Raw genomic sequence first — 57,671 nt, 5'->3', positions numbered from 1 at the left:
GCGGCGGGCAATCGTCAGTGATGGTTATCACAAATGCTTCGGCGACCCGCGCATGAGGCGACCGGTGGAGGCGCCGCGTCGGTCGGGCGGTCGCGACTGAATGCGGTTCCGCGGCACGGATCGCGCCGATGATCCGCGCCCGCCGGTTTTTGCGAGTACCGCCATGCCCGCTGCAGCGACAGCCGGGCCGCCGGTGCGACGCAGGCGATGCCAACGGCAACGCGCACGCGGGCGATCGCGCCACCTACCGCATGTTCCACCACAGGAGCGAGCAGCATGAAATGGTTTTCGGCCCCCACCCTGGTCCTGCTGGCGGCGATCGGACTGATCCAGTTGTCCGGCGCCACCGCGCAGGCGGTCACGCCGCCCTTCGTCTTGAATCCGGCGTTGTGCGCGCCGGTCTGCGGCGCCTCGCAATTGGCCGATCGGTCGTGGATCAAGCCGGGGCGCGCGATATATGAAGAGCAGAGCGTCGACGTCGACATCGACGCCGCGGATCTGCTGCAGGCCGGCCAGGAAAGCGTGTTCGTCAGCACCCTGTCCGGCGACCAGGCCTTCACGCCGGCGGGCCAGTTCACCGCCAACGCGACCGGCGGCGGCATCGGCATCGTGCTCGGATCGGCGCAGCCGCCGTACCACCCCAACTGCGTCGGCGCGACCGCGCAGAACCGCCAGTTCGGCATCTTCGGCTACACCTGGGCCGCTCCCTGGGCTTCGACGCCGGGCGTGATGGACTGCAAGAACATCCCCAAGGCGGCGCTGTCCCGAGGCACGACGGTGCGCGTGTCCATCGACACCTACTGCGGCCGCGGCCTGGCGCCGGTGTGTTCGGTGACGGCCACGCTGACCAACAAGGCGACCGGCGCGGTGCTGGCGCAGTCGAGCGTGTCCGGCGTCAGGATCAAGAACCCGCTCAACGCGCGAAAGGTCTGGTACGGCGTCAGCAACTTCTACGCCGACGCGGCGAACTATCCGGTGAGCTTCGCTCCGAAAGTGGAGACCTACTACGCGGAGATCGAACCGCAGTGCAATCCGATCTGCCCGTAAGCTCGGTTCCTCCGCGACCGGCGCCGCGCCGCGCCGGCGTCGCGCACGCGGGTTGAACCTCCGCAGCCGGGCCGCGCTGCGCGCGCGACCCGGCTTCTCCGCTGGCGACGCCGCCTGTCCGGCGCGGGCGCCGCTGCGCTACGACGCCCGCTGCGCTGCGGCGCCGGCCGCGCCGCGGATCACGCCGGCGACGCGCCTTCGGCAGCGGCCTGGGATTGCTCGAACACCTCGCGTTGCGCCGCGAACGCGCGCTGGTAAGCCGGCCGCGCCGTCGCCCGCGCGAGGTAGCCGGCGAGGTTGGGATAGGCCTCGACCGTGCCGAAGCGCGCCAGCCGCAGCAGCACGGTGGTCATCAACAGGTCGCCGGCGCTGAAGCCGCCGTCGAGCCAGTCGGCGTCGCCCAGGTGCCGCGACAACTCGCCGAGCCGGCGGTGCACGCGCTCGTCGAGCATCGCCGCGCGCTCCGCGTACCAGCTGCGCTCGCGTTCGAGCACCTCGGTCATCGCGCGTTCGAAGATCGGCGGCTCCACGGTGTTGAGCGCGGCGAACATCCAGGCGATGGCGCGCATGCGCGCGTCCGCGTCGGCCGGCAGCAGGCCGGGGTGGCGCTCGGCCAGGTGCAGCACGATCGCGCCGGATTCGAACAGGGCGAGCCCGCCGTCCTCGTAGGTGGGAATCTGCCCGAACGGATGCAGCGCCAGATGCGCGGGCTGCTTCATCGCGGCGAAGGAGAGCAGGCGCACCCGATAGGGCTGGCCGAGTTCCTCCAGCGCCCAGCGCACGCGCATGTCGCGCGCCAATCCCTTGCCGCGGTCGGGCGAGGTTTCGAAAGCGGTGATGGTCGGGGTCATCTGTGGGCTCCGGTGAGTGCTCGAGGACGGCCGCGCGGTGCGCGAATCATGGGCAGAACGCGGCCAGCCACCGGGTGCCGCGCCGGCCGGCGCGGTGCGCCACGGTCGCAACGGCTGGTTTCGCGGCGCGGCTTCGGGTGGCCATTCGCTGTATCGACGAACCGCGCACGGCGGAATCGACAACGCGCGGCGCCGCGGCCGATGCGCGCCGTCACACCGATCCCTTACCCTGCGGCGATGCAGAACCTCGCCGCGCACGACTACGCCGACGGCCATGTCGTCCACCTCGTATCCAAGCTGCAGCCGGCGCCCGGTCAGGCGCCCGCGGCGTTGGGCTTGCCGCGCCGCCTGGGGCCGGCGGGGCGGGCGTGGTTCGCGCTCGCCAACGCGGCGGTTTCCGCGGCGGCGGCGGGGGCGCTGTTCCTGCTGTGGACGCGACCGACGCCCGGCCTGTGGTTCGAGCTGCTGTTCACCGTCATGCTCGTCGGCCTTGCGGCCGCGCCGTGGGCGATCCTGGCGGGCTCGATCCGGCAGGCCAACGTCGAGCGCGGCCTGCAGGCGACGTGGCGCGACATCGCGGGCCGCGCGAGCGCAGTGGAGGCACGGGTGATCGAGCGCGACTGGACGCTCAGCGAAGACGGCTCGGTGGCGTCCTTCGTCCTGACCGTGCGCACCGCCGACGCGGCCTCGCTGCGCGGCCGCTGGCGGCCCGCGGACGCGAGCCAGGGCCTGCTGCAGTCGCAGGTGCCCGGCGTCGGCGCCGTGGTGCGGGTGTGGCGGGTCGCGGACGCGCCGGCCGGCGCGCCGCGGGTGATCGAAGCGGCCGATCCTTCGGTCGTGGCCTGAGCGATCCGCCTGCGAGGCCCGCGCCGAAGCGTCGGCATGGATCGGCGGCACGGGTAGGGAGGAAGGCACCTCGATACGTTTGGTTTTTATACAGGGCCGTCTCCGCGCCAGGGGCCGTATTCGATTTCGTGGCGCTGGGACGCTCGCGCCGACGGCTGCAGACCGGGTCGCGCTGGTTGCGACCAGCGCGGCTGCGTGGTCGCGACCGGACTCCGTGGACCTCCACGGACGCCGGTCCGGCCATCAAGCGTGCGCGGGCCCTGGCTCCCGTATCGACGTTCACTCCGATCCAACCGTAGTTCCGCCCCGCAACTTGCGCGCGATCCCGGATCGGCCGGCGCGAAACGCCGACCGCGACGGACGCGGCGCATCCGACGAACCAAAGGAGTTGGTGGCATGCGACAGATCTTCAAAAAGCGCACGGCGTTGAGCCTGGCGACCTTGGCCGTACTGGCCAGCGCGACCGCGCACGCGCAGCAAGGCGATCCGCTGTACCGGTACCAGTGGCATCTGATGAACTACGGCCAGCAGGTGCTGGGCGACACCCGGCCCGTATCCGGCATCGACCTGGGCATCGACGACCTGCACGACTACAACATCCGCGGCAAGGGCGTGATCGTCGGCGTGCTCGACGAGGGCACCGAGATCCGCCATCCCGATCTGGCCGCGAACGTGGTGCCGAACGGTTCGTGGAACTTCAACGACGGCAGCCACGACCCGACCCCGACCAACCCCGACGCCGCCCACGGCACCTCGGTCTCCGGCATCATCGCCGCGGTCGGCTGGAACGGCATCGGCGTGCGCGGCGTGGCGCCGAGCGCGCGCCTGAAGAGCTTCAACTTCCTCGACTCCGACGCCAACAACGAGCAGATCCAGTACGCCTGGTGGGACGGCCCGGAATCCAAGGACGTCGCCGTCTCCAACAACAGCTGGGGCAGTACGATCCCGCTGTTCCTGACGGTGGTCTCCGAAAACGAGCTCGCCGCCTGGGAAAACCCGATGTCGGCCACTCGCGGCGGACTCGGTACGGTCTACGTCAAGGCCGCCGGCAACAGCTTCGCCAGCGTGCCGCATCCGCTGTTCGGCGAGCTGTGTCCGGCCAGCGCCGCCCAGGTCGGTTGCAGCCAGTCGATCAACGACACCGAGGCGAACTACTTCAACGTCATCACCGTCGCCGCGGCCAACGCCGCCGGCAAGCGTTCCAGCTACTCCACGCCGGGCGCCTCGGTGTGGGTGTCGGGCCTGGGCGGCGAGTACGGCTGGGAGCGCGCGTCGGTATCGGTCAACGCGCCGGCCGGTTTCGCCGACCGCCAACCGGCGGTGCGCTTCGATCCGGCGATCGTGACCACCGACCTGAGCGGCTGCGTCAACGGCTACAACGCCAACGCGGTGGTGCCGCCGGAGTTCGTGTCCGACCTCAACCTCAACCGCCTGGAGTCGGACCAGTCCGCGATCGACGGCACCTGCAACTACGGCGGCACCATGAACGGCACCTCGGCCGCCGCGCCGACCGTGTCGGGCGTGGTCGCGCTGATGCTGCAGGCCAATCCCAAGCTGAGCTTCCGCGACGTCAAGTACATCCTGGCGACCACCTCGCGGCGCATCGATCCGAACCAGGCGGCGGTGACCAACGCCGACGGCACCGTGCTGTCGGCCGGCTGGACCGTCAACGCCGCCGGCCGCGCCTTCAGCAACTGGTACGGCTACGGCCTGGTCGACGCGACCATGGCGGTGACCCGCGCGACCGGCTTCAAGTCGCTCGGCCGCCTGGTCGACAGCGGTTGGCAGCCGGCACAGGTGGCCGCGGCCCAGCCGATCGGCAACGTCGCCGCGCCCGCGCGCGCCACCGTGCGCATCGCCGGCGGCGCCGGCCGCGTCGAGGCGGTGCAGATCGGCATGGCCTCGGACTACCCGCTGGACTTCCTGGAATCGACGACGCTGCGCGTCAGCCTGATCTCGCCCAGCGGCACCCGCGCCATCGTCGTCCCCGCGGGCGCTGCGTTCGCCGTCGACACCATGACCTTCGACCTCGCCGCGGTCAACGCCTTCATCGACGAAACCGGCAACGGCGACTGGACCCTGGAAGTGGTCGACACCGCGCTCGCGACCGGCGCCGAAACCAAGGGCAATCTCACCTCGTTCAAGATCCGCGTCCTGGGGCACTGAGCATGAAAATCCAATTCCTTCCGTTGTGCGCCGGCTTGCTGGCGATGAGCGCGATGCCGGCGGCGCTGGCGCAGTCCTACACCAAGCAGGCCGAACTCGACCTGGCCGCGACCGGCGAGACCTTCTCCATCGGCCAGACCCAGTACCGCATCGCGCCCGCGGCCGAGGTCAAGCGCGCCGATGCCGCCACCGATCCGCGTCGCGACGTGATCGTCGGCGAGTACGTGGTCGAGCCCAAGGCCACCGCGGCCAACGCCCGCGGCAAGCGCGCCGTCGATGCGGTCGCCGGCAACGGCCTGGGCGCCGCGGTCTCGGCCAACGGCCGCGCCGTGGTGGTCGCGCCCGAGCTCAACGTCTACTTCAGCAACGCGAGCGTAGTGGATGCGCTGGTGCGCGAGACCGGCGGCACCTTGCTGTATTCCTCCGCGGCCGGCGGCAAGGCGACGATCGGCTACGCCTCGCTGGCCGAGGCGATGAAGGCGCGCCAGCGCATTCTCGGCAAGGCCGGGGTCAAGGAAGTCAGCCCGCGCCTGGTGCAGCAGCGCAGGGTGGCCTGGTAAGGCACGGGCGCAACGTCCGCGCAGGCCAGGCCTGCGCGGGCCGCCGCAGGGCACGCGATGCGACGGGCGGGACGCAAGCTTCGCGTCGCGCTCGAACGGCGTCGGCGTCGCGTGTCGTTGTTGCGCAAGGCTCCGCGTGCGAACGCGGAGCCTTTTCGTTCGCGCTCGCCGCGCCGGCTACGGCCAGCGAGCCCGGTCGCGTCCGCGGTCCGATCGCGCGCGCCGTCGCTCAGCGCCCCAGTTCGACCAGCAGCGAGCGCAGCAGGCGCGTGTCCGGCATGCGCGCCACGTCGATGCCGGCCGCCTCGAACCACGACGCGTCCGCTTCCGGATGCGGACCGCTCAACACCACCACGCCCTGGCCGAACGAATAGCGCGCCGCGGCGAGATCGCCGTTGGCGTACGTCGCGATCGGCTTGAAGCCCGGGTCCTCGGCCGCGCGCAGCATATAAGGGCCGTCCTGATAGAAGACCGTTTGCTCGCGGCCTTGCCAGCGCACCGCGATGGCCGCGTCGTCGCTGTCGACGACGGCGAAGCCGGGGCGGCCGACTTCCGAATCCAACTCGTGCGGGATCAGGCTGAGGCCGGAGCCGCTGGCCAGATACGCGCCCATGCACAGGCCGAGATAGCGACCGCCGCGCGCGACGTAATCGTGGATCGCGTCGATGCGCTCGTCGCCGAGGCTGGCGAGCGCGCCGGCGATGTCCTGGCCGCCGCCGGGCTGCGCATAGACGTCGTAGCGGGCGAGGTTGCGCGCGGTGATGTCGATGGGTTCGTCCGCGCCGACGAAATCGACGCGGTACTTCGGCCCCAGCCGTTCGATCGCGCGCTTCAGCGTTTCCGAGCAGTTCTCGCACGAGGCCGGCCCGCGATAGACGGCGACCCGGATCGCGGCGCTGTCGGTGCGGTTGGAAGCGTCGCCGCGGCCAGCGGCGAACGACGGCAGGGCCAGCGTGCCGGACAAGGCGAGCGCTGCGATCTTCAGGACCAGACCATTCATGCGGTGGCGACACGGCGGGGCGATGGCTCGCATCCTCGCGCTTCGCGCAGCCGTTGCCCGTGTCTGTGGGTACTGGCGTGTATCCGTGTGTAATCGCGCCCGGTCCGGCCGGCCGTGGCGACGCGACAGCCCGCCCATGCCGCCCGCGCGTGGCGGTCGAAGCCCACGTGGTGCCGCTGTTTCGCTAACTAGCTCACAGTTATCGATGCATATCGGCATCACGGCCTGATGCATGCCGTTTGCGCGTTTGTTGTGAGTATTGCCGGGCGATAGCATGGCCGTCCCGAGGCCCGGCCGTGTCGCGCCGGGCGCCGCGGCGACCGTGCGCGGCCGCTCGACCCATTGCGGAGATGCAGTCATGACCAAGTCTTTCGTCGACGAGATCGGCGCCGAACGCGCCCAGGCGCTGGCCAGCAAGGCGGTCGCCGAGGCGATCGCCGAGGCCGATGCGCTGGGCCTGCCGCAGGTGGTGAAGATCGACGGCGTGTGGTGCCGCCGCTACCCGGACGGCCGCATCGAACCGGTCGAGGCGGGGCGCTGAGATGCCCGGCGACGATCTGCCGCGGATGATCGTGTTCGCCGGGCCGAACGGCTCGGGCAAGAGCACCATCACCAAGAGCTGGAGCGAGGAGCCCGGCTTCCCGAAGGACGGGTACATCAACGCCGACGAAATCGCCAAGGGCATGGAGAAGCAGTACCCGGACTACCACGAACGCAATTTCCGCGCCGCCAACATCGCCGAAGAACACCGCAAGCTCGCGCTGGAAAGCGGCAAGCCGTTCGCGTTCGAGACGGTGATGTCGACGCCGGGCAAGCTCGCGCAGTTCGACGAAGCGCGCAACAAGGGCTTCAGCGTCGACCTGGTGTTCGTGACCACCGAGCATTCGGAGATCAACAAGCAGCGCGTGGGCAACCGCGTCGCCGGCGGCGGCCACGGCGTCGACGCGGCCAAGATCGTCGAGCGCTACGAGCGCGCCATGGATTTGTTGCCGGCGGCGGTGGAGAAGGCCAACACCGCGACCATCTACGACAACTCCGGACGCGAGCCGATCGTGGTCGCGAAGAAGCTGGAAAACGGCAAGATGGTGTATCCGCAGGGCGAAAACACCCCGGATTGGGTCAAGGACCGCCTGCAGAAGCCGCTGGAAGCGCGCGACGCCTCGCGCGCCGATCTCGACAAGGAACTGCGCGGACGCGTGCCCGGCGCCGACGTGCGCCCGGCCGACATCAGCGCCGGCCACGAGTACCGCGGCCGCGTCGCCCTGATGACCTCGCAGCACGTGCTGCAGCATGTGTCCGGCACGAACTACGTCCTGCACGACCGCTCGCTGACGCCGGCGGTGGATTTCGCCAAGGCGCAAAAGGATCCCGGCTTCCCGGAGATCGACGTCTCCTACAAGTTCGGCGCGGACGGCAAGCATCCGCCGCAGGCGCCCGAGGCGACGCAGGCGCAGGGCCAGCAACAGGCGCAGCAGCAGGCGCCTTCGGGGCAGGAACCGCCGCAGTTGCCGCGTTCGAAGCTGTGACGCGTTCGAAGCGGTGATGCATTCGAAGCGGTGAGCCGCCGCGGCGAGCGATGAGCAACGACGAAGCCCAGCGCCGCGGGGCTTCGTCGCATTCGCCGGCGTCGTCGGATTGCGCGCCGGCGGTCGGATGCGCAGGGCGACGCCCTGCGACCGCGGCGTGCGACGACCGCGGCGAGCGGCGCTGGTGCGCCGCCCACCGAGTGCCTCAGTTCAGCTCGCCGCCCGGCGGCGCGATCCGGAAGCAGGTGCCGCGCTGGATGGTGAAGGAGCCCGACCACAGGCCCCAGCCGACCGGTTGCGGATCGGTGCAGCCGCGGCTGATGTATTGCACGCCGCGCACGTTGCCGGCCGAGTCGGCGTAGGTGCGTATCTCCACGTAGGCGCCGGGTTGCGACAATGCGGGGGCCGCGACGCCGGCGATCGCCAGTGCCGCCGCGGCTGCGGCGAACGTCCATGATTTATTGCGCTTGCGCATGTGCCTCTCCTTGATGGGCGCCGCGCGAAAGAGCGCGGTCGCGGTGGCGGCTCCGGCGCCGCGACACGGCTGCGTCGCGGCGCGAGGGCCGAAAGCGTTGCGGTACTCGCCGGTTGCGGGGCGTTCGCCGTGTCCATGCGGCCGGATGCCCAGGACCCCGCCGAGCATGGTCTGCGCCAAGCGCGCGCTGTCCCGGACTTGCGGATTGGGGCGGAAAGCATCGATGCGGCATCCTTGCGGCGAAAGTCGACGACGGCTCGAACGGTCTGGGACGAAGCGCCGTCGCCGAGCGCAGCGGGCGCGATTCGAGCCGGTCGCAACGAATGGACTGCGCGCGACTCGGTGAAGTTCGCGCCGATAGTGCGAACCTGGGGTGCGATCACGTTTTCGTCGTTCAGAGAATTTTGTCGTGATCGGATAACGCCTCGCGACGCGATCGCACATATCGCAAGCGAGCGATGCGATTTGCCGCTGCGCGCGGCGATGGCTCAGGCGTGTTGCGTCGGATGGCGGCGTTCGCCCCGACAGACGTGACGAAGGATGCCTCCGTCGCTCGCGCCTGCAGAATCCAGGCGACCTCGCGCCGAGGAACTACGCTCGGCTCAGCGCCGCGGCGATGCGCGCAGCAGCGGTCGACGCAGCGCGGCGGTCACTGCGCCGGGCATGCGGGATCCTGCCCCGCGTACTTCGCGCAGATCTTCTGCCGGCATTGCAGACCCCTGGCGGTGTTCGCCTTCGGGCATTTGCGCAGGCTCGCCTGCACCGGATTGGCCGGCGCCGCGGGCGCGGCGGTTTCGGCGGCCTTGGCCGACTTGGCGCCGCTCTTGGCGTTGCCGGCGGCGACCGGCTTGGCCGCGGTCTTGCCTGCGGCCGCGGCGCTTTTCGCGGCCACCGCAGAGGCCGCCGCGTTCTTCTTCGCCTCGGCCGCGCTGTCGGCGTTGACCTTGCGGATCAGTTGTTCGAGCGCGTCCTGGTCTTCCTTGGCGTTGCGGTTGCGCGCCTTCGCCTTGCGCTTGCCGCCGGATTCGGCGTCGGTGTCGATGTTGCCCAACAGCACCGCCATCAGGCCGTCGTCGTTGTTCTTGGTTTCGCCGCGGCGCTTGCCGGCGGCCGACGCAGTACGCGCGGTCGCGATCGGCGGCTTCGCGCCGGCCTTGGGCGGCGTCGCCGATGCGACCTGCCTGGGCGCGTCGGCGGCGGGTTTGGCGGCGGGTTTGGTCGCCGGCTCGCCGGGATCGAAGGGATTGTCGTCGTCGAGCACGATCTTGGCCGGCTCGACGATCGCGGCGGTTCCGGTCGCCGGCAACGCGGGAGCGGGCATCGTCGGGGCGGGGACGGTCGATGCCGATGTCGCGGGCGGCGGCGTCGCCGCTGCGACCGGTCGCGCCGGAGCCGCGCTCGCGGCGGCCGGCTTGTCCGCGCTCGCGACCGTCGGAGCGGATTCGAACGGTGGGTCTTCGCTGCGCAACAACAGATAGCCGCTGGCGACGAACACCGCGACCAACCCGAAGATCAGCGCCAACGGCTTGCCGCGGCGCAGCGGCGCGGGCGCAACGGGCCGCTCTTTGCGGCTTTCCATGTCTGCTAGGATTCGCCCGGTCGGCAACGGCTCGGCGGAGCGGTTTTCCGCTCCCGAGATCAGGCTCGGACGACTCGGCTTACCCTGTTGCCGATCCACATGGACTCCTTTCCATACTCGGCCTGGTCGAAACCGGCTCGCGGGCATTCTCAGCGAACGCCAACGCGGCCGTCAATTCGAGCGCAAACCGGCGCGACGCACCGGCGCTCGCCCCACAATCTCAGGACGAGGCGCGGCGCGTGGTCTGGTTGGCGGTAACAGTTTCGTTCCTGGTTTTCGCGGTCGTCGCGTGGTTGGCGATGTTTCCCGGCGCGCGCGACGAGGCCGGCGGACGCGCCGGGCGGATGCTGCAGCGCGGCAGCGCATTCATCGAACGCCTGCGCCGGCGCGCGTCGCAGCAGACCCGCGAGTCCGGCCAGGAATTGCGCACGAAAAGTGCCGGTTATGCGCGCCGCGTTTCGCGCAGCAAGTACTTCCTGATCGCCGCGGCGGTCATGGTGATCGTGCCGGTGAGCCTGATCCTGGGTCTGCGGCAGAAAGTGATCCTCGATGGCGGCACCGATCCGGTGCCGGTAGCCACCAGTTCGCAGATCCGCGAATTGCTGGAGGGCGAGAATCTGGTGCCGCCGGAACCGCCGCCGCCGGAGGTGTTCGTCGAGGCCGAACGCGAACTCGCGCAGCTTTCGCCGAGCGCGCGCCTGAGCATCGCCGCGCCTGAGGAGATCGTCAGCGCCGACCGCCGCTGGGAGCAGATCGACCGCGATTTCAGGCAGCGCGTGCTGGCGATCTACAAGGTCATGGAAGGGCGCGGCATCAAGATGGTGCTGGTCGAAGGGTTCCGCAGCGCGAAACGCCAGGCCGAACTGGCCGTCGCCGGCAAGGCCACCCGCGCCGGCGCCGGACAGAGTTGCCATCAATACGGCCTGGCCGTGGACAGCGCGCCGATCCGCAACGGCAAGTTGCAGTGGGACATGAACGATCCTTGGACGCGCGATGCGTATCACCTGTACGGCCAACTCGCGCAGGAGGCCGGCCTGGAGTGGGGCGGCAGCTGGCGCAGCATCAAGGACTACGTCCACCTGGAGCAGAAGGACCGTTGCCGCGCCGCCCGGCGCGCGGCCGGGGCGGGCTGAACCGCGCCGACGCCGCGCCTGCGCCGTTGCGCCGGCGCGGACGCCGGGAGGCCGTCCTGGCCGGGGTGTTAAGCCGCTCCACTCCTGCTATCGTCCTCCCTGACATCCGGATCGTCACTCGCCAACAAGGAGCATGGCCATGACCCTCCCCTTCATTCGCGTCGGCGATCGCAGCGATCACCGCGGCTTCGGCGTGGGCGACGGTCGCGGCCTGAACGCGGACGAATCCGCGCTCGCGCGACGTGAAGATGTGATCGTTCGCACAGTGCGGCTTGTCGCCGCGCACGCGCGCGCGGCGACGACCGGCTGATGGGCGCGCCGACACCTTAAGACAGCGGACGGGAGCCTCAAGGATGAGATTCGTGTGCGGCACCGGCTGCGTCGCAAGCGTCGACGGCCCCGGCATCGCCGGCGCCCGGAGCGCGGCGGCATGAAGGCCTTCAAGCTCGTGCTGTGGCTGGCCTTGCTGACCGGCGCGATCTGGTTCGCGGTGGTGCTGGCCTGGCAGGTCAACGACGTGCAGCCGAGCGGATCGGCGCTGGTGCTTTATCTGGTCGGCTTGCCCTTGTTCGCGATCGGCGCGGTGCTGGCGGTCGGCTACGGCCTGCGCCGGCGCAAGCAGCGCGCGCAGGATGCGCAAGCCGATGCGGCCACGCCGGCCGCGCGCGCGTCCGCCGACGACGGCGAGCACGCGTCGTGCGCGTACGCGCTGCACCTGCACGCCACGGCCGTGAATCTGATCGTCGGCGCCAGCGCGGAAGCCGCGGCGGCCGCATTGGTCGAGCCGGAGCGGCCCGGTTTGCATCCGAGCCTCAAGGACGACAACGGGCTGCCGGTGATGGCGGCGCAGGTGAACGAACTGGACACCGACGCGGTGGCCGAAGCGCTGCAGGCCTTGGCCGGAAGCGAAGCTATCGAGCACGTGTTCGCGCAAGAACATCTGCGCGCGATCGCGCTGCTGGAACCGGTATTGGAAGAGTTGCTGGGCCTGGAGGCCGCGATCGTGGCCGGCGCGGCGCCCGCGGACGCGTCGCCCGCGCTCGTCGCCGGCCGCCGCAGCGAGGCCGCCGCGGCGCCGAAATCGCGCTTGCGCACGCTGATCCTGGTCGCCGACGCGTGGCCGCAGGCAGCGCGCCAGCGGCTCGGCGACTGGGCGCTGGCCAAGGCCGCGGCGCTGGACTTGCCCGAGGAACGGATCGCGGTCGAGGTGGTGCCGGTCGAGCAGGCGATCGATGCCTGGGCGCTGATCGATCGCATCGGTCAGCGGTATCGCGACGAAGTCACGCCCGACCGCCATCTGCTGCTGGCCTGCGCCTCGCAACTGAGCGAGGGCGCGGTCGAAGCGTTGCAAGCCGCGCGCCGGCTGATCGGCCACGACCGCCCCGAAGGCCTGGTTCCCGGCGAAGGCGCGGTGGGCCTGTGGCTCAGCGGTCCGCCGGAGCCGGGGCAGCCGGCTTCGCCCGACGCGCTGGAACTGCGCGCGCTGCAGCGCGGCCATGTCGCCGCCGGCACTTCCAGCCGCAACGCGACCCGGCAGACCTCCGAACTGATGGCGCGCGCGATCGCCGCGGCCGGCCAGGACGCCGACAGCGTCAAGGCGGTGGTCAGCGATGCCGACCAGCGCCCGAGCCGGGCGATCGAGATCGCCAGCGCGATCGCCGCGACCTGTCCCGAACTCGATCCGATCGGCCACAACCTCAGCCTCGGCGTCGCTTGCGGGCATCTGGGCCCGGTCGCGCCGTGGGCGGCGATCGCCGTCGCCGCGGCGCAGGCGCGCAGCGAAGGCGGGCCGGTGCTGGCGATCGGACTGGCCGACGGCGAGGCGCGCGCCGCGCTCGCGGTGATGCCGGTGCCGCCACCAGCGCCATCGCCACCCGCTGAGGCCGAGCGGGCCGGATAAGCAGTCGACGATACGCAAGCAGTCATTAAACGGACGAAGCATTTGATGAGCAGGCTCAGATATTTCCTCACCGACTATCGGGTGATCGCGGCGCTCGGCGTGTTCAGCGTCGGCGCGGTGGCCTATTTCGGCGCCGACAAGCTCAAGACCGTCGGCGGCTGGATCCTGGTGCTGGCCGCGCTTGCGCTGCTGGTGTGGCTGGCGGTCTGGATCGTGCGCCGCGTGCTGGCCGCGCGCGCGGCCAAACAGCTCGACGCGATGGTGCAGCAGCAGGCCGACCAGGCCGTGGCCGCGTCCAAGCCCGCCGCGCGCGCCGACGTGGAGCAACTGCGCGAACGCATGGCCGAGGCGGTCAAGGCGATCAAGTCGTCCAAGCTCGGCCTGCTCAAGGGCAGCGCGGCGCTGTACGAACTGCCGTGGTACACGATCATCGGCAACCCGGCCGCCGGCAAGAGCACCGCGATCCTCAACTCCGGCCTGCGCTTCCCGTTCGAGGACAACCGCAGCAACGTCATCCAGGGCCTGGGCGGCACCCGCAACTGCGATTGGTACTTCACCACCGAAGGCATCGTGCTCGACACCGCCGGCCGCTACACGGTCAGCGCCGAGGACCGGCTGGAGTGGCTGACCTTCCTCGACCTGCTGAAGAAGCACCGCCCGCGCGCGCCGCTCAACGGCGTGATCATCGCCGCCTCGATCGCCGAGCTGTCCGGCAGCAAGCCCGAGTTCGCGATCGAACTGGCCAAGAACCTGCGCCAGCGCGTGCAGGAACTGACCGAACGGCTGGAAGTGTTCGTGCCGGTCTACGTGGTGTTCACCAAGGCCGACCTGATCGCCGGCTTCGCCGACTTCTTCCAGGGCCTGGACCCGGCCGAGCGCGAGAACACCTGGGGCGCGACCCTGCCCTACGATCCCAAGGGCGAGACCGACGCGCTGGCGGCGTTCGACACGCACTTCGACGAATTGTCCGAAGGGCTCAAGGAAATGAGCCTGTCGCAGATGGCGATGCGGCGCGGGCGCGAAGTCGGCCCGGGCCTGCTGACCCTGCCGATGGAGTTCACCGCGATCAAGCCGGCGCTGCGCACCTTCATCGCCACCTTGTTCGAAGAGAACCCTTACCAGTTCAAGCCGGTGTTCCGCGGCTTCTACTTCACCAGCGCGCTGCAGGAAGGCGTGTCGGTGCAGCACGCGTCCGAGCGCATCGCGCGGCAGTTCTCGCTGCGCCCGCGCGCCGGCGCGTCCGAACGCGCGCCGATGTCGGACAACGGCCACTTCCTGCTCGGCCTGTTCCGCAAGGTGATCTTCGCCGACAAGCAACTGGTCAAGCAGTACTCCAGCCCGGGCCGCAACCGCCTGCGCCAGGTGATGTTCCTGGCCTCGTTCGCGCTGCTGGGTCTGTGCCTGGCCGGCTGGGGCTGGTCGTACACCAGCAACAGGCAACTGGTGGCCAATTCGGTGCAGGACCTGCGCCAGGCCAAGACCCTGCAGGAAGGCCGCTTCGACGTGCAGTCGCGGATCCAGGCACTGCTGGTGCTGCAGACGCGGCTGGAAGAGCTGCGCAGCTATCGCGACAAGCATCCGCTGTCGATGGGGCTGGGCCTGTACCAGGGCGACCGCATCGAGAAGAAGGTGCGCGAGGAGTATTTCCACGGCATGCGCCAGCTGATGCTGGCGCCGGTGCAGGGCAAGCTGGAGGCCTACCTCAACGAGGTGCTGGCCAACCGCGCCAAGCTCAAGGTGGCCGACGCCGCCGGCGCCGCGCCGCAGGTCGCGGCGCAGGTCAACGCCGGGCAGACGCTGTACCAGGACGCCTCGCCGACCGACGCCAACGACGCTTACAACGCGCTCAAGACCTATCTGATGCTGGCCGACCGCAGCAAGGTCGAGAGCAGCCATCTCAGCGACCAGCTGACCCGGTTCTGGCGGCGCTGGCTCGACGACAACCGCGGCACCATGTCGCGCGAGGAACTGGCGCGTTCGGCCGAGCGGCTGATGGCGTTCTACGTGAGCCAGTACGAACAGCCGAACTGGCCGACCATCGACGAGAAGTTCGCCCTGGTCAGCGATAGCCGCAACGTGATCAAGGGCGTCATGAAGGGCACCCCGGCGCGCGACCGCGTCTACGACCAGATCAAGCAGCGCGCCTCGGTGCGCTTCGCGCAGATCACCGTGGCCTCGCTGATCGGCGAGGAGAACGCGCGCGCCGGCGTCGCCGGCAGCTACCGCGTGTCCGGCGCGTTCTCGCGCAAGGCTTACGAGGACTACGTCAAGGACGCGATCAAGCAGGCCGCCAACGAGCAGCTCAGCGCCACCGACTGGGTGCTGGCCGACACCGTGCAGGGCGACCTCACCCTCAGTGGCAGCCCCGAGCACATCGCGCGCGAACTCACCCAGATGTACAAGGCCGAGTACGCGCAGGAATGGCGCAAGTTCATGCAGGGCGTGACGGTCACCGACTTCGGCAACTTCGACCAGGCCGTGACCCGCATGAACGCGATCGGCGACCCGCAGAACTCGCCGTTGCGCAAGGTCCTGGAGGCGGTCAACAACGAGACCATCTGGGACAACCCGGAGGCGGCCAACAAGGCCCTGGGCGTGGCCAAGAAGGGTATCGTCGAGTGGTTCAACCGCACCATCCTGCGGCGCCAGCCCAGCGGCATGAACGTGCAGGTCGATCCCAACACCGGCAAGCAGGTGGCGATCCAGATGGGCCCGGTCGGCGCCGAATTCGCCGGCCTGTCGCGCCTGTTCGCCCAGCGCGACGGCGGCGCGCCGATGATCAACGGCTACTTCGAGGCGATGGGCAAGCTGCGTTCGCGCCTGAACGGGATCAAGACCCAGGGCGATCCCGGCCCGGGCGCGCGCAAGCTGATGCAGGAGACGCTGGAGCGCGGTTCGGGCTCGGAGATCTTCGAGATCGAGAAGATCATCGACGAGCAGATGCTCAACGGCCTCAACGAGAGCCAGCGCGATGCGCTGCGTCCGTTGCTGGTGCGTCCGCTGATGCAGACCTTCGCCGCGCTGATCCGGCCGACCGAGGGCGAGATCAACCGCACCTGGGTCGAGCAGGTCTACCAGCCGTTCGAGGACGGCATCGGCAAGCTGTATCCGTACAACCCCGGCTCCAGCGCCGAGGCCACCCAGGCCGATCGCGACGCGGTGTTCGGCGCCAGCGGCTCGATCTCCAAGTTCGGCAGCGAAGCGCTCGGCGCGCTGGTGATCCGCCGCGGCTCGGTGATGACGCCGCAGCAGTGGGCCAACATGGGCGTCAGCCTGCGGCCGGAATTCACCAGCAACTACTCGGGCTGGGTCGGCGGCGCCAGTGGCGGCGGCCGCGGCGACGCCAACGCCGGGATGGTGATCGAGATCCTGCCGGGCGCGGCGACCGGGCGCGAGTACACCATCACCATCGACGGCCAGGCCCTGCGCTACCGCAACGAGCCGCCGCAGTGGAAGACGATCGAACTGGTCAATTCCAGCAGCGTGCGGATCGACGCGGTGACCCTGGACGGACGCACCGTCGAGGTGTTCAACGAGCCCGGCTCGAAGGGCCTGAACCGCTTGTTCTCGGTGGCCAACAAGGGCCGGGGCGCGGGCGACAAGCACTTCCTGATGTCGGTGAACAAGGACGACGCGACGGTCGACTTCGAGCTGCGGATCATCCGCGTGCCGGTCCGCTCCGATGCCCAGACCGAGACCGCCAAGCCCGCGCTGCGCCTGCCGCGCGAAGTCGCCGGCGCGCCGCCGGCGGCCGTGGCGCCCGCGGCTACGGGCACGGGCACCGCGCCGGCCGCGCCGGCCGCGCCGGCGACGACTCCGGCGGCTGCGCCGGCGGGAGGCGTGTGATGGCCGCGGCCGAAACGATGGCGTCGATGAGTTACTTCGGCAAGCTGCCCTCGCGCGGCGACTTCGTGCGCACCGCCGAAAGCCACCAGCTGATGGTGTTGCTGGACCGCTGGGCCGGCTCCGGGGTCGAACTGCTGGCGCAGGACCCGGGCTGGAAACAGCTCTACGACACCGCGCCGCCGATGCATTTCGCCTTCCTCGGCTCGCGCAGCCGGCTGGCGATCGGCGGCCACTTCCTGCCCAGCCGCGACGCCACCGAACGGCGCTTTCCGTTCCTGTCGGCGACTTACCTCGACATCAGCCAGCCGCTGGCCTTCATCGGCCGCAGCCCGCTGGTGCTGGCGCGGGTCTGGGGCGGCCTGGCCCGGCTGTGCGGCCAGGCCGTGCGCGCGGAGGACGCCGCCGACAGCCTGCGCGAACTGTCGGAGAACAAGGTCGCGGTGACCACCGACCCCGGCGTCTACGATGCGCCGTTCGCCGATTTCCTCGACATGCAGGACGTCGGCGCGCTGCAATCGCTGCTGCACCAGTCCGGCCATGCCCACGTGCAACTGCGCTGGGTGTTGCCGGCGCTGGGCCTGCTGCTGCAGCCGGTGCTGACCGGCGCGGCTTCGCAGATCGACAAGGCGCTGTCGTTGCCGCTGCCGCGCGATGCGCTGTACCGGCCGATGGTCGCCGCGTTCTGGCTCGACCTGGTCAGCGGCTTCCTCAGCCGCGCCGATTTCGAACTGGCGGTGATGATCCAGGAGACGGCCGCGCCGCGCCTGGTGATCGGCTTCAACGGCGCCGACGGGCGCACTCTGCAGGCGGTGCTGGACCCGCACGTCGGCGGCGAACAGATCATCCGCGTCGACGATGCCGAATGGGTGGACAACCACGTCGCCGGCGACTACGCCCTCAACAAGCTGGTCAGCTACATCGGACGCGACGATCTCTCGCTGCGCGTGGCCCGCAAGGCCTTCGGCGAAACCTTTCTCGGAGCGTGAGCATGCGCGGTAGAACCTTTTTCCCGTCCCCGGCGCGTGCGCTGCCGGCGATCGTGCTGGCCGCGGCGCTGGCGTCGCTGGCCTGCGCCGCGTCCGCGCAGGACGCCGCGCCCGCCGCCGCGCCTGCGCCGGCCTCCGCCGCCGCGGCCGCCAAGCCGGTGATCGCCTCGGGCAAGGTGCCCGACGAAAGCAGCAAGCAGGCGGTGCTGGCCAAGCTGCGCGAGCTGTACGGCAACGAGCGGGTGATCGACCGGATCGAAGTCAGCTCGGGCATCGTCACTCCGCCGAACTGGCGCCAGAACGTGGTCAACATGCTGGGCCCGGACCTGCAGCAGGTCAGCGACGGCAAGCTGGAAGTCAACGGCAACGCGGTGCGGGTCAGCGGCAACGTCGCCAACGAACTGCAGCGGCAGCAGATCGTCAGCGGCCTGTCGACGCGGATCAACAACCCGACCTATTCGGTCGACGGCCGCCTGCTGCGCGTCGCCGGCGGCGCCCAGCAGAGCCTGCTCGACAACGTGCTGGCCAACCGCATCGTCGAATTCGAGAGCGGCAGCGCGACGCTGACGCCCAAGGGCGAGCTGATCCTCGACGAGATGGCCGCGGCGATGAAGCGCATCGGCAACAAGCGCGTGCTCATCGTCGGCCACACCGATGCCGCCGGCCGCCGCGAATCCAACCTCGCGCTGAGCCTGGCGCGCGCCGATTCGGTCAAGCGCTACCTGCAGGCGCACGGCGTCAACGGCGCGCTGCTCGGCGTGCAGGGCGCCGGCCCCGATCAGCCGGTCGCCGACAACGCCACGGCCGAGGGGCGCGCGCGCAATCGGCGGATCGCGTTCAAGGTGTTGTAAGCCGTCGTATCGCGATCGCGATCGCGATCGCGGCTTCGGCGGCGGCGCAGTCGGCGGTCGTCGCGTCCAGGGCCGCTGCGAGGCCTTGCTTCGGCGGGGGCGGCGAATTCGCGGCGGCGCGCCGCTATGATCGTTCGGCTCGCCAGCGGCCCGCCGCACGCGACGCGTTCGCAGAGCGGCGCGCACCGGCTCGCCGCGCCACCGAGGCTCATGACAATCGTACTGAAGATTCGCAGCTGCTACTCCCCGGACGTCGACGATCTGCCCGGCTGGGTCCCCGCGTCCGTGGACGAGGTGTACTACCCGCTCGAGATGGAGATCGGCGAGGCCGACCGGTCGGGCGCGCATGTGTTCGGTTTGATGATCGCCACGCCGCAAGGGCTTGCGAAGCATCATCGGGGCAGGGCGCTGCAGGCGTTCCGCAACAACCAGGCGCGAACGCCCGGCATGGGGCGCAAGGCCTTGCTGGTGATCGACCCCTACCGCTGGAGCGCGGTCCGCGAACGGATCGACCAGCAGGTCCAGGATTGCCAGCGCGAGAGCTGGGAGGCATCGCTGGCTTGCCTGCGCGAGGCCTTCTTCTGGGAATATGAGGGCGTCGCCTATCGGCGCTGACGTCCCGTGGCCGCCCCTGCGCAGCTTCTCGCCGCGCATGGCGCGAACGCCGCCGCGGCAGCCGGCGTTCGCGCGCGAATCCGCTACGCCTCAATCGTCCTGACGGTCGTTGCTGTCGAGCAACTCCTCGATCTGACTCAACGTGCTCTCGTCCTTGATCACCCGCTTGAGCCACACGTGCAGCGGCATCTCGCCCCAGCGCGCGGCCTTGTCGGCGAGGTAGGCGACCGGGCTGTGCGGCTCGGTGCGGCGGAAGAACTCGGCGACGCGGCGAAGTTGCGCGATCGCTTCGCGGCGCGAATCGATAACGCCCGGGGCCGATGGCGCCGGGCGCGCGGCCGGCGCGGAATCGTCGGCCGCCAGGGCGCTGTCGAGGATCTCGCCCGGCGCGCCCGGATCGGCGGCGACGCCGTCGACCAGTACGCCGGCGTCGCGGGCGAAGCGGCGGGTGGTCTCGACCAGATGGTCGAGCTGGTCGCGCGCCTGGGCGAAGCTGGGCCCTTCGTGGCCCAGCCGCGCATCGATGACCAGTTCGAGCTCGCGCAGCGCCTCGCGGCAATCCGGCACGGCTTCGATCAGCTTCTGGTAGTACTCGCGCGGCGTGGCGCGCCGCGCCGTGTCGATCTGCTCGACGCTCGGGCCGGGATTGTGCTCGGCGTTGCGGCGCGCATGCGCCAGTTCGATGTCGGCGATGCTGAAGCGCTCTTGCGCCGACTGGATCAGCGGCAGGCGCCGCGACCACTTGGTTGAATGCTCCAGCAGCCACACCAGGTTGCCGATGCGCTGTTCCTGGTCGCCGTCCTCGGCTTGCGGATGGATGTCGTCCCAGAAGCGCTCGCACAGCGCGGCGGTGAGCCGGTAGCCCTGGGCGAGGCCGGCGAAGCCGTGGATCTGGGTCTGGCTTTCGGTCCACCACGACGCCAGGCGCAAGTCCTTGCTGCGGGTCTTCAGCAATTCGTTGGAGCGCGTCGCCACCGTTTGCCAGTCGGCGACCTTGAGGTCGGTGATCCACTCGCCCTGTTCCAGCGAGGGGTCGTCGGCGCGACGGGCTTCCTGGATGGCGTCGTAGTCGACCGAGAACGAGAGGTCGGCGCCGGAGGGCGCCTCATCGGAGATAGGCGCGAGCAGCTGTTCCAGATCCTGCATGGCAGTCCATTGAGTGCGGGAAAGGGCGTTGTGGCCTACAGAATGCCACTTCGGTCGCTGTGGCGGGGTGTCGGCCGCCGCGATGCCGTCGCGACGAAGCTTAACGGGGCGCAATACCGCAGCCGGTCGCGATTCCAGCGTTTTCGTGCGACGCGCCGGGCCGCCCCGCGGGACTTCACCGCCGCCCGGGTTTGGATACACTGGACCCTGCGGAAAAGGCCGCCATGGAGGCGGCCTGCGAGGCTGGCACGGATCGTCACGGGACGTGCGCGCGCAAGGAGGAACGGGCGTGAGCAGCGAAGGAATGCAACAGATTCTGGCGGGCCTGTCCCGCTTCATCGGCGCGCAGCGCTTGTACACGCTGGACTTGCCGCAAGACCAGGGCATCGGCGAAGACTGGGCGGTGGAACGCTGGCAGGGCTGGGAGGCCTTGTCGGGCGGTTTCGAATGGTGGATCGACGTGTTGTCGGTCGATGCGCACCGATCCCTTGAAGCGTTTCTCGGGCGTCGCGCGACGCTCGCCACCCGGCTGGCCGACGGCGGCCGCGCGCTGCGCTCGGGCTTGGTCCGCGAAGCGCAGTGCCTGGGCAGCGAAGGCGGCCTGGCGCGCTATCGTTTGTGCCTGGTGCCGTGGACCTGGCTGCTGAGCCAGGGCCGGCACAGCCGCGTGTACCAGGACAAGACGGTCGCCCAAATCGTCGAGGCGGTGTTCGCCGCGTATGCGCCGCTGGCGGCCTGGCAGTGGAGCGATGAAGCCGGCCCGTTCCTGGCCGCCGCGCGCGCGCGCAGCTACTGCGTGCAATACCGCGAGACCGACGCCGCCTTCGTCGACCGCCTGCTGGCCGAGGAAGGCCTGGGCTGGCGCATCGAAGAGGCGCAGGACGCGCCCGGCGGCCATCGCATGGTGCTGTTCGCGCAGAGCGGGCAGAGCCCGCAGGAAGCCAGCGACGCCGCCTACGGCGCGACCCGCTTCCACCGCAGCGACACCACCGAGGACAGCGACACCGTGCAGAGCTTCGGCGCGGTGCGGCGCATCGCCTCGACCGAACTGACCGTGCTCAGCGGCGACTACAAGGGCCTGCAGACCCAACTCGCGAACGTGCCGCTGGGCGCGGGCGGCGAGTCGGCGGCGCGGCTGGAGGTCTACGATCCGGTCGGCCTGTACGCCTTCGCCGACCGCACCGAAGCCGAGCGCTACGCCGGCCTGCTGGCGCAGGCGCGGGCGTCCGAACGCACGCTGTGGCTGGGCCGCGGCACCGTGCGCACCTTCCGCAGCGGCACCTGGTTCGCGCTCACCGGCGCGCCGCAGGCCGAGGCCGACGCGCCCGCCGAGGCGCTGCTGGTGGCGGTGCAGCACGCCGGCGTCAACAACCTGCCCAAGAGCATCGGCGAGGCCGTCAGCGCGCGCTTCGGCGCCGCCCCGCAGGTGCCGCTGCGCGGCTTGCCGGGCGCGTCCGACGCGGCTTGGGATGCGGTGCTGGCGCGCGCCGAAAGCGTCGGCTACGCCAACAGCTTCGTCGCCGTCCCGCGCGACCAGGCCTGGCGGCCGGTGCTGCACGACGGCACCGGCGCGCGCCTGAACCCGCGCCCGACCGCGCCGGGCTACCAGACCGCGATCGTGGTCGGCCCGGACGGCGCGACCCAGGCGCAGGGCACGCACGAACTGCATTGCGATGCGTTGGGGCGGTTACGGGTCAAGTTCCACTTCCAGCAGGCCGGCGGCGACGCCGAGTCCAACCACAGCTGCTGGCTGCGCGTGGCCCAGCGCTACGCCGGCCCCGGCGTGGGCACCCAGTTCCTGCCGCGGATCGGCCAGGAAGTGCTGGTGGCGTTCCTCGACGGCGACATCGACCGGCCGCTGATCGTCGGCGCGCTCTACAACGGCCAGGGCGACGCCGGCGTGCTGGCCACCCCGGGCGCGGGCACCCAGGACGCCGACGGCGCCGCCTACGCCCAAGCCAGCGACCACGGCCCCAGCGCCCAGGCCAACCGCGTCGGCGGCCACGCGCCGGCCTGGCACGGCATGAGCCAGGACGCCGCCGGCCACCGCAACGCGGCGGCGCTGGTCGGCATCAAGTCCAAGGAATTCGGCGGCGGCGGCCACAACCGCCTGGTGTTCGACGACAGCGACCGGCAACTGCGCCTGCAACTGGCGACCACCCAGGCCGCGACCCAGCTCAACCTCGGCCACCTGATCCACCAGGCCGACAACTACCGCGGCAGCTTCCGCGGCGAGGGCTTCGAGCTGCGCACCGACCAATGGGGCGCGGTGCGCGCGCAGGCCGGCCTGTGGATCAGCGCCTACGACATCAACGGCGAGAAGCCGGCCGGCGAAACCATCGCGGCGACCGCGCTGCTCAAGCAGGCCAGCCAACTCGGCGAAGTCCTGTCCAAGGTCGCCGGCACCCACCAGACGGTGAAGCTGGCCGCTCACGAGGGCGTGATCAAGGCGGACCAATCGGGCCTGATCGGCGACCAGCCGCCGCTGCGCGCGCTGCTGACCAGCGCCAAGACCACGGTCGCCGGCGCAGCCTTCGACGACGCGCTGAGCCAGGCGCCGCAGCGTAAATCCGATGCCGGCGAGGGCAAGGTCCCGCACAGCGGCGACGCCCTGCTCGGCCTGGCCGCGCCGGCCGGGATCGGCTACATCGCCGGCCAGAGCCTGCAATGGGCCTCCGGCGAAACCCTGACCCTGGCCAGCGGCGGCTCGACCAACGCCGCGATCGCCAAGGACCTGCGCATCCACACCGGCCAGGCGATCGGCTGGCTGGCCAACGCGGTCGAAGGCGCCAGCGCCGGCAACGACCCCGCGCTGAGCCTGGTCGCCGCCACCGGCAAGCTGGAGTTCGAAGCCCAGCACGACCGCTTCGAACTGCAATCGCGCGACCAGCTCAAGATCGTCTCGGCCAACGCCGAAGTCGAGCTGGCCGCCGGCAAGACCGTGCACCTGGCCACCGCCGGCGGCGCCAGCCTGACCATCGAAGGCGGCGACATCGTGATCAATTGCCCCGGGACGATCACGGTGCATGCGGCGAAGAAGTCGTTCGTGGGGCCGGCGGACCTCAAGAGCGAACTACCGCAATGGGCCAAATCGGAACTCAAGGGCAAGCGTTTGGTCGGGTTCTCGGGATAAGCGGCGTGCCGTCCGGATCGTGGCGAACGCAGCGCACTGCTTCGACGGTCTCGTTCGCCGGTGCGAAGCGCGGTGCAGACTGATCGCTGCAACCGCGATGGCGGCGCGACACGACCGGACGCATCTGAGTCGGGCGATTCGTCGCAGCGTTCCGCCGACGCCCGTGCGCCCCGGCCTGCGGCGGCAGCCGCCGTGGATGCGGACGTGGCGGGCGGCCGGTTCCCGGAAGACCCAAGCGGAGCGTCCGACGATCGCATGCCCGCGCGGCGGGCCGCGTCGGGCGAAAGAAGAAACCAGCAGCAACGGATCCAAGCAGGGAGAGGGTGGATGAGGCTTTCGTTGAAGTCGTTCATGGCGGTCGCCGCGTTGGCGGCGTGCGGTTGCTCCCGCGCGGAGCCGCCGGTCGTTGCGCCCGCGCCCGCGTCGGTCGCGAGCCCGGCCGCGAGCCAAACCACGCAAGCGAAAACGCCGATGAGCTTCGAGCAGGCGGTCGCGGGGTTTCCGCGTTGCGAACTTCCCGGCCTGTATATCGACCTGGAAACCGGCCAGCCCGCCAGCCCGTATTTCGCCGATCAGCGGCTGGCTCCGTGCGAGACCACGGACAAGCTGACGACGTACTGCCTGAAGGAGCGCTTCCACGGCCTGCCGGTCGCCAAGTTGGCCATTCCGAACACCACCTTCCCGGTGTTCGCCCTGTACTTCGACGCGGACCTTGCGACGGCGCGCAAGACCCTGAGCCGGACGTTGGGCTCGCAGTTCAAGGCGTCGAAAAAGTCGCGCGATGGCATCGTGCCGGAGCTGCTGGCCGATCCGCAGGATGGCAAGAAATCGATTCTGGTCTGCACCAAGGAATTCTGACGGGAGTAGCGATATGCCGGCCTACAATCCAGGGACGGGTTTCCGCGCGCGTTCGCGGTTCTTCGGCGTCCAGACACATCCGATCACCGGCAAGGTGAGCAAGCACGGCGGCGACGATTGGCCGGCGCCGGCGGGCACGCCGATTCCCGCGGCTTATGCCGGTACCGTCAAGGCGGTGGATTTCCAGTACAACAAGGAAAAAAAGACCGGTTGGGGCTGGTACGTGCTGCTCGAGCACTCCATCGGCGGCAAGACCGTGCTCACGCGCTATGCGCACATGCGGGAAAAGTCGCCGTTGAAGGTGGGCGACAAGTCGATCAAGAAAGGCGATGCGATCGGCGTGGTGGGCAGCACCGGCGGCAGCACCGGCAACCATTTGCATTTCGAGGTGATCGTCAACGGCGTGCCGGTCGCGCCCGACTCCTTCGATTTCGGCGGCGACGGCCATGGATCGAGCGAGAAGGGGCCGTGGTCCTATCCCTTCGATGCGCAGGACAAGAAGCGGCCGGTCAATCGCGGGCTGTACCTCGGTACGTCCGGCGTCGTGGCCGGCGCCATGTCGCGGGTGCAGGACGGCTATTACCCGATCGGCGCCAATGGACTGTGGCACGGCGGCATCCATTTCGATGCCGGCAGCGGCACCGTGCTCGATCAGTTCCATGGCGTGCAGTGCATCAACGACGGCGAAGTCGTTGCCTACCAGGTCGACCGGAAGTATCCGGAGATCGAATTCAATCCCGGCAAGAAGCGGGCCGCCTATTCGACCGGTTTCGTCCTGGTCCGGCACCGCCTGGAACTGCCGGAGGAGAAGCCGAAGGAAACCAAGGAGGCAGCCAAGCCGGCGGCCAAGCCCGCTGAGCAGAAACCGGCGGCCGCGCCCGCCGGCAAGAAGCCGGTGGCCGCGGCGGCGACGGCGCCGGCGAAGAGCGAGCCGGACAAGCCGAAGGAAAAGCCCAAGCCCAAGACGCTGGTGTTCTACAGCCTCTACATGCACCTGCTGGACTGGCAGGGCTACCAGGAACTCGACCCCAAGCGGCGGCCCAGGCCGACGTACTGGGGCGGCGAAGCCAAGCGTTTTCAGGTCGGCGACCGCGCGCGCGACGAGCAGGAACTGCCGCCCGAGCCCGAATTGCCGGAGGACCAGAACCTCGAATTCGAGGGCATCGAGTGGCCCCACCTGGATCCGAACCGTGGCGGGGTGTTGGCCGGTACCGATACCGACGGCCGGGGCGAGTGCGGCGACTGCGGCGAATGGCCGGAAGTCGACGAAGAGCTGATGAGCTGATCCGCCTGGAAACGCAGGGATCGGGCCGTTAACGGATTAAGGGCATAGGTCGACAGATGAGCGAAGAAACCAAGGTCGTCGGAATCAACATCCGCCGCGAAGCGACCAGCAGCAGCGACAAGCTGGGCATCTTGCCGCGAGGCGCGCGGGTGGAGGTCGGCGAGCGCTCGCCGAACGGCAAGTGGGCCAGGATCGCCAAGCTGCTGGAAGGCGCGATCGCGCCGGCGGTCAAGGACGGCGCGGTTGACCCCGGCGCCGGCACCGGCTGGATCTTCCTGGCCGAACTCGACGCCGAGCCCGGCGATCCGAAAGCGTTCGATTCGATCGTGGTGCTGGAAAAGCCGGCACCGATCGCGGCCGGAACGCTGATCGGCTACATCGGCGAGTACCAGCAGTACTACGACGCCCAACCCACGGCCAAGCGCGGCTGGCGTCCGCTGTTGCACCTGGAGGTGTTCGGCGGCGAGGACGTGCCGACGTTCATCGCCGACAGCCGACGCTATGCCGCGACCTTGCCCGAGGGCGGCGGCAGCCTGTTCGTGGTCGACGTCGGCGCGAAGATGGTCTATCCGAGCAAGCCGCAGCTGACGCTGGGCGCGGGCGAGCACGTGGTCGAAGCGCCTGGCTCCAGCAAGGAAGGGCGCTGGGCCCAGGTCACCCGGGTTCGCCTGGAACTGCGCGAACGCGAAGCGCTGGGGGCGTTCAACGCCCAGACCCAGGCCTATGCCAAGGGCGGCGTCTGGACCGGTTGGTTCGTCGGCGCCCAGGATACCGACCGCACCCGCAACGAGGCCGAAGCGAAGAAGAAGAAATACACGCGCCGTGAGGTGAAGGTGCCGTTCGGCGAGCCGCTGTGGGTGGAACGGGCGAAATGGCGCGACGGAGCGCAACAGGAACAGCTGGCCCAGCCCTTGCCCGCCTGGAGCGCGTTCCCGCTGCAGACGAAGAACGCTTCGGAGCCGGCCGTCGGGCTCGCCCGGGTGCTGTCCAAGGAAGAGCTCGAATCGGTGCCCGGCGTGGACCGGGCCACGGCCCCGGACGGCACCCGCTGGTGGCGCTTGAACGCGCGCACAGCCGATCTGCAGGCCACCCACAACATGATCTGGGCCGGCTGGGTGTGCGAGAAGGGCATGGACAAGGTGTCCTGGCAGTCGCCTTGGGCCTGGCCGGGATTCGAGGTGGTCGAAGAGGGCGGCATCGAGCCGATGGACATGATGTCCACGGTGCTGCATCGCCTCGGCCAGGCCAAGCCAGGCGAGGGTGTGGACTTCAAGGCCCGTGCGGACAAGGTCGACAAGAGCAAGCTCGTGCGCAAGCTCTACGAAATCATCGACCGGAACAACAACGGCGTGTTCGATGCGACCGAAGTGCGCAAGGCCAACGAACTGCCATTGCTGGCCGAAGCACTATCGCGCCTGATCGCCGGCTATGAGACGGAGTGGGGCGGCGACATGGCCAAGTGGAACGCGCTCGATCCGCTGATGCTCGACGGCAAGACTGAGTGGCAGGCCGAGAAGATCCGCATCGACAAGTTGCGGTGGTGGCCGCAAGTTGCAGCGAAAGTGAAGGGTTTCCCGGCAAAACCGCTGGCGTTCCATTTCCATCCCGTGGGCCTGGTCGCCAATTTCCTCAACGTGGCGCGCAGCGGCGGCATGGACGAGTTGATCCGGCGCATCGGCGACATCATTGCGCACGGCGAAGGCGGTTACGAGGCCTACAACTCCGGCACCAAGGGCGTGAAGCGCGGCAAGGTGGGGCACTCGTTCCCGAATCCGCCCGCGGGCACCGTGACCAGTAAGACGATCAACCAGATCCTCGCCACTGATCCGTTGTCCGGTACGGACAAGGACCGGATGTTCGCTACGGGCAAGTATCAGACCACGCTGGAGACCCTGCGGCTGGCCAAGACCGCGATGAAGCTCAGCGGTAACGAGCGTTACGATGCGGCCATGCAGGAACGCGTATTCCGCGAGTACCTGATCTACAAGGCCGGCGGCGGCGCGCTGGCGCGGTTCGTTTTCGACGGCAAGGGAACCCTGGAAGACGCGCAGTACGCGGCCGCACAGGAGTGGGCGTCGATCGCGGCGCCGAACGGACGCGCGATCACCTCCACGGTCAAGAAGAACGCGGACGGCACCAAGACCATCGTCAAGCGCACCTCCGACGGCACCCTGTCTTACTACGAGAGCGCGGCCAATCACGCCAACAAGACCTCGACCAGCAATTTGCGCGCGATACTGAAGGAAATCTCCCAGACTCGATGACCGGGCCCGCCATGAAAGCCAACCTCGCCCCAGTCTTGCTGTTGTGCCTCATCGCCGCCGGTTGCGGCGGCGGCCAGGAAGAGGCTGCAGCAGCCGCAGCCGCGCCGCCGCCCGCCGCAGAGCCGCCCGTGGCAGAGCGCCCAGCGCCCGAGCCGCCGCCGGTCCAGGCCAAGGTCGGGTTGGAAATGGGGTATCGCAGCGAAGGCTGTTCGTTCCAGTACAGCCCGGTCGACTTCTGCGACGAACGGCATCTCGCGCTGATCGACGAAGCGATCGCGACGCGCAAGCCGGACTTCAATCGCCGCTACATCCTGTTGTCGATCCCGGAGTGGCCTGATTACCACCAGGAGTCCGTGGTGGCGATCGATCCGGCCGCACGCAAGGCCTATCCGGTGCCGATCGACGCCTACTCCGGCCCCGGCGGCGAATCGGGCGAGCCGGCGGCGAGGGGCAAGCTGACCTACGCGCTGGACAGCGACCGGATCTGCATCGAGGGCGCGATCCTCGCCTACAAGGTCGTCAAGGACGGGTCGTTCTGCTTCGTCTTGCGCGACGGGCGGTTCACCGGATACAAGACGGCATACATGGAGTAGCGAAGGCCGGTTGCAGGATACGCAGCATCTTGTCGGCGTTCGCTCAGCATAGGAAATGTTCCGCGGGCCATGCGGCTTTCCGGTCAAATGTTCGGACAGGTCCGTGCGGCCGGTCGCGACCAGCCATAGTCAGCCTTAGCCGACGCTTTGCTTGCGCCTCGTTGTGGAGAGTCGTTCGGGGCCTGTCGACGGGTTGCCGCTACTCTTTGCGATGGTCGATCCAGTTCCAGTAAGTCTTGCCGCTTAGCTTGTCGTCGACGCGGTGCTGAAAGTCGGCGTCGTTTGAGGCAGCCGCAGCGCGTTTCAGCAAGCCGCGCCAGGTCGGGTGCCAGAAGTATTTCTGCGACGTGGCCTTGACCTCCAGGTACGGGAAGAATACGAAATCGAATGTCTCGCGATCGATCTTCTTCGCCTCGAACAGCGCGAGCGAATTTTCGGCGAGCGCGAAATAGTCGCCGGCGGGGAGTCGCTGCATCGACAAGACCACGCCACGCTTTTGGATAGCCGTATATTCGTCGGACGAAAGTGCCTCGACGGCATCGCCGTAGTACGTGCAAGGAGCTTCGTAGATCCGGATGAACTCGTCCGAGAAATACGGATTCAGGGGCGCTTCCTCGAACTTGCCGCCGGGGATCCGCCCGATCCTGTCGATCTCCGCCCGATAGCCGTCATCCGGGGCGGCGGCGATCGCGCAGGCGCGGCGTTGCCCGGAGTAGTAGCCGTATGCGGCAACAGCGGCTCCGAGCAAAAGCCCGCCGACCAGGAGCCGCTTCTGAAAACTCTGCATGATGATCAACCTGCCTTGACGCTTTTGTGCCGACGGAACAGCGTGAAATCGTGTTCTCTCTGGGTTTCGCGCTGGCTGTCGTTAGCGGTTCTTTCCTGCGGGGTCATTTTCTTGACGCGGAAGCCTGCGTCGTTGACGAGCACGGTCTTGTTGCCTGCGGAAATCGTGACCCCGGGGCAGACGACGAAGCCGACGTGGCCGGAGGCGTCGGCGTAGTTCACCTTGTAGGCGCCCACGTCTCCTGGTTGTGGGGTACTCGAACTGTTCCAGTTGGTGGCCAGTTTGCCCGCCGTGGCCCACTCTTCCGCAACGGGAGGCGAGAGCTTCTGGTACCAGGGGAGCATCCGGCTGATGCGGCCGTATTCGATCCAGGGCACCTTCAGACCCGCCTCGGTCAGGACGTCGTGCACGAACAGGCTGCACTTGTTCGTTCCGGCGCTGAAGTCGCGGGTGTGGCCGTCCGGGTGCCGGGTGGATTTGGCCGTCGAGTAGGCCCATGCGGTGGATCCGCGATACTTCATGGCGGTGTCGATGATCTTCTTCGGAAGGTCGCACACGATCACCTTGGCGGTCGCGAACTTCTTGGTGCCGGGCGAGCCGACTTCGTATTGGACCGTCGCGAAGCCGCAGGTCTCGGTGCGCTGCTGCGCTTCGTCGCGTTCCTGGGCGGTATTGGGCGTCAGCGGGAGATTGATCTTGATCCACTTGCTCCGCGCGACGATCCTGCTGCATTGGTTCCACTTGATCGTGGTTTGGTGCAGCAGTTTTTTTTCCTTGGTGTCCGTGACGATATGGATTTCGATCGGAGCGTCGGGAGAGTTGGTGTAGAGCGTCTGACCGCCTTTGGGCAGGCCGCCCACCAGTTTGTCGACGTCGGATTTCGCCTCCGTGCCGTTCTTTACGATTACGTAGGAGCCGGCGTTCCCGTCTTTGTCGGTGGTGCCCTTCTTCCACAAAATGCCAGCCTGACGAATCTCGAAAGGAAGCTCGTCGATCGGGTGTTGGGCGTTGTCTACGAAGTGGACCGAGATGATGGCGTGCATGGTTCAAACCTCCCGCTCGTCGGGTGCGAGCGGTTCGCGTTCGTCCGGGTTCAAGGGCTCGCTGAATTCCATCACTTCCCAGCCCCTGCTTTCCCCACCGATATAGGCGCTCAGGACATCGTACGCGTCTTGCTCGTGATACTCCGTCGTCATCGCCTGGGCTTTGCCTTCCTTGACGACGTTGCCGTCCTTGTCGACGAGCTTGAAGCGTTTGCCGGGCAGCGGTTTGCCGTCCTGGTTGGTGATGTCGAGCCGTCCGTAGTATTTGAACGCGTCGGCCAGGCCATTGGGCAAGGCCGGCATGACCAGGGGGGCAGTTTCGCCGCCCTTGAACGGATGCATCCCCGCCTTGACCGTGAAGTTCCCCGGGCACTCGAAGGTGATGTCGCCGCCCTCGAGCGTGACCCGCGTCTGTCCTGCCTGCAGCACGATCTTCTGCTTGGCCAGCACGTCGATGCGTTCGTCGGTGGCGGTGACGGTGACGGACTGGTCGGCGAGCAGTTCCAGCGTGCCGACGTGGGCGCGCACGCTGACCGGGCCTGCGGCGGCGATCGCGCGCAGCGGGCCTTGTTGCGCGTACAGGGCGCTGTGGGCGCCGCTGACCGCGGCGAAGGTCTGGCCGGCGGCGAAGTGGGCGTCGTCCTGTGCGGTCAGGTGGCTGTGGCCGCCGGCGTAGGCCAGCGCGCTGGCCGGGGTGGTCGCGGCCAGGCTGTCGGGCGATTCGGCGACCAGCATCGCCGCGGCGAAGCGCTCGACCGGGTCGCCGCCGTCGCGGCCCTCGCCGCTGGGCTTGCTGGCCGGCTGGCCGGCGACATCGCCGTCGTACTTGCCGTCCTGCTGCGCGTCGACGGCGGCGAGGAAGGCGGCTTGTTCGGGGTTGCCGCGCAGCGCGGGCACCTGGTTCTGGGCGGCGGCGTCGTTGAGCGCCTGCGCGGTGTTCTGCGCGCCCTTGAGCTGGGCCACCGCCTCGGCGATGTCGAAATGGGTGGAGCGTGCATCGGCGCGCGCGGTGGTCGACAGCAGCACGCCTTGCGCCGCATGCAGGTTGCCCCAGCCCAGCGTGGCCAGGTCGAAGCCTTGCCCGCGCAGCGCGCCGCGCTGGGCGTCGCCGTGCTGGATCAGGTAGCCCAGTTCCAGGCGGCTGTCGGCCAGGGTGGTGTGCAGGCGCTGGCGCAGTTGCCCCGGGGCGTCGTCGACCACCCATTGCTGGCGGCCGCTGCCGTCCAGCGACTGGGTGTGCAGGCCGCTGAGGGTGCCGATGTGGTTGGCCGGCGAGTCCTGGCCGGCCGCGAACGGCGGCGCGACTTCGCCGTTGAACAACTGGCCGGTGACCAGCGGCTGGTCGATGTCGGCGTGCAGGAACTCGACCAGGACTTCGGCGCCGATGCGCGGCAGCGCGTGGCTGCCCCAGTTCGGGCCGGCCAGCCACTCGGCGACGCGGACCCAGGTGCCGGAGGTTTCGTCGCCCGGGGCGTGGCCGTCGGGATAGGCGCCGGAGCCGGTTTCGTTGGCGCCGCCGTAGGTCGGCGCGGCGCCGCGCTGCCAGGCGAACTGGATGCGCACTTGGTGGTCGCGGGTGACGGTATTGGCGGCGTCGGCCAGGCCGACGACGCGCGCGGTCTGGGCGCCCGGCGCGATCGGCTTGGGGCGCGGCAGCGGCACGATCGCGGTGCCCAGCGGCACGGCGAGGAAGCGGTTGCGGTAGCTGCCGCGCTCCAGCCCCGACGCGTCGAGGATCGCGACCGCGTTCGAGGTCAGGTTGTTGGCGGCGAGGTGCTCGACCCGCAACGGCACGAACGCCTGCCCGGACAGGTCCGCGTGCTGGCTCAGGGTGAACGCGCGCCCGGCGTCGACGCCGCGGCCGCTGCCGCTGCCGGCGTGCAGGCGCTGCGGCAGGCGCAGCGCGTCCAGGCGCAGCTCGGCCGTGGTCTGGGCGTGGTCGCGTTCGGCGTAGCGGCCGCTGCGCGGCACGCTGTAGACCTCGCGCCGCGGCAGGTTCGGCCCGGCCGGATCGCCCAGGGCGCTGGCCGACAGCGCCTCGACCTGCTCGGCCTGCCAGCTGGCGGTGCCGACCGCGTCGGGCGTGGTCTGGCGCAGTTCGCTGAAGTGGCCGATCGCGTCTTCGTTCTCGGTGCTGGCGGTGCGATGGAAGCGCAGCGTGTCGGGCGAGGCCGCGGGCACTTCGGCCTGGCTGTCGAAGATCACCAGGGTGTGGCCGCCGTCGCCCTGCGCCGCCGCCGCGTTTTGCTCGTCCTCGGCCTGGGCGTGATCGAAGCGCCAGGCCAGGCCGGCGTCGGCGAGCAGGCGCAGCACGAAGTCGTAGTCGCTCTCGCGGTACTGGGTGGTGATCGCGGGCTTGGGCAGGCTGCGGGCGACGTCGAAGCGCCACGCGGCTTGCGGATAGTCGGCGAACACGCGTTCGAGCACTTCCAGTGCGTCGCGGTCCTGGAAGATCAGCGCGTTGCGGCGCAGCTTCAGCAGCGCCAGCCACGGTTCCAGGGTCAGCCGGTAGCGCGAATAGCCGCCGTCGCTGCCCAGCGGCGCGGCCTGGCTGCACAGGCCGCGCCAGTGCCGGTACGAGCCGTCGGCGCGCTGCAGGCGCAGCGTCAGCGGCTCGCCGACCAGGGCCGCGGTGTCGAGCGCGGACGCAGTGGAAATGCAGTCGATCTCGAAGCGGAAGCTGTCGCAGACCGCCTCCTGGCCGTGGAAGCGTTCGACCAGGAACGCGCCGGGCAGGGCGGTCTCGATCTCGACCAGGTGCTGGCCGCCGACGAAGCGCGACGCCAGCGCGCGCGCGGCTTGCGGCGTGGAACGCAGCAGCGATTCGGCCTGGCGCGCGAGCGGCGCGTCGTGCGCGGGAACGGACAGCGGCAGGTCGGACGGGACGTAGCGCGCGAGATCGGATGCGACGTCGCCGGGGTCGAAGGACTGCGGCGACAGCGCCTGCGCCGCGAAGCCGGCGGCGCGGCCCGGCAGCCCGCCCTGCGCGGGGAGGGCGACGTCGGCCATGTCCGCCAGCGAGGTCGGCACGCCCATCGCCTGCAAGGCGCGCGGCGCGAGCTGTTTGGCGACGGTCTCGCGACTGGCGCCGCGTTGCAGCGATTGCAGCACCATCGCCGCGACCGGCGCGGCGGCGGCGAGCTTGCCGAGCAGGCCTTCGGTCTCGATCGCCGACGCGGCGACCTCGACCGTCGGCATGTCGCGGGTGATGTCCGGCAGCGCGGAACGCGCCATCGTGATCAGCTCGTCCGACAGCGCGGTGGTGTCGCCGCCGGAGCGCGCCATCGAAATCAGCTCGTCGGCCAGCGCCGAGGTCTCGGCGAACCGCGCCAGTTCAGGCGCCGCGGCCGCGGCGGCGGTGCCGCCGAGGGCGAAGGGGCTGTAGGGATCAGTCATGGCGGGCGGCTCCCGCGATGGCGTCGCGGCCGCCGCTCAGGCGGCGATCGGGCGCGACGATGGGCGTGGCGGCGATCGCCGCCGGCGCGTGCGCACGCCGCGGGCGCGAGCCCCGCGTGCGGATCGGTTCGAGCGTGGGGATATCCATATCCGTAGCACCTGGGGGTTGGACGTCAGGGCAGGGTGATCGTCAACTGCGCTGTATCGGCCGGCATCTGCACCACGTCGTTGTACTGGGCCAGTTGCCGGTTTGTATCGCGTGCGGCGAGCGTGCTGAAGGCGAGGAAGGCGAGCACCGCGCCGATGCCGACGACCGCGACCGGCGCCCAGATCGGCGTGACCCGGCGCAAGGCGTGCTGGATCCGGTCCGGCGGCGCCCAATGCGGCGCGAACGGCGCGCGCTTGCCCTTGAGGTAGGCGATCTCGTCGCCCAGGCGCGCGGTCAGGTAGCCGAGCTTCTCCGGACCTTCCAGGCGGTACTTGCCTTCGAAGCCGAGCAGCAGGCAGTAGTAGTAGACCTCCAGCGACGGCAGCCGCGGCGCGCCTTGCGCGCGCAGCTGTTCGAGCCGGTCGAAGAAGTGTTCGCCGGCGAGATGTTCGCCGAACAGACGCAGCTGCAGCGGATTGCGTTCCCATTCCTCGCGCAGGTCCGAGGGTTGCGACAGGATCGCTTCGTCGAGCGCGGCGCAGAACGCGTACTTGGCTGCGTAGACGTCTTCCGTGCCGATGCCGAGCTTGACCGCGCCGCGCTCGGTGCCGTCGAGGAAGCGCTTGATCGATTCCACGAACGGCGCTTCCGCGCTCGGCAGCTGGCCGCGCTTGAGCAGCATCAGCAGGTAGAAGCCGTCGGACATCAGGTCGAGCAGGCTGCGCGCGGGCGCGCTGGCGGGCGCCGGCGCGGACTGGCTCGGGCCCAGCGACGGCATGCCTTGGGGAATCGGGGGCTGGGGATAGTTCATGGCATCAGGGCGATGAGTTCGAGTTTGAGATCGCGCACGCCGGCGGGCACGTAGATCATCAGCGATTGCGATTTGATCATGCGCTCGTACAGCGGGCCGCGCGGTTCCACCGCGAAGTAGTAGCTGCCCGGACGCACCGGGATCGCCGCCGGCACCTGCCCGGCATGGGTGAGCTTGACTCCGGGCAGCGCCGACAGCACGCACTTCTCGACGTCGTCCGGCGCGCCGACCTTGAACCGCACCGGCACGGTCTGGATCAGTTCGGGGCCGGGGATGTCCGCGGCCACGCCGAGATAGAACACCGACTTCTCGTCGATGCGCTGCGAATCCAGCCGGCCCAGGTGGAACGAGGGCTTGACCTCGGTCAGCGCGATCTGGAAGTAGCGCGCGGAGATCACCGTGTCGAGCAGTTCGCGGATCATCTCGAACAAACGCTCGAACCCGGCTTCGGGATCGGCGTGCGAGTACGCGGGCAGGTCGCCGAGGCCGTAGATCTTGGAGAAGGTCAGCAGCGAGCCGGCCAGCCGCGACAGTTCCTGGTGCAGGCGCTCGGGGTGCAGGCCGGGATGGCGGAACAGGTGCGAAAGCGCGGCGAAGGAGCTGTTGACGGTGTGCAGCAGCCAGAACGACGCGATGTCGCCGGAGCGGAACTCGATGATGTGCTGCGACGGTTCGCGGTGCAGGCCATACAGCGCATCGGTCTTGGCCTGCAGCGAATCGAGCAGGCGGCGCAGCTGTGCGTGCAATTGCGCGGACGCGGACACGCTGATCGACGGCGCCATGAACGCCTCGTCGAGTTCGAACCCGCCGGTCGGCGTGCGCCGCACCCGCGCGACCGGCACGGTCACGTAGGGATCGCGCGGTTCGTCGTCGGTGAGCAGGCGCACGCTCTTGCGCAGGTAGGCCAGCTCGGCTTCGGCCGCGTCGGTATACAGATCGAGCGTGACTTGGTTGTGCTGGGTGAAGCGCGCCGCGGCCGCGCTTTCGGCGCAGTTGCCGCCGTGCTCCTTGAGCAGCGGCAGGGCCAGATGGATGGTGGTCGACTGCACTCCGGCCGGCAGGTCGGCGAGGCTGACCGCCTCGGGCAGTTCGTCGTCGCCCGGCGCGGCATAACTCTCGCCGTCGGGAAAAATCGCCGACAGCTGCAGCGCGCGCAGCGTGCCGCTGGCCAGGCTCTGTACGTCGAAGCGCGCCTGGCGCAGGCCCCATGCGTACGGGTGCAGCGCCGAGGACATCTCGCGCACCTGGCCTTCGTGGTACGCGTCCTGGCGCTGGAAGTGCTGCGGGCGCAGGAACAGGCCTTCACCCCAGAAGATCTTGGACATCCGACTCATGCGCGCCTCTTGCAATCCATTGATGACGACTGTCGGGACGAACCGCGCCCACGACCCGCGACCGGCGGGTGGAGCGGCCGCCGCGGCGCGGTTGCGCAGCGGACGGCGCTGGTTCGTCAACGCCCGCCGCCTTCCATCCAGAAGGCGGACCAGCCGAGGTTACTACAACTCATCCGAGCCCGGTTTCGACCGTCGCCGGCCGTCGCGGAGCCCCGTTCAGCGACCGGGTTTGGAGCAGTTGGTCGAGGACAGCGAATTGGCCGGCGACGACAGCACCGTGGTCAGCGCGGCGGTGTCGGTCGCGGTCATCGCACAGGCGTGCAGGCCGATGGTGATCCCGTCCTTGACCGCCTTGCGGCCTTCGAAGGAAAACCGCCAGCGGCTCGTCGCCGGACTGCGGAACAACGCGACCACGCCTAGGTGGCTGGCCGCGCCGGGCATCTTCTGCTGCACCTCGTGGCGCTGGCCCGGCGTCATCAGGATTTCGTTGACCTCGATCAGGTCGCCGCCCAGCGCTTCTTTTTCGCGCTTCTCGTCGAGGAAGGCCTCGAACGGCGCCTGTTCGAAACGCTGGATGTCCTTGAGCTGATAAATGCGCACGACCAGCGCCAGCGATTTCTTCTCGGCGCCGGCGTTCAGGTTCTCGCCCGCGTACAGCCGCAGCGGAACCGAATATTCGACGTTGGGATCGGGCGCGGCGGGCTTCTTCAGGCCGAAGGCTTCCATGCTCTTGCCCATGGCTTGCTTGACGCCGCCGGGCGCCGAACAACCGCCGGCCGCGAGCGCGAACCCTAGAGCGAAGACGAGGAAAAACCGTGACGGGCGACCATGCTGAATGCGCGAAAGGCGGGGGGTGTCCATAAGCGTCCTGCTCCATATCGTCTTGCACAGGGGCCATCCCCAACCCGCCGTCCCCTGCCGCCAGCGTGAAGGCCTTCATGAAGAAAGATACTAATGCCACGGCCAGCTTGACGACCGTGATAAAGGCTACTATACCGGGCGAAGGTGCATCGATAGGACTCGCCAGCGACTGGAATCGGGCGACGTCTGCACCTTGCACCATGCGCGCCGACAAGGAGAGTACAGCCCCATGAGACACCTGTCCCCCACCTCCGCGAACCGATGGCTGATGGCCATTTTTTTTGCGACTGCGTTGGCATCTTGCGCCAGCGGCGGAGGCACCAAGAAATCGCCCAACGACTACAACGCGTTGCTCCGTAACGCCGAAGCCGAATTGTCGGCCGGCCGCATGGAACAGGCGCTGGTCGGCTTCAACGCGGCCGCCCAGGCCGATCCGACGCGCAAGGAACCGTGGCTGCGCAGCGCGCAATTGCAGTTCGACGCCGGCAACTACGGCCGCGCGATCGTCGCCGCCGAAGAGGCGCTCAAGCGCGATCCCAACGACAAGATCGCCGACAGCGTGCTCACCGTGAGCGGGCTGCGGGTGGCGTCGAAGTCGCTGAACCGCCTGCAGAGCAGCGGTGCGCTGGTGTCCGACGCCGCGCAGAAGGAAGCCCGCGATCTCGCCACGACCATGCGCAACACCATGGGCCGCGATTTCGTCCTCGGCGAAGAGTCCAAGCCGACGCCGCGCCCGCAGCCCAAGCCGGCGTCGTCGCGTCCGTCCAAGAAGCCCGCCAAGCCCGCGGCCGCTCAGCCCAAGGACGACAACCCGTTCAACTGACCCGGCCGCAAAGGTCGCGGGCGCAGTCGAACACGGTCGGGCGCTACATGTCACGGAGAAGATGTGATGGCCAAGAAGGAAAGCATTCAGAAGCGGCTGCAGAAGATCCGGCCGCCGCGGGTCCAGTTGACCTACGACGTCGAGAAGGGCGACGCGATCGAACAGAAGGAGATTCCGTTCGTGGTCGGCGTGCTCGGCGATTTCAGCGGCAAGCAGGAAGGCCCGCAGCCGAAGATCAAGGACCGTAAGTTCGTCAACGTCGACATGGACAACTTCGACGAAGTGCTCGAAGGCATGGCGCCGCGCGCGGTCTATCGCGTCCCCAACAAGATCAGCGACGCCGGCGGCGAGTTCGGCGTCGAGCTGAACTTCAAGTCGATGGAAGACTTCCGCCCCGAAGCGGTGGTGCAGCAGGTCGATCCGCTGCGCAAGCTGCTGGAGGCGCGCACCAAGCTCGCCGACCTGCGCAACAAGCTGGCCGGCAACGAGAAGCTGGAAGACCTGCTCAACGAGGTGTTGAACAACACCGAGCAACTCAAGAAGCTCGGCGCCCAGCCGGAAGGGCAGGAGTGAGCATGAACGCTACGCAAGCCGCCGGCGCCAGCGCCGCCGCCGCCGGTACCGAGGAACTCGGCCTGCTCGACCAGATCGTCGAGAAGAGCAAGGTCGCCAAGTCCGCCGCCGAGCACGAGCGCGCCAAGGACATCATTTCCGAGCTCGCGCGCGAGGTGCTGGAAGGCACGGTCGTCGTCTCCGACAACCTCAACCTGACCCTCGACGCGCGCGTGGCCGAGTTGGACCGGCTGATCTCCGACCAGCTCAACGCGATCATGCACGCGCCGCAGTTCCAGCAGCTGGAAAGCTCCTGGCGCGGCCTGCACTACCTGTGCTCGCAGACCTCCACCGGCACCCAGCTCAAGATCAAGGTGTTCAACGCGCCCAAGCGCGAGCTGGTGAAGGACTTCAAGTCGGCGATCGACTTCGACCAGAGCTCGCTGTTCAAGAAGGTCTACGAGGAAGAGTTCGGCACCTTCGGCGGCTCGCCGTTCGGCGCCCTGCTCGGCGACTACTACATCGGCCGCCAGGCCGAGGACATGTACTTCGTCGAGCAGATGTCGCACGTCGCCGCCGCCGCGCACGCGCCGTTCATCTCGGCCGCGTCGGAGGAGATGTTCGGCCTGGAGACCTTCACCGACCTGGGCAAGCCGCGCGACATGGCCAAGGTGTTCGACACCGTCGAATACGCCAAGTGGAAGTCGTTCCGCGACTCCGAGGACAGCCGCTACGTCGGCCTGACCCTGCCGCGCTTCCTCGGCCGCCTGCCGTACAACCCCAAGGACGGCACGGTGGTGGAGGGCTTCAACTTCGTCGAGGAAGTCGACGGCCAGGACCACAGCAAGTACCTGTGGTGCAACACCGCCTACGCGTTCGGCGCGCGCCTGACCAAGGCCTTCGAGGACTACGCCTGGTGCGCGGCGATCCGCGGCGTGGAAGGCGGCGGCCTGGTCGAGGACCTGCCGACCCACACCTTCCGCACCGACGACGGCGAGGTCGCGCTGAAGTGCCCGACCGAGGTCGCCATCACCGACCGCCGCGAGAAGGAGCTCAGCGACCTGGGCTTCATCCCGCTGGTGCATTGCAAGAACACCGATTACGCCGCCTTCTTCGGCGCGCAGTCGTCGCAGAAGGCGAAGAAGTACAACACCGACTCGGCGAACGCCAACGCGTCGCTCTCGGCGCAGTTGCAGTACATGTTCGCGGTGTCGCGCATCGCCCATTACCTCAAGGCGATGATGCGCGAGAAGATCGGCAGCTTCGCTTCGGCCGGCAACGTCGAGGACTTCCTCAATCGCTGGATCGCGCAGTACGTGCTGCTCGACGACAACGCGACCCAGGACGCCAAGGCCGAGCATCCGTTGCGCGAAGCGGCGATCCAGGTATCGGAGGTGCCGGGCCGTCCCGGCGTCTACCGCGCGGTGGCGTTCCTGCGGCCGCACTTCCAGCTCGACGAGCTGTCGGTGTCCTTGCGTCTGGTCGCGGAACTTCCGGCGGGGGCCAAGAAGGGTTAGAGCATCGCCCCCGGCGAGTGGTAAAGGGCAGGGAGCCCTAATAGCCGTACTTATCCGCAGTTGGCAACACACCTGGCTGTTATTCCAAACCAATGCCGAAAGCCTTCGGCACCATCAACTGTCTCACGGAAGATAAGGAACCTATTTATGTCTAATGGCAACCAAGAACTGAAGCAGAAGCCCAGCATTTTCCTCAAGATCGGTCCGTTCAAGGGCGAGTCCCGCGACAACGATCACAAGGACTGGATCGAGCTGCTCGATTTCCACTTCGAGGTCGTCCAGCCGCGCTCTGCGACCGGCTCCTCGACCGGCGGCCACACCGCCGCGCGTTCGGAGATCTCCACGATCAACATCGTCAAGGAAGCCGATCTGTCCTCGACTGCGTTCCTGCAGGCCGCGGCCAACGGTTCGACCCTCGACAAGATGACGGTCAACGTCCGCCGCGCCGACGGCAAGGACGGCAAGGCGATCAACTACCGCGTGTTCGAGGCGATGAACATCGTCGTCAGCAAGGTGCGCACCTACGTCGGCAGCAACGGCCTGCTGATGGAGGACATCCAGCTGTCGATCGCGACGATGAAGGACACCTACACCGCGCAGGGCATCGAAGGCGGCCCGAAGGGCAACAGCACCTTCCAGTACAGCTGGTCGAAGAACACCCCTCAGTACACCGCGAGCTGAGGTTCGAGGTTGTCGGAGGTGCGGCGTCCTTGCGGATGCCGCGCCTTTGGACGATGCAAACCGGCCGGCGGCGGAGTTTCCGCTGCCGGTTCTACGTTGGACCCGCCGCAAGGCGCGGCTTCGGCTTCGAAGCCGGCCCTGGGCGAGGCGAGCGACGGGCGTTGCCGGCGCGTGTGGCCGGCGGCGAGCGGATCGGGACCGGATCGTGCCGCCTCGACCGGCGAGCTACCGGGCCGCGGCGCGACCACCGCGCAGCCGCTCCCGGCACGACCCGCGCCGTACCGCTCGCCCGAAGCGATGCAATGGATGCACGGCCGCGGCTTTCTCCAGGGCAGGCGCCGGCCGACGACAGGAAACGCGAGATGAAGGGATTCGAACCCAGCCTGCTGGAAAAGTTGTTCGACGACGAGCCCAAGTCGCCCTCGGCCGGACGCATCTTCAAGTCGATCTCGGTCGACCAGTACAAGGAATCGGTCGCCCGCGACCTGGAAGGCCTGCTCAACAGCCGCGCCGCCTTCACCGAAGACGAACTCAAGTCCTTCCCGCAGTGCCAGCGCTCGCTGATGACCTTCGGCCTGCGCGACTTCTCCGCCCTGAGCCTGGCCAACGCGTTCGACCGCGCGGCCATCTGCCGCTCGCTGGAGCAGTCCATCGCCCGCCACGAGCCGCGCCTGCACAGCGTCCGGGTCGCGTTGGAGAACCACGCGCGCAGCGCCGGCGGCCTGCGCTTCGCGATCCACGCCCTGCTCGACCTGCAGCCGGCGCGCGAACCGATCAGCTTCGACGCGATGCTGCAGCCCAACACCCTGCAGTATTCCGTCGTGCGCCAGCGACGGGTCGCGGCGGTCTGAACGGAACGGGACGATGGAAGACCTGCTGCCCTTCTACGAACGCGAACTGGCCTTCCTGCGCCGCTACGGGCGCGATTTCGCCGAGCGCTATCCCAAGATCGCCAGTCGCCTGCTGCTGTCCTCCGACGGCAGCCAGGATCCGCATGTCGAGCGCCTGATCGAGTCCTTCGCGCTGCTCAGCGCGCGGGTGTCGAAGAAGATCGAGGACGACTACCCCGAATTCACCGAGGCGCTACTGGAAGTGCTGTATCCGCACTACCTGCGGCCGTTTCCGTCGTGCTCGATCGCGCGCTTCGACGCCGGCTCGGGCCTAGCCAAGCTCAGCGCGCCGGCCACGATTACGCGCGGCACCTTGCTGCATTCGCGCCAGGTGCGCGGGGTGAGCTGCAAGTTCCGCACCGCCTACGACGTGGTGCTGGCGCCGATCCGGGTGGCCAAGGCGGGCTTTCGCAGCATCGCCGAGGCGCCGATGGCGGTGAGCCTGCCGCCGGGCAGCGGCGGGCAGATTTCGATCTCGTTCGAACTGCTCGGCGACCAGCCCTCGCTGGCCAAGCTCGGCCTCGACAAACTGCGCCTGTTCGTCGACGGCGAGCCCTCGTTCTGCGCGGCCTTGCGCGACACGCTGACGATGAACCTGCGCGCGGCCTACATCGAGCCGACCGGCAGCAACCGCTGGCACGCGCTGCCGCGGATCCCGCTCGAGGAAGTCGGCTTCGGCGAGGACGAATCGCTGATCGACTACCCCGAGCGCTCGCATCCGGCCTATCGCCTGTTGACCGAGCTGTTCGCGTTTCCGGAGAAGTTCGGCTTCTTCGACCTCGACCTGAAGGCGCTGCGCGCCCAGGCCGGCGCCGCGTTCACCCTGCACCTGATCGTCAAGAGCGCGCCGCTGGATTCGCCGGTGTCGCGCGTGCTGGAAGCGCTGGGCGCGGACAACATCGCGCTGGGCTGCGCGCCGGTGGTCAATCTGTTCGAGCAGCACGGCGAGCCGATCCGCACCACCCACCGCACCGCGTCCTATCCGGTGGTCGCCGACGCGCGCCGCGCGTTCGCGTTCGAAGTGCATTCGATCGACTCGGTCAAGCGCGTGCGGCAGACCCCGCAGGGCGAGAAGATCACCGAGTTCCGGCCGTTCTATTCGCTGCACCACGGCGAGACCCCGGACAAGACCGGCCAGTACTGGCTCGCCCACCGCGACGAGCAGGTCGCGCGGATGAGCCCGGGTTACGAGACCGAGCTGTCCTTCGTCGACCTGGACTTCAACCCGGTGCTGCCGCAGACCGACATCGTCAGCCTGGAGCTGACCTGCAGCAACCGCGACCTGCCGACCCACCTGGCCTACAACGTGCAGGGCGGCGACCTGACCATGGAAGGCGGCGGCATCGCGCGCGCGATCAGCCTGTTGCGCAAGCCCAGCCAGCCGCGCCGCTTCGAGCGCGGCCGCGGCGCGCAGTGGCGGCTGATCTCGCACCTGAGCCTCAATCATCTGTCCCTGACCCAGAGCGGCCTGCCGGCGCTGAAGGAGATGCTGCGGCTGTACGACACCACGCGCTCGGCGGTGACCGCGCGCCAGATCGAGGGCATCGTCGGGCTCGAACACAAGCCCGCCACCGCGTGGATGCCGGGCCGGCATTTCACCAGCGTGGTGCGCGGGGTCGAGATCCGCATGACCATCGACGAGCACAATTTCGTCGGCACCGGCGTGGCCGCGTTCGCCAAGGTGCTCGACCACTTCTTCGGCCTGTATGTGCACGCCAACAGCTTCACGCAGCTGACGCTGCTGTCGAGCCACGGCGGCGAGGTACTGATCCAATGCCAACCGCGAAGCGGCGAATCGATCCTGGTGTAGCCCAGCAGGTCCTGGCCGAGCCGCATCGCTTCCAGTTCTTCCAGGCGATGCGGATCTTCGAGCACCTGTTCGCGCGCCAGGGCGTGCCCCTGCGCGAAGTGCTGCCGTTCCGGCTGCGCTTCGCCAACTCGCTGTCGCTGGGCTTTCCCGCCAGCGAGATCGAACAGGCGGTGGCCTGCGACCAGCAGGGCGTCGAGTTGGAAACGGCCGAGGCGATCGAGGCCGCGGTGGCGGCGCAGGACATCGCCGAGGTGCGGGTCGTGCCGGGCTTCATCGGCCTGCTCGGCGGCGCCGGGGTGATGCCGCTGCATTACACCGAGACCATCGCCCAGCGCGAGATCTACCTGCGCGACCGCACCGCGCGCGCGTTCCTGGACATGTTCGCCAACCGCGCGGTGGCCCAGCACTATGCGGCGTGGAAGAAGTACCGCCTGCACTTCCAGTACGAACTCGACCGGCGCGAACGCTTCCTGCCGCTGCTGCTGTCGCTGGCCGGCGTCGGCCTGCACGCCTTGCGCGACCGCATGGTCGACGGCGAGGGCGACGTGTTCGACCAGGCGGTCGCGCACTACGCCGGCGGCATCCGCCAGCACCCGATGTCGGCGACGTTCATGCAGCGCATCCTGTCGGATTATTTCCAGGCGCCGTTGCGGGTCGAGCAGTTCGTCGGCGCCTGGTATGCGGTGCCCGAGCAGCAGCGCTCGCGCCTGGGCATGGCCAACGCGCGGCTGGGTTCGACCGCGCTGGCGGGCGACCGGGTCTGGCAGCGCGACCTGCGCCTGCGGCTGTGGATCGGGCCGCTGGACCGCGAGAATTTCCAGCGCTTCCTGCCCGGCGGCAGCGCTGCGCGCGCGCTGGCCAAGTGGCTGAACCTGCTGGCCGGTTCGACCCTGGAATACGAAGTGCGCCTGGTGCTGCGCGCGCAGGACGTGCAGGGCGTGCGCATGGACGAGCAGGGCGGCGCGCGGCTGGGCTGGGACAGCTACCTGTGCTCGCGGCCGTCCGAGGTCGATCGCGCCGACACCCGTTACCACCTTCAGACTTTGCAGTAACGCCCTACACGCGTTCAAAGGAGTTTCGCCGCATGGACCGCCCGAGCTTTTCCCCGACCTCGTCGCCGCACCGCCTTCGCGGCCGCGTCGCCCGCTGCGCCCCCGCCCACTACGAACCGCGGACCCTCGACGCATGAGCATCAACCTCAAGACCCTGATCGGAAAGCTCGACGACACCTGCCGCCGCTCGGCCGAGCGCGCCGCCAACCTGTGCATGGCGCGCGGCCACTACGAGGTCGACATCGAGCATCTGCTGCTGGCCCTGCTCGAACATCCGCAGTGCGACGTCGCGTTGATCGCGCAGCGCAGCGGGCTCTCGCTCGACGGCCTGCGCCGCGACCTGGAAACCGAGATCGGCCGGTTCAAGAACGGCAACAGCCGCACGCCGGTGTTCTCGCCGCACCTGCCGACCCTGTTCGAACACGCCTGGCTGATCGCCTCGCTGGATTCGCAGACCACGCGCATCCGCAGCGGCCATCTGCTGCTGGCGCTGCTGACCGAGCCGGGCCTGGCGCAGTTGGCGCTGCGCGGTTCGGCCCAGTTCGTGCGGATCAACCGCGACGAGCTCAAGCACAACTTCGCCAAGCTCACCGAGGGCTCGTCGGAAGCCGCCGAAGGCGTGCGCTTCGCCGATGCCGGGCAGGCGCCGGCCGAAGGCGCGCAGGGCGACGCCGCGACCGCGGCCGAGGCGGCCCAGGGCGGGCTGTCGAAGACGCCGGCGCTGGACCAGTTCACCACCAACCTGACCCAGCGCGCGCGCGACGGGCACCTGGACCCGGTGGTGGGACGCGAGGGCGAGATCCGCCAGGTCGTCGACATCCTGCTGCGGCGGCGCCAGAACAACCCGATCCTCACCGGCGAGGCCGGCGTCGGCAAGACCGCGGTGGTCGAGGGCCTGGCCCTGCGCATCGCCGCCAAGGACGTGCCCGAGGTGTTGCAGGGCGTCGAGCTGCACACGCTCGACATGGGCTTGCTGCAGGCCGGCGCCAGCGTCAAGGGCGAGTTCGAGAACCGGCTCAAGAACGTCATCGACGAGGTCAAGAAGAGCCCGCATCCGATCGTGCTGTTCATCGACGAGGCCCACACCATGATCGGCGCCGGCGGCCAGGCCGGGCAGAGCGACGCGGCCAACCTGCTCAAGCCGGCGCTCGCGCGCGGCGAGCTGCGCACGATCGCCGCGACCACCTGGGGCGAGTACAAGAAGTACTTCGAGAAGGACGCCGCGCTGGCGCGGCGCTTCCAGGTGGTCAAGGTCGAGGAGCCCAGCGAGACCATCGCCGCGGCGATGCTGCGCGGGCTGGTGCCGCTGATGGAGAAGCACTTCGGCATCCGCGTGCTGGACGAGGCCATCACCGAGGCGGTGCGGCTGTCGCACCGCTACATCAGCGGGCGCCAGCTGCCGGACAAGGCGGTCAGCGTGCTCGACACCGCCTGCGCCAAAGTCGCGCTGGGGCGCAGCGCGACGCCGGCGATCATCGAGGACACGCGCAAGCACATCGAGCGGCTCGAAGCCGAACTCGGCGCGTTGCGGCGCGAAGCCGCGGCCGGGACGGCCAGCGAAGAGCGCCTGGGCGAACTCGGCGCGCAGCTGGAGCAATCTCGCAAGGTGCTGGCCGACAACGAAGCGCGGCTGGTCGAGGAGACCGCGCTGGCGCAGCAGGTCCAGGCGCTGCGCGAGGAACTCGAAGCCGCGGCCGCCGCCGCGCCAGCCGTGGCCGCGACGTCCGCGGCGGAAATTCCGCCGCAGACCAAGCCCGGCAAGGGCAAGGCCAAAGCCGCCGCGAAGCAAGCCGATTCGAAACAAGCCGATCCGCAGCAGGCCCGCCTCGCCGACCTGCTCGCGCAACTGCGCGCGCTGCAGGGCGAGACCCCGATGGTGCCGTTGCAGGTCGACGGCACCGTCGTCGCCGAGATCGTTTCGGCCTGGACCGGCGTGCCGCTGGGCCGGATGATCAAGGACGAGATCCGCACCGTGCGCAACCTCGCGCCGATGCTGTCCGAACGCGTGATCGGCCAGGACCACGCGCTCGAAGCGGTGGCCCAGCGCGTGCGCACCGCCAGCGCCAGGCTCGAAGACCCGAACAAGCCGCGCGGCGTGTTCCTGTTCGTCGGCCCCTCCGGCGTCGGCAAGACCGAAACCGCGCTGGCCCTGGCCGACATCCTCTACGGCGGCGAGCGCAAGCTGGTCACCATCAACATGAGCGAGTACCAGGAAGCGCACAGCGTGTCCGGCCTGAAGGGCTCGCCGCCGGGCTACGTCGGCTACGGCGAGGGCGGCGTGCTGACCGAGGCGGTGCGCCGCCAGCCCTACAGCGTGGTGCTGCTCGACGAAGTCGAGAAAGCCCATCCGGACGTGCTGGAAATGTTCTTCCAGGTGTTCGACAAGGGCATGATGGACGACGCCGAGGGGCGCGAGATCGACTTCCGCAACACCCTCATCATCCTGACCTCGAACGTCGGCTCCGCGCAGATCATGCAGGCGGCGCTGAACAAGCCGGCCGAGGAGATCCCCAAGGCCGACGAACTCGCCGACGCGCTGCGCCCGGTGCTGATGAAGTCGTTCAAGCCGGCGTTCCTGGGGCGGCTGAAGGTGGTGCCGTACTACCCGATCTCCGACGAGGTGCTGGCGCAGATCATCGCGCTGAAGCTGCGCCGCATCCGCGACCGCGTCGCGGCCAACCACAAGGCGGCGTTCGAGTGGGACGAAAGCCTGGTCGAGGCGGTGCTGCAGCGTTGCACCGAGGTCGATTCCGGCGCGCGCAACGTCGATCACATCCTCAATGGGACCCTGCTTCCGGAGATCGCCGAGTCGGTGCTCGCGCGCATGGCCGAAGGCGGCAAGATCGAGCGGATCAAGATCGGCGCGGCCAAGAGCGGGGAGTTCAAGTACAAGATCGCCTGAGGACGCCCTGGATCGCTCAGGCCGGCGAGACGCATCGCGCGGCCGGAGCGGGCGCACAGGGTGCAGCGGGGCCGGGGCGGGAGGCCCCGGCTGCGCCGTCGCGGTGCCCGCGTGGGACCGTCCGGTGGCCCCAAAGAGACCGCCAGGTGGCCGCGGGACGTCCAATTCCGCCCCGTCGCGACAGCCGCTGCGGGCGGAGCTATGATCGACAGGCAAAGGAAGATCCGGCCCCGCGCGGGCCGGAACGCATGCAGGGGCAGTTCCCGAACCACCGCCGGCGCGGCTGCGACGGCGGGAACGCACGGCCCAAGGAGATTGCAGGAGGCAACGCCATGGACGTCCTGACCACGTTACTCAGCGCGCTGAGCGCGCCCCGCCAACACGAACGCCTGATGCGGCTGCACACGTCGCTGGGCCCGGACGCGTTGGTCGCCGAAAGCCTGGACGGCCGCGAATCGCTCGACGACGGCGGCCTGCGTTTCGAACTCACCGCCTTGTCGGTGAACGCCCACCTCGACCTGGCCGCGCTGCTCGGCGAGCCGGTGCGGCTGGATCTGATGTCGGCCGATGCGGTCGACGACCTGCGCAGTTTCCACGGCCACGTCACCGCGTTCGAGCGCATCGGCAGCAACGGCGGCCTGGCCCGCTACCGCCTGATCGTCGAGCCCTGGCTCGCGTTCCTGCGCCAGCGCGTGGACTCGTTCGTGTTCCAGGACATGAGCGTGGTCGAGATCGTCGAATCGGTGTTCGCCGACTACGCCGACCAGGGCCGGCTGGCGCCGGACTGGCGTTGGGACCTCAAGGATCCGGCGGTCTACCGCAAGCGCAGCCTGACCACCCAATACGAAGAATCCGACTACGACTTCCTGCACCGCCTGTTGGCCGAGGAAGGCATCCACTACCACGTCGAACACAGCGACGAGGCGGGGCAGGCGCAGCCGGGCGCGGACGCAACCGGCGGCGAAGCCGCCGCCGGCGAATCCAGCCTCGGCCGGCACACCCTGGTGCTGGCCGATCACAACGACGCCTTCGCCGACCTCGGTTCGATCCGCTTCCACCGCAGGGACGTGACCGAACCCGGCGACAGCGTCCAGCAATGGTCGAGCGCGCGGCGCTGGCAGACCGCGCGCCTGCAGCGCGGCAGCTGGGACTATCGCAGCCTCGACCTGCGTCCGGCCGAAGCCCTCGGCACCGGCTACGGCGACGTCGCGCCGCAGGACCAGGACATCGCCGGCCCCTACGCCTATCCCGATCGCGCCACCGGTGAGCGCTACGCGCGCCAGCACCTGGAAGCGCTGCAGGTCGAGGCCGACAGCGTGCGCGGCGAAGGCAGCTGGCGCCGGCTGCGGCCGGGCGGCCGCTTCGTGCTGACCCAGCACCACGCCTATCCGGACGCCGACAGCGGCCGCTTCACCTGCCTGCGCGTGCACCACCGCGCGCGCAACAACCTCGGCGCCGACGTGCTCGACCTGGCCGAGAAGCAACTAGGCCCGGCGACGCTGGCGGTGCCGACGCTGCCCGAGCCGCTCAGCGGCCTGGCCACGCCGTCGCACGACGGTTTCGCGCCCGACCTGGGCGAGGCCGGCGCGAGCGTCGGCAACGACAAGCCCGGCGGCGAAGGTTTCTATCTCAACCGGTTCGACGCGCTGCCGGCGGCGGTGCCTTACCGCAGCCGCACCCGCGACGGCCACGGCCTGCGCCTGCACCCCAAGCCGACCGTGCACGGCACCCAGACCGCGATCGTGGTCAGCGACGGCGCGCCGCTGCAGACCGACCGCGATCACCGGATCAAGGTCCAGTTCCCCTGGCAGCGCGGCGCCGACGCCAGCAATCGCCTGGCCCATCCCTGCGGCGACGACAACGCGCCGGGCCGGGCCCAGGCCTGGACCTGGGTGCGCGTCGCCGGCCCGTGGGCGGGCGACAACTGGGGCGGGGTGATGCTGCCGCGCAAGGGCCAGGAAGTGGTGGTCGCGTTCCTGGAAGGCGACATCGACCGCCCGGTGGTGATCGGCGCGGTCTACAACGGCCGCGGCCAGGCCGATGCCGCCCACAACGGCGTCGCCGGCGGCGCCGGCGGGGCGACCGGCAACGCCGCGGCCTGGTTCGACGGCAACGAGCACGCCTCGGTGTTCACCGGCTTCAAGAGCCAGGTCCTGGCCGACAGCCAGGGCGGCAGCGGCGGCTACCAGCAGCTGCGGCTCGACGACACGCCGGGCCAGGGCCGGGTCCAGGCCAACACCACCCAACACTTGAGCGCGCTCGCGCTGGGCCACCTCAAGGGCGGCGTCGACAACCTGCGCGGCGCCGAGCGCGGCTTCGGCGCCGAACTCAGCACCCAGGCCGGCGGCGCCCTGCGCGCCGGCGCCGGCCTGCTGCTGACCACCGAACCCGGCCAACAGCACCTGACCGCCACCGGCGCCCAGGCCCAGCTTGGCCAGGGCGAGCAACTGATCCAGAGCCTGGCCAAGGCCGCCGCGACCCAGCAGGCGACGCTGCCGGACGACCCCGAGGAACTCGCCGCCCAGACCGCGCTGCAGACCACCCAGGACACCATGGCGGCGACCCAGACCGGCACCGCGCCCGGCGACGGCATCGGCGGCGGCGACGGCAGCGCGCCGGGCTGGGACCGGCCGCTGTGGCTGGCGAGCAGCCCCAAGGGCGTGGTCAGCGTGACCGCGAAGAACCAAGTCTGGGTGTCCGGCACCCAGACCGTGCTCAGCGCCGACCAGGACCTGCAATGGCTGAGCCAGGCCGAAAGCGTGGCCGCGGTGGCCGGCGGCATCGCCTTGTTCACCCTCGGCGCCCAGGCCCCGGCCGGCAAGCCCAACCAGGAGCGCGGCATCGCCCTGCACGCCGCCAAGGGCGCGGTGACCCTGCGCGCGCACAAGGAACTGGCGCGCGCGGCGGCGCAGACCAGCGTGCTGATCGCCAGCACCCAGGCCGACGTGGAGATCGCCGCGCCGAACAAACGCCTGCTGGCGACCGCGGCGGGCGCGTATCTCAAGCTCGAGGGCGGCGATATCGAGCTGGGGGCGCCGGGAACGATCGAGTTCAAGAGCAGTCGGCGGGATTGGACGGGGCCCAAGAACGCTCGATCGCCGGCGGTCAAGCTGCCCAGTGCGGAACTGAAGCCCCTGACGAGATCGAAGATGTTCTGGTTCTCGGGCTGAGCCGGCGATCAACTACAAGGATGTCGAGTCATGGAACTGATTTTGTTTCCGCTCCGCAATCTCGCTGTCGGCGCTTCGCCGGCGACGCAGGCGGACATGATCAACTATGCCGCGGCCGCGGGTTCCGGGACGTTCCCGGTGTCCTCGAACCACTTCTGGCATGGCGGCCTGCACTTCAAGACGCCCACCGGCGGCGCCACCGGGGGATTCGCTGTCCAGGCCGTCGCACGCGGCAGGATCGTGGCTTACCGGCTCAACGACGACTGGCAAACCTACGAGCCGGTCGCGGGGACGGTGCACAAGTTCTCTTCGAGTTTCGTGCTGATCAAGCACGATCTTGAGCACAACTATCGGCCCGATCCCGCCTTCCCCAACGAGAAGCTGTTCGGCAAGTACCGCTTCTACTCGCTTTACATGAATCTGCTGCCGAAAGCCCAACTGCAGGCGAAGGCGCGATTGCCGTGGTTCTTGTGCTCGAACCGGGTCGATCCTCCGGCGCTGGTCGGCAAGCGCGGTGCGGAGTGCCTGTACCAGGATTCCAAGAACGGAATGGTCCAGCTCAAGATCGGCGCGACCTCGCACTGGGTGCCGCGGAACATGGTCGCGACGCGTACGGTCGCCGGGGCCTTGAAGTACTTTCTGACCGACCCGCTGGGTTTCAGCTACAACCGCGATCCCTCGACCTTCAAGCCAGGCATCCAGACCAACGCCGTGGTCCCGTGCAACATCAAGGTCGAGGCCGGCGACATCATCGGCTATCCGGGCGGCGTGACGGTCGGCACTTCTTTCGTCGACGAACTGCTGCATTTCGAAACGTTCGTCAACGATGCGGACATCGCCTTCGCCGACAACACGTCCACCTACACCTATGCGGGCAACAAGTCGCGATCCGGCAAGCTGGCCTGTGGCGAATTTTCCCGGGATTCCAGCGTGCCGCCGCCCGCGCCGGCGCCCGGAGCGCCAGCGCCGCCGCCGACGCCGCCGGTGTGGAGCAGGCACTACAACATCAACACCAAGACGACTTCGGCGGGATCCACCCACTATCTGTTCACGCCGCCCACGACCACGCTGCCCGGCACCACCGCGCTCAAGGTCTACAGCGACGTGGACTGGAAGAAAGGGCCGACCCCGTGGCTGTTCTGGCGTGGGTCGCAGTTCCTCAAGGCGAACGGCCACGTCGATCACGCGAAAACCCAGCCGACGGCCGTGCAGGCGGAGCGCCTGGCCGTAAAGCAACGCACCGAGTGGAGCTCAGGCGATCTGCCCGGACGCTTCGCCGAGCTGCAGGCTGGCGAAAGCGGTTTGCCCGCGCTCGCCGCCGCCGAATTCACCAAGTTCGTCGCCCATGCGAAGTCCCAGTGCTTTTGGGAACAGGTTCCGGGCCTGCCCCCGGCCACTGCGCTGTGGCACCTCAACCCGCTGTACTTCGTGGCGCAGCTGCGCCGGTGCCTGCTGCCCTTCCATCATGTCGAGCCCGCAGCGTTCGACCGGCTGGCCCAGCGCACCTTTACCGAGGCGTTGAATCTGCTGGACGAACGCGACAAGGAACTCGTCGCTATGACGCCGGCCACGCAGGCCAGGTTCCTGCAGTGGTTCGGCTACACCGCACCGTCTCCGCCGTTGGTCGCCAGTACCCTCGTGGCGATGAGCCATGGGGCGCCCACCGCGATTCCGCATGTCGCCACCCTGACCGCTGCGGTGGCGCATGTGCGCGGGGTGATCAGGAAAAGCAAGGCGGCCTTCCAAAGCAGCTTGCGCAACAAGAATCTGATGCGTGGTTTCTCTGTGGCGGATTACGAACGCACCTATGCGTACGTCTATGGGCCGGATACCGCCGCGAAACATATCCATCTTTGCTATGCGTTCCTCAAGAGCATGGCGCCGATCAATAACGCGGTGCCTCTGGATTGGGACGGGTCGGTCAACACCGTGCTGCATGAATGCTCCCATTTCGCCGATATGGGCGGCCTGAAGGACCTCTCCTACACCGATGCCGCGGGTGCTACTGTGGGGCCGTACGGCATCACCCATTGCGTGAAGATGGCGCAGCAGTTTCCCAGCGCGGCTCTGCTGAACGCCGATAACTTTTCATACTTCATGACGGACGGCATGCATGGAACGGCAGATCGCTTCACCTACCTGGATTAGTCGCGGATTCGTCGTTTTCCTGCTTATGTCGTTCGCCGAGGGTGTCATGGCCGCTACTGGATATGCCGATCGCGTTTCCGCATTGACCGAGCTGATGCCGCCGAAAAGCGGCGCCGCTTACACCGAGCGCAGTTATCGCAGTCCGCTTGCGGCCGAGTTGACCGTAAAGGAAGCGCAGGGCGCGCTGGATTTCCATGCCACGGTCCGCAATCAGGGCGCGTTCGCATGGTTCGTTCCCACGCACGACTATTTTCTTGGCGGCAGTTTCCGCATCTATGATCGCAAGGGTGCGATGGTCGCGGCCTATCCCGTGTACGAGGAGGCCGGCCGACTGAAGTTGGGCGACGACATGTTCGGCGAACTCAAGCCGGGGCAAAGCGTCGGGATCGACGCGCGGGTGACGTTGTCGCAGGTATTGGAACGGGTCGAAGGCGGAGAGTTCGTGATTCAGTTCGCCAACAGCGCGGTGCCGCCCGGCCTGGAGGCGTCGTTCATGAACGAGCGAAAGGAACTGATATCCATCGTTCTATCGTCGCAGCGGATACGCGCTCGCTGCGCGAAGGAAGGCGGCGGTTATCGCTGCAGCTTCAGTCCCGAAAAGTGATCGAGGCTTAGCGGAAGGCGTTGGGGCGTCCGCGACGCGATGTTCGGGGTAGTGCCGGAAATCGCGTGAGGCGCCTCATGCGAAAGGATCGGTCGGCGATATGCGGGGCCGGCGGGGCTTGAATTTCCAGTGCGCCATGGTTCGCTCCAAGTCCGGTTTCTTCGCCATGACGGCACTGTCGGCCGCGTTGCTTTGCGTTTGCGACAAGGCGCCTAGCGCCCGAACGTCCAGGGCGCGCAGCCGGCCGCGGTCGCTGTGGCCGCCGACGCCCGGAACAGTCGTTCCAGCGCCCGCGCCGCCTGCCACAACCCAAATCGCGGCGGATCCGCTGCGGGGCTGCGACGAAACATTGCTGGACGAAGCGGCGGGCAGCGGCCGCGTTCTCGTTGCCACCTGTCCGACCACGTCCGGGGCCGAAGTCCGCTTCGTCCACGAGCACGGCGCGAACACCCGCGTCGGCGCGTTCGAGATGGACAGCGTGGCGTACTCGGCGGTCGCCGATGCCGCGGCGAAGCTGTGGAACAAGCGCGTGGTGTCAGTGGACTTGGCGCAGGAGCGCGGCGGCACCTTGGTGATCGGCAACTGGAACGGCGAGGACTTCGTCGTCTCCACGCCGGCGGCCGCACGATCTGCGAACAAATCGCGATATCCGAGGTGGTCGGCGACCCCGACGAGTTGGCCCAGCTTTGGGATTTCCTGTGCCGCTATCTCGATGAAGCGCCCGAGCGCTTGCCCTCGGTTCGCAATGCCGACCTCCAGGGAGAGGCCGCATGGCTCGCCCGGGCGGATCGGTATCTGTTCAGCAGCCTGGTCGACGACGAGCACCGGTTGGTTCCAGGCCGGTTCAATGCGTTCCGCTTCTATTTCGCGGCAGTGCTTGAGTACTGGTACTTGCGTTGCGGCGCCTGGATCGAGGGCAAGGCATCCACACCCGCCTATCCGCCGGACTTGGCCGATGCCATGCGCTGGGACGGCGCCAATCCCTACGCGCGCGAGGCCGCGAGCCCGGCCCAACAGGCCGCATCGCGTGGAGATCTCTACCACTTTCGCCGCCGATGGCGCATCGTCGCTGTTCTGTCGACTTTGCTGTATGGCGGAATATTCGTCGGAATGGTCGCTATCGGATGGTTGGTCTTCGTATAGCCTAGGCGCCGGGGCCGACCCAATCCGCGAACCGAAGAGAGCCGCATGTCCTACTTCCCGTTCTTGCGTCCCGATTGCCGTTTGAAGGGATGTGGCTGGCTTCTCATGCCGATGCTGATCGCCGCGTCGGGCTGTTCCAGGGCCAGCGGCGATGCCGGGCCCGACTGGCGCAGCATCGATGCCAGCATGAAGAGCTCGCCGCAAGTGGACATCGCCTCGGTGGCGCCGCACGAGAATGGTTGGGCCGCGTGGACGCGATCGCCTGTCTATGCCGTGGATATCCCGAAGGGACTGGCGGTGCCGCTCGACAGCAAGAAGTGGGTGAGGATGCATGTCGATTGTCGCGAATCGTCCGCGGATGTCGCGTTCATCGAGGCGCGCTTGGTGGCGCCTTCCGGAGCCATCTTGCACGCGGTGAAGAAGGGCGAGGCCGGCGCCGATGACTATCCGTCGGCGGGCCGGATTCCTTATGCGATCAGCCCGCCCGCGATGATCTGCGCCGCCGCGGCGGCTCGGTGCCGGGGCGATGCCCTGACCTGGCCGCTGGAGCGCGGCGAGCAAACGGCGTTCGTACCGTCCTGCCGGCGGCTTTGACCACGGCATGAGCCTCCCGGCCGGACGTCGGACCTAGTCGGCCTCGGGCCTTCGGCAACCAGGGCCGCGCGACGCCTGGGCCGTTGCGACCTGTCCGGGGACGCTTCAAGCGTGTCGTCGATGAATCCGGTGCGACGCTGACGCAATCCGCACGTCGTTTGCTTGCATTCGCGAGCGCAGAGCCGGAGCGCCTCGCGCCGCCGCGCAGACTTTTGTCCGAGGGCTGGGCGATATGCCTGGTCGTGGAGACGCTCGCTTCATCCCACTTGCCGGCCTACCGGGGCGATCGCTCCGGTTGGCGATGAGTCTTGGCTGCGGCTTGAGGGACGCTTGACTATATATCTTAAGATATATATCTTAAGACCTATCTTAAGATAGGTCGGGTGTCTTCATGCGCCGTTTCTTCGAGTTCGATCCCAGCCGCGGCTTCGGCCGCGGCGACTTCTTCGGTTTCGAGTGCTTCACCCGTCACCTCGAAGCCCACGCCGGCGGTCATCCGCGCGGCGGCGGCCGCGGCGGGCGCCGCGGCGGTTTCGCCGGCGGGCCCGGTGGGGCGGGATTCCCGGGCGGTTTCCCCGGCGGCTTCGACGATGGCGAGGGTTTCTCGCGCGGCCGCAAATTCAGTTCCGACGATCTGCAGCTGCTGTTGCTGGCCTTGATCGAGGACAAGCCCAGTCACGGCTATGAGCTGATCAAGGCGTTGGAAACGCGTTCCAACGGCTTCTACAGCCCGAGTCCGGGCATGGTCTATCCGGCGCTGACGTACCTGGAGGAACTGGGCTACGTCACCGTCGAACTGGAAGGCAACCGCAAGCGCTATGCGCTGGCGGCGCCGGGCGTCGAGCATCTGGGCGCGAACCGCGAGCGGGTGGATGTGATGCTGGCCAAGCTCAGCCACATCGCGCGCAAGATGGATTCGGTGCGGCGCGCGCTGGCCGGCGAGGATCCGGCCGATCCGTCCGAGGGAGGCTGGTTGCCGGAGCTGATCCAGGCGCGGCGCGCGCTCAAGACCGCGCTGTTCCGCCGCGACGACGTGCCCGCCGACGAGCAGCGCCGCATCGCCGCGATCCTGCAGCGCGCCACCCGCGAGATCGAGGGTGGCGGTGACTGATCGCCGCCTGGCCGCTCAGCCGCCTCGCCGGTACGCGGCGTGCGACGCATCCGATTCAACACACCTCCGATCCGACGCATCCGATTCAAAAGATTCGATTCAAAAGATCCGGTTCAACCGATCCGATTCAACACAGCCAGCCCGCCGCGCCCGGCACCCGGTCCGCGCAGCCCGCCGCCATCGCATCCGACAACCGCGAACGCCGCCGCGCGCGGCGCTCGCACGAATTCCAGGACTTCCCATGCAAGACACATCCAGCGATCTGGCGGTCGTGCGCGTCCGCCACCCATTGAAACTGCGGCTGTTGCGGGTCGACCGGGTGGAACCGGTGACGCCGCATCTGCTGCGCGTCGTCCTGAGCGGCGAGGACCTCGCCGACTTCGTCTCGGCTTCGTTCGACGACCACGTCAAGGTGCTGTTCCCCGCGCCCGGCCAGGAGCGCCCGACGATGCCGACGTTGGGTCCGGCCGGCTTCGTCTTCGCCGACGGCGTCGAGCGTCCGCCGGTGCGCGACTTCACTCCGCGCCGTTTCGATCCGGCCGCGCGCGAGCTCGAACTGGAGTTCGCCCTGCACGAGGCCGGCCCGGCCAGCGACTGGGCGCGTCAGGCCCAGGTCGGCGACTACCTCGGCATCGGCGGGCCGCGCGGTTCGCGGGTGGTCCCGGCCGGATTCGCCTGGCACCTGCTGATCGGCGACGACACCGCCTTGCCGGCGATCGCGCGCCGCCTGCAGGAACTGCCGGCTGCGGCGCGCGCGATCGCCGTGCTCGAAGTCGAGGACGCGAGCGCGCGCATCGACTTCGCCACCGCCGCGTCGCTGCAGGCGCATTGGCGTTACCGCAGCGGCGGCGATCCGTCGGCCGAGTCGCCGCTGTTGCGCGCGGTGCGCGAACTGCACTGGCCGCAGGACGGCGACGCCGGCTATGTCTGGGCCGCGGGCGAATCCGGCGCGATCCGCGCCGTGCGCCAGCACCTGCTGGGCGAGCGCGGCGTCGACAAGTCGCGCCTGCATGCGGCCGGCTACTGGAAGCGCGGCGCGCCCGGCGCGCACGAGCCGCTGGACGATTGAAGCGCGCGGCGCGCGCCGCGACACGCGCGCGCCGCAACACACCGGACACCCGGGTTCTCCCTCCCCACCGACGCGGTCGCCGCGACCGCAAGGCCCCATCCCCCATGTACTCGATCGATCCCACGCGCGAGCGCCGCCTGCTGTGGCTGCTCATGCTGACCCAGTTCACCCTGATCATGGACTTCATGGTGATGATGCCGCTGGGCCCGCAGATCATGCGCGCCCTGCACATCTCGCCGGCGCAGTTCGCCGCCGCGGTCTCGGCCTATTCGATCTGCGGCGGCCTGTCGGGCCTGCTCGCGGCAACCTACATCGACCGCTTCGACCGGCGCAAGCTGCTGCTGGCGATGTACGCGTTGTTCGCCCTGTCGAACCTGGCCTGCGCGCTGGCCGGCAGCTACGAGCTGCTGCTGGCCTCGCGCGCGTTCGCCGGCGTCAGCGGCGGCGTGCTGGGCTCGATCATCATGGCGATCATCGCCGACGTGATCCCGGCCCAGCGCCGCGGCGCCGCCACCGGCACGGTGATGACCGCGTTCGCGGTGGCCTCGGTGATCGGCGTGCCGGT

At 68.9% G+C, this 57,671-nt stretch carries 47 protein-coding genes (1 of these 47 cut by a window edge); 34 read left to right on the top strand and 13 right to left on the bottom strand.

Features of this window, described 5'->3' with window-relative positions:
- Positions 1–276: 276 nt before the first annotated feature.
- Entirely contained in the window at positions 277–1,047 is a 771-nt protein-coding gene (locus JHW41_RS22475; protein ID WP_250447522.1) for a hypothetical protein, read from the top strand.
- A gap of 179 nt (positions 1,048–1,226) precedes the next feature.
- Here the strand turns inward: JHW41_RS22475 and JHW41_RS22470 are convergent, their stop codons facing one another.
- The gene (locus JHW41_RS22470) at positions 1,227–1,898 is read right to left on the bottom strand and encodes a glutathione S-transferase family protein (RefSeq protein ID WP_057946020.1); all 672 of its coding nucleotides are present in this window, start codon (positions 1,896–1,898) and stop codon (positions 1,227–1,229) included.
- 201 nt (positions 1,899–2,099) lie between these two features.
- Between JHW41_RS22470 and JHW41_RS22465 the strand changes: the two genes are divergently transcribed.
- The 3 genes from JHW41_RS22465 to JHW41_RS22455 all read left to right on the top strand — a co-directional run bounded on the left by JHW41_RS22465 (position 2,100) and on the right by JHW41_RS22455 (position 5,470).
- The gene (locus JHW41_RS22465; protein ID WP_250447519.1) at positions 2,100–2,744 is read left to right on the top strand and encodes a hypothetical protein; all 645 of its coding nucleotides are present in this window, start codon (positions 2,100–2,102) and stop codon (positions 2,742–2,744) included.
- Between the two features lie 396 nt (positions 2,745–3,140).
- Entirely contained in the window at positions 3,141–4,910 is a 1,770-nt protein-coding gene (locus tag JHW41_RS22460; protein ID WP_250447516.1) for a S8 family serine peptidase, read from the top strand.
- A gap of 2 nt (positions 4,911–4,912) precedes the next feature.
- Positions 4,913–5,470 carry a hypothetical protein gene (locus JHW41_RS22455; protein ID WP_250447513.1) on the top strand — a complete coding sequence of 186 codons (558 nt, stop codon included), beginning with the start codon at positions 4,913–4,915 and terminating at the stop codon, positions 5,468–5,470.
- A 229-nt stretch (positions 5,471–5,699) separates the two neighbouring features.
- Here the strand turns inward: JHW41_RS22455 and JHW41_RS22450 are convergent, their stop codons facing one another.
- Positions 5,700–6,470, bottom strand: a complete 771-nt coding sequence (locus JHW41_RS22450) for a BPL-N domain-containing protein (protein ID WP_250447510.1) — start codon at positions 6,468–6,470, stop codon at positions 5,700–5,702.
- Between the two features lie 358 nt (positions 6,471–6,828).
- Between JHW41_RS22450 and JHW41_RS22445 the strand changes: the two genes are divergently transcribed.
- Positions 6,829–7,011 carry a hypothetical protein gene (locus JHW41_RS22445; RefSeq protein ID WP_078996889.1) on the top strand — a complete coding sequence of 61 codons (183 nt, stop codon included), beginning with the start codon at positions 6,829–6,831 and terminating at the stop codon, positions 7,009–7,011.
- Between the two features lies 1 nt (position 7,012).
- On the top strand, positions 7,013–7,996 hold the full coding sequence (locus tag JHW41_RS22440) for an AAA family ATPase (RefSeq protein ID WP_250447507.1): 984 nt from the start codon (positions 7,013–7,015) through the stop codon (positions 7,994–7,996).
- Between the two features lie 205 nt (positions 7,997–8,201).
- Here JHW41_RS22440 and JHW41_RS22435 read toward each other — a convergent pair whose 3' ends face one another.
- Both JHW41_RS22435 and JHW41_RS22430 read right to left on the bottom strand, forming a co-directional pair.
- Positions 8,202–8,471 (bottom strand): hypothetical protein, encoded by a 270-nt coding sequence (locus tag JHW41_RS22435; RefSeq protein WP_250447504.1) that lies wholly within the window; start codon positions 8,469–8,471, stop codon positions 8,202–8,204.
- A gap of 649 nt (positions 8,472–9,120) precedes the next feature.
- A complete protein-coding gene (locus JHW41_RS22430; protein WP_250447501.1) occupies positions 9,121–10,197 on the bottom strand; it encodes a hypothetical protein in 1,077 nt (358 codons plus the stop codon).
- A 92-nt stretch (positions 10,198–10,289) separates the two neighbouring features.
- On the opposite strand from JHW41_RS22430, the gene JHW41_RS22425 reads away from it, so the two are divergent.
- The 7 genes from JHW41_RS22425 to JHW41_RS22395 all read left to right on the top strand — a co-directional run bounded on the left by JHW41_RS22425 (position 10,290) and on the right by JHW41_RS22395 (position 19,381).
- Positions 10,290–11,183, top strand: a complete 894-nt coding sequence (locus JHW41_RS22425; protein ID WP_250447498.1) for a M15 family metallopeptidase — start codon at positions 10,290–10,292, stop codon at positions 11,181–11,183.
- Between the two features lie 139 nt (positions 11,184–11,322).
- Positions 11,323–11,493: a hypothetical protein gene (locus JHW41_RS22420; RefSeq protein WP_250447495.1), complete on the top strand. Its 171-nt coding sequence runs from the start codon at positions 11,323–11,325 to the stop codon at positions 11,491–11,493.
- Between the two features lie 120 nt (positions 11,494–11,613).
- Positions 11,614–13,083: a hypothetical protein gene (locus JHW41_RS22415; RefSeq protein ID WP_250447493.1), complete on the top strand. Its 1,470-nt coding sequence runs from the start codon at positions 11,614–11,616 to the stop codon at positions 13,081–13,083.
- 45 nt (positions 13,084–13,128) lie between these two features.
- The gene (tssM, locus tag JHW41_RS22410; protein ID WP_250447490.1) at positions 13,129–16,929 is read left to right on the top strand and encodes a type VI secretion system membrane subunit TssM; all 3,801 of its coding nucleotides are present in this window, start codon (positions 13,129–13,131) and stop codon (positions 16,927–16,929) included.
- Positions 16,929–17,915, top strand: a complete 987-nt coding sequence (gene tagF, locus JHW41_RS22405; RefSeq protein ID WP_175429097.1) for a type VI secretion system-associated protein TagF — start codon at positions 16,929–16,931, stop codon at positions 17,913–17,915. The genes tssM and tagF overlap by 1 nt, the downstream gene beginning before the upstream one ends.
- 2 nt (positions 17,916–17,917) lie before the next feature.
- Positions 17,918–18,766 (top strand): OmpA family protein, encoded by an 849-nt coding sequence (locus JHW41_RS22400; RefSeq protein ID WP_250447487.1) that lies wholly within the window; start codon positions 17,918–17,920, stop codon positions 18,764–18,766.
- 210 nt (positions 18,767–18,976) lie between these two features.
- Positions 18,977–19,381, top strand: a complete 405-nt coding sequence (locus tag JHW41_RS22395; RefSeq protein WP_250447484.1) for an Imm8 family immunity protein — start codon at positions 18,977–18,979, stop codon at positions 19,379–19,381.
- Positions 19,382–19,471: 90 nt separating this feature from the next.
- Here JHW41_RS22395 and tssA read toward each other — a convergent pair whose 3' ends face one another.
- Entirely contained in the window at positions 19,472–20,527 is a 1,056-nt protein-coding gene (gene tssA, locus JHW41_RS22390; RefSeq protein ID WP_250447481.1) for a type VI secretion system protein TssA, read from the bottom strand.
- Positions 20,528–20,831: 304 nt separating this feature from the next.
- Between tssA and JHW41_RS22385 the strand changes: the two genes are divergently transcribed.
- The 5 genes from JHW41_RS22385 (at position 20,832) to JHW41_RS22365 (ending at position 28,660) form a co-directional block, all read left to right on the top strand.
- Positions 20,832–23,660 carry a type VI secretion system Vgr family protein gene (locus JHW41_RS22385; RefSeq protein WP_078996897.1) on the top strand — a complete coding sequence of 943 codons (2,829 nt, stop codon included), beginning with the start codon at positions 20,832–20,834 and terminating at the stop codon, positions 23,658–23,660.
- A gap of 327 nt (positions 23,661–23,987) precedes the next feature.
- On the top strand, positions 23,988–24,518 hold the full coding sequence (locus tag JHW41_RS22380) for a hypothetical protein (RefSeq protein ID WP_139381877.1): 531 nt from the start codon (positions 23,988–23,990) through the stop codon (positions 24,516–24,518).
- Positions 24,478–25,803, top strand: coding sequence for a M23 family metallopeptidase (locus JHW41_RS22375; protein WP_250447479.1), 1,326 nt, complete (start codon positions 24,478–24,480; stop codon positions 25,801–25,803). Before JHW41_RS22380 ends, JHW41_RS22375 begins: the two co-directional genes overlap by 41 nt.
- Positions 25,804–25,859: 56 nt before the next feature.
- Positions 25,860–28,067, top strand: a complete 2,208-nt coding sequence (locus JHW41_RS22370) for an SH3 domain-containing protein (RefSeq protein WP_250447477.1) — start codon at positions 25,860–25,862, stop codon at positions 28,065–28,067.
- A gap of 11 nt (positions 28,068–28,078) precedes the next feature.
- Complete coding sequence (locus JHW41_RS22365; RefSeq protein ID WP_250447474.1) at positions 28,079–28,660, top strand: hypothetical protein; 582 nt, start codon at positions 28,079–28,081, stop codon at positions 28,658–28,660.
- 199 nt (positions 28,661–28,859) lie between these two features.
- Here the strand turns inward: JHW41_RS22365 and JHW41_RS22360 are convergent, their stop codons facing one another.
- The 7 genes from JHW41_RS22360 to tssJ all read right to left on the bottom strand — a co-directional run bounded on the left by JHW41_RS22360 (position 28,860) and on the right by tssJ (position 37,040).
- Positions 28,860–29,456 (bottom strand): hypothetical protein, encoded by a 597-nt coding sequence (locus JHW41_RS22360; RefSeq protein WP_250447471.1) that lies wholly within the window; start codon positions 29,454–29,456, stop codon positions 28,860–28,862.
- Complete coding sequence (locus JHW41_RS22355) at positions 29,453–30,490, bottom strand: CHAP domain-containing protein (protein ID WP_250447469.1); 1,038 nt, start codon at positions 30,488–30,490, stop codon at positions 29,453–29,455. Before JHW41_RS22355 ends, JHW41_RS22360 begins: the two co-directional genes overlap by 4 nt.
- Before the next feature lie 3 nt (positions 30,491–30,493).
- Positions 30,494–33,886, bottom strand: coding sequence for a type VI secretion system Vgr family protein (locus JHW41_RS22350; protein WP_250447466.1), 3,393 nt, complete (start codon positions 33,884–33,886; stop codon positions 30,494–30,496).
- The gene (locus JHW41_RS22345; RefSeq protein ID WP_250447435.1) at positions 33,879–34,034 is read right to left on the bottom strand and encodes a hypothetical protein; all 156 of its coding nucleotides are present in this window, start codon (positions 34,032–34,034) and stop codon (positions 33,879–33,881) included. Before JHW41_RS22345 ends, JHW41_RS22350 begins: the two co-directional genes overlap by 8 nt.
- A gap of 25 nt (positions 34,035–34,059) precedes the next feature.
- The gene (icmH, locus tag JHW41_RS22340) at positions 34,060–34,845 is read right to left on the bottom strand and encodes a type IVB secretion system protein IcmH/DotU (protein ID WP_057946039.1); all 786 of its coding nucleotides are present in this window, start codon (positions 34,843–34,845) and stop codon (positions 34,060–34,062) included.
- Positions 34,842–36,170: a type VI secretion system baseplate subunit TssK gene (gene tssK / locus JHW41_RS22335; RefSeq protein WP_343226621.1), complete on the bottom strand. Its 1,329-nt coding sequence runs from the start codon at positions 36,168–36,170 to the stop codon at positions 34,842–34,844. The genes icmH and tssK overlap by 4 nt, the downstream gene beginning before the upstream one ends.
- 225 nt (positions 36,171–36,395) lie before the next feature.
- Positions 36,396–37,040: a type VI secretion system lipoprotein TssJ gene (gene tssJ / locus JHW41_RS22330; RefSeq protein ID WP_250447399.1), complete on the bottom strand. Its 645-nt coding sequence runs from the start codon at positions 37,038–37,040 to the stop codon at positions 36,396–36,398.
- 349 nt (positions 37,041–37,389) lie between these two features.
- On the opposite strand from tssJ, the gene JHW41_RS22325 reads away from it, so the two are divergent.
- The 11 genes from JHW41_RS22325 (at position 37,390) to JHW41_RS22275 (ending at position 53,189) form a co-directional block, all read left to right on the top strand.
- Positions 37,390–37,863 carry a tetratricopeptide repeat protein gene (locus tag JHW41_RS22325; protein ID WP_241833772.1) on the top strand — a complete coding sequence of 158 codons (474 nt, stop codon included), beginning with the start codon at positions 37,390–37,392 and terminating at the stop codon, positions 37,861–37,863.
- 66 nt (positions 37,864–37,929) lie between these two features.
- A complete protein-coding gene (gene tssB / locus JHW41_RS22320) occupies positions 37,930–38,436 on the top strand; it encodes a type VI secretion system contractile sheath small subunit (protein WP_057946042.1) in 507 nt (168 codons plus the stop codon).
- Between the two features lie 2 nt (positions 38,437–38,438).
- Entirely contained in the window at positions 38,439–39,932 is a 1,494-nt protein-coding gene (gene tssC / locus JHW41_RS22315) for a type VI secretion system contractile sheath large subunit (RefSeq protein WP_078998026.1), read from the top strand.
- 147 nt (positions 39,933–40,079) lie between these two features.
- Positions 40,080–40,613: an Hcp family type VI secretion system effector gene (locus tag JHW41_RS22310; RefSeq protein ID WP_057946044.1), complete on the top strand. Its 534-nt coding sequence runs from the start codon at positions 40,080–40,082 to the stop codon at positions 40,611–40,613.
- Between the two features lie 362 nt (positions 40,614–40,975).
- Positions 40,976–41,464 (top strand): type VI secretion system baseplate subunit TssE, encoded by a 489-nt coding sequence (gene tssE, locus JHW41_RS22305; protein ID WP_057946045.1) that lies wholly within the window; start codon positions 40,976–40,978, stop codon positions 41,462–41,464.
- Between the two features lie 13 nt (positions 41,465–41,477).
- Positions 41,478–43,313, top strand: coding sequence for a type VI secretion system baseplate subunit TssF (gene tssF / locus JHW41_RS22300; protein WP_250447383.1), 1,836 nt, complete (start codon positions 41,478–41,480; stop codon positions 43,311–43,313).
- Positions 43,277–44,365, top strand: coding sequence for a type VI secretion system baseplate subunit TssG (tssG, locus tag JHW41_RS22295; protein WP_250447380.1), 1,089 nt, complete (start codon positions 43,277–43,279; stop codon positions 44,363–44,365). Before tssF ends, tssG begins: the two co-directional genes overlap by 37 nt.
- A gap of 133 nt (positions 44,366–44,498) precedes the next feature.
- Positions 44,499–47,267, top strand: coding sequence for a type VI secretion system ATPase TssH (gene tssH / locus JHW41_RS22290; protein ID WP_250447377.1), 2,769 nt, complete (start codon positions 44,499–44,501; stop codon positions 47,265–47,267).
- A gap of 332 nt (positions 47,268–47,599) precedes the next feature.
- Positions 47,600–50,437 carry a type VI secretion system Vgr family protein gene (locus tag JHW41_RS22285; RefSeq protein WP_250447374.1) on the top strand — a complete coding sequence of 946 codons (2,838 nt, stop codon included), beginning with the start codon at positions 47,600–47,602 and terminating at the stop codon, positions 50,435–50,437.
- 30 nt (positions 50,438–50,467) lie between these two features.
- On the top strand, positions 50,468–52,585 hold the full coding sequence (locus tag JHW41_RS22280; RefSeq protein WP_250447372.1) for a M35 family metallo-endopeptidase: 2,118 nt from the start codon (positions 50,468–50,470) through the stop codon (positions 52,583–52,585).
- Entirely contained in the window at positions 52,551–53,189 is a 639-nt protein-coding gene (locus tag JHW41_RS22275) for a hypothetical protein (protein WP_139382008.1), read from the top strand. The genes JHW41_RS22280 and JHW41_RS22275 overlap by 35 nt, the downstream gene beginning before the upstream one ends.
- A gap of 75 nt (positions 53,190–53,264) precedes the next feature.
- On the opposite strand, the gene JHW41_RS22270 is transcribed toward JHW41_RS22275, so the two are convergent.
- Positions 53,265–53,828 carry a hypothetical protein gene (locus tag JHW41_RS22270; protein ID WP_250447356.1) on the bottom strand — a complete coding sequence of 188 codons (564 nt, stop codon included), beginning with the start codon at positions 53,826–53,828 and terminating at the stop codon, positions 53,265–53,267.
- 15 nt (positions 53,829–53,843) lie between these two features.
- Here JHW41_RS22270 and JHW41_RS22265 point away from each other — a divergent pair, with 15 nt between their 5' ends.
- From JHW41_RS22265 to JHW41_RS22245, 5 genes are all read left to right on the top strand, one after another.
- Positions 53,844–54,332, top strand: a complete 489-nt coding sequence (locus JHW41_RS22265) for a hypothetical protein (RefSeq protein WP_250447353.1) — start codon at positions 53,844–53,846, stop codon at positions 54,330–54,332.
- A 45-nt stretch (positions 54,333–54,377) separates the two neighbouring features.
- The gene (locus JHW41_RS22260) at positions 54,378–54,926 is read left to right on the top strand and encodes a hypothetical protein (protein WP_250447351.1); all 549 of its coding nucleotides are present in this window, start codon (positions 54,378–54,380) and stop codon (positions 54,924–54,926) included.
- A gap of 391 nt (positions 54,927–55,317) precedes the next feature.
- A complete protein-coding gene (locus tag JHW41_RS22255) occupies positions 55,318–56,037 on the top strand; it encodes a PadR family transcriptional regulator (RefSeq protein ID WP_250447348.1) in 720 nt (239 codons plus the stop codon).
- A 241-nt stretch (positions 56,038–56,278) separates the two neighbouring features.
- Positions 56,279–57,106 carry a siderophore-interacting protein gene (locus tag JHW41_RS22250; RefSeq protein ID WP_250447345.1) on the top strand — a complete coding sequence of 276 codons (828 nt, stop codon included), beginning with the start codon at positions 56,279–56,281 and terminating at the stop codon, positions 57,104–57,106.
- Positions 57,107–57,210: 104 nt separating this feature from the next.
- Positions 57,211–57,671: the 5' end (the start) of an MFS transporter gene (locus tag JHW41_RS22245; protein ID WP_250447343.1), read on the top strand. Its footprint extends 793 nt past the window's final position; 461 of the gene's 1,254 nt are visible here — the first part of the coding sequence; its start codon is at positions 57,211–57,213; the stop codon falls past the right edge of the window.

Origin of the sequence: Lysobacter enzymogenes (genome assembly GCF_023617245.1) — a bacterium.
Lineage (GTDB): Bacteria > Pseudomonadota > Gammaproteobacteria > Xanthomonadales > Xanthomonadaceae > Lysobacter > Lysobacter yananisis.
Note: the sequence above shows the minus strand (reverse complement) of the source record. Positions and strands in the feature narration are given on the sequence as shown.

Excerpts from the sequence above, each read along its gene's own strand:
- JHW41_RS22345 (WP_250447435.1), bottom strand. The coding sequence starts at position 34,034 with ATGGATATCCCCACGCTCGAACCGATCCGCACGCGGGGCTCGCGCCCG.
- JHW41_RS22430 (WP_250447501.1), bottom strand. The coding sequence starts at position 10,197 with ATGCCCGCGAGCCGGTTTCGACCAGGCCGAGTATGGAAAGGAGTCCAT.
- JHW41_RS22370 (WP_250447477.1), top strand. The coding sequence starts at position 25,860 with ATGAGCGAAGAAACCAAGGTCGTCGGAATCAACATCCGCCGCGAAGCG.
- JHW41_RS22415 (WP_250447493.1), top strand. The coding sequence starts at position 11,614 with ATGAAGGCCTTCAAGCTCGTGCTGTGGCTGGCCTTGCTGACCGGCGCG.
- tssH (WP_250447377.1), top strand. The coding sequence starts at position 44,499 with ATGAGCATCAACCTCAAGACCCTGATCGGAAAGCTCGACGACACCTGC.
- JHW41_RS22465 (WP_250447519.1), top strand. The coding sequence starts at position 2,100 with ATGCGCGCCGTCACACCGATCCCTTACCCTGCGGCGATGCAGAACCTC.
- JHW41_RS22400 (WP_250447487.1), top strand. The coding sequence starts at position 17,918 with ATGCGCGGTAGAACCTTTTTCCCGTCCCCGGCGCGTGCGCTGCCGGCG.
- JHW41_RS22255 (WP_250447348.1), top strand. The coding sequence starts at position 55,318 with ATGCGCCGTTTCTTCGAGTTCGATCCCAGCCGCGGCTTCGGCCGCGGC.
- JHW41_RS22420 (WP_250447495.1), top strand. The coding sequence starts at position 11,323 with ATGACCCTCCCCTTCATTCGCGTCGGCGATCGCAGCGATCACCGCGGC.
- JHW41_RS22355 (WP_250447469.1), bottom strand. The coding sequence starts at position 30,490 with ATGCACGCCATCATCTCGGTCCACTTCGTAGACAACGCCCAACACCCG.
- tssF (WP_250447383.1), top strand. The coding sequence starts at position 41,478 with ATGGAAGACCTGCTGCCCTTCTACGAACGCGAACTGGCCTTCCTGCGC.
- JHW41_RS22285 (WP_250447374.1), top strand. The coding sequence starts at position 47,600 with ATGGACGTCCTGACCACGTTACTCAGCGCGCTGAGCGCGCCCCGCCAA.
- tssE (WP_057946045.1), top strand. The coding sequence starts at position 40,976 with ATGAAGGGATTCGAACCCAGCCTGCTGGAAAAGTTGTTCGACGACGAG.
- JHW41_RS22385 (WP_078996897.1), top strand. The coding sequence starts at position 20,832 with ATGCAACAGATTCTGGCGGGCCTGTCCCGCTTCATCGGCGCGCAGCGC.
- JHW41_RS22260 (WP_250447351.1), top strand. The coding sequence starts at position 54,378 with ATGTCCTACTTCCCGTTCTTGCGTCCCGATTGCCGTTTGAAGGGATGT.
- JHW41_RS22380 (WP_139381877.1), top strand. The coding sequence starts at position 23,988 with ATGAGGCTTTCGTTGAAGTCGTTCATGGCGGTCGCCGCGTTGGCGGCG.
- JHW41_RS22280 (WP_250447372.1), top strand. The coding sequence starts at position 50,468 with ATGGAACTGATTTTGTTTCCGCTCCGCAATCTCGCTGTCGGCGCTTCG.
- JHW41_RS22440 (WP_250447507.1), top strand. The coding sequence starts at position 7,013 with ATGCCCGGCGACGATCTGCCGCGGATGATCGTGTTCGCCGGGCCGAAC.
- tagF (WP_175429097.1), top strand. The coding sequence starts at position 16,929 with ATGGCCGCGGCCGAAACGATGGCGTCGATGAGTTACTTCGGCAAGCTG.
- JHW41_RS22445 (WP_078996889.1), top strand. The coding sequence starts at position 6,829 with ATGACCAAGTCTTTCGTCGACGAGATCGGCGCCGAACGCGCCCAGGCG.
- JHW41_RS22365 (WP_250447474.1), top strand. The coding sequence starts at position 28,079 with ATGAAAGCCAACCTCGCCCCAGTCTTGCTGTTGTGCCTCATCGCCGCC.
- JHW41_RS22350 (WP_250447466.1), bottom strand. The coding sequence starts at position 33,886 with ATGACTGATCCCTACAGCCCCTTCGCCCTCGGCGGCACCGCCGCCGCG.
- JHW41_RS22435 (WP_250447504.1), bottom strand. The coding sequence starts at position 8,471 with ATGCGCAAGCGCAATAAATCATGGACGTTCGCCGCAGCCGCGGCGGCA.
- icmH (WP_057946039.1), bottom strand. The coding sequence starts at position 34,845 with ATGAACTATCCCCAGCCCCCGATTCCCCAAGGCATGCCGTCGCTGGGC.
- tssJ (WP_250447399.1), bottom strand. The coding sequence starts at position 37,040 with ATGGACACCCCCCGCCTTTCGCGCATTCAGCATGGTCGCCCGTCACGG.
- tssC (WP_078998026.1), top strand. The coding sequence starts at position 38,439 with ATGAACGCTACGCAAGCCGCCGGCGCCAGCGCCGCCGCCGCCGGTACC.
- tssM (WP_250447490.1), top strand. The coding sequence starts at position 13,129 with ATGAGCAGGCTCAGATATTTCCTCACCGACTATCGGGTGATCGCGGCG.
- JHW41_RS22450 (WP_250447510.1), bottom strand. The coding sequence starts at position 6,470 with ATGAATGGTCTGGTCCTGAAGATCGCAGCGCTCGCCTTGTCCGGCACG.
- JHW41_RS22470 (WP_057946020.1), bottom strand. The coding sequence starts at position 1,898 with ATGACCCCGACCATCACCGCTTTCGAAACCTCGCCCGACCGCGGCAAG.
- JHW41_RS22395 (WP_250447484.1), top strand. The coding sequence starts at position 18,977 with ATGACAATCGTACTGAAGATTCGCAGCTGCTACTCCCCGGACGTCGAC.
- JHW41_RS22375 (WP_250447479.1), top strand. The coding sequence starts at position 24,478 with ATGGCAAGAAATCGATTCTGGTCTGCACCAAGGAATTCTGACGGGAGT.
- JHW41_RS22460 (WP_250447516.1), top strand. The coding sequence starts at position 3,141 with ATGCGACAGATCTTCAAAAAGCGCACGGCGTTGAGCCTGGCGACCTTG.
- tssK (WP_343226621.1), bottom strand. The coding sequence starts at position 36,170 with ATGTCCAAGATCTTCTGGGGTGAAGGCCTGTTCCTGCGCCCGCAGCAC.
- JHW41_RS22455 (WP_250447513.1), top strand. The coding sequence starts at position 4,913 with ATGAAAATCCAATTCCTTCCGTTGTGCGCCGGCTTGCTGGCGATGAGC.
- JHW41_RS22310 (WP_057946044.1), top strand. The coding sequence starts at position 40,080 with ATGTCTAATGGCAACCAAGAACTGAAGCAGAAGCCCAGCATTTTCCTC.
- JHW41_RS22275 (WP_139382008.1), top strand. The coding sequence starts at position 52,551 with ATGGAACGGCAGATCGCTTCACCTACCTGGATTAGTCGCGGATTCGTC.
- JHW41_RS22250 (WP_250447345.1), top strand. The coding sequence starts at position 56,279 with ATGCAAGACACATCCAGCGATCTGGCGGTCGTGCGCGTCCGCCACCCA.
- tssA (WP_250447481.1), bottom strand. The coding sequence starts at position 20,527 with ATGCAGGATCTGGAACAGCTGCTCGCGCCTATCTCCGATGAGGCGCCC.
- tssB (WP_057946042.1), top strand. The coding sequence starts at position 37,930 with ATGGCCAAGAAGGAAAGCATTCAGAAGCGGCTGCAGAAGATCCGGCCG.
- tssG (WP_250447380.1), top strand. The coding sequence starts at position 43,277 with ATGCCAACCGCGAAGCGGCGAATCGATCCTGGTGTAGCCCAGCAGGTC.
- JHW41_RS22475 (WP_250447522.1), top strand. The coding sequence starts at position 277 with ATGAAATGGTTTTCGGCCCCCACCCTGGTCCTGCTGGCGGCGATCGGA.